Genomic DNA, 55773 nt, shown 5'->3' on the forward strand with positions numbered 1-55773 from the left:
CGGCGCCATCCCGCTGTTGATGGCCCGCGCCCCCCGCGTCGACCTCTACTTCGCGTACTACCTGGGGCAGGACCGCTTCGGCGCGTGGCCCTTCCTGCTCGCGCGGCTGATAGGTGGCCGGGACTGGACGGCCGAGGGGCTCGCCGCGGTCCTCATCGCGGCGACGTGGACGTCCATCTTCCCCCTGGCATGGCTTTCGCGGCAGGGCGTGGTGGCGGTGGGCCTGTGCGTGCTGGTGCCGCTCGTGCTGGCGCTTCCCGAGGAGGTGCGCCCGTACCTGCTGGACATCTCCCAGCCCTACGGCTGGCAGTTCGCGATGCTGGCGTGGACCTGGATGGGGCTGCGGGGCTTGATGGAGGCGCGCACGCGTCCGGCTGTCTGGGGCTGGGGCGCGGCGACGACGGTGGCCGCCGGGCTGACCCTCTGGATGTCCACCTCGAGCCTGCCCTCGCTCATCGTGTTCCTGGGCGTCGAGGCGCTGCGGGCCCGGACGCGGGGCCTCACGGGCTGGCACCGGTTCGCGGCGGCGGCAATCCCTCTCGTGGTGGGCGGGACGTTCGAGCGGCAGCTGCGGCGGCTGTATCACCGGTTCGCGAAACGGAACCACGGCCACGAGTTCCGCACGATCGTGGAGCTGGACCGGGGGCACCTCGGGGAGAACCTGCGCCAGATGACGGCGCTGCTGTGGACGGGCCCCGTTCCGCTGGCGGGCGTCCTGCTCGTGCTGCTGGCCATCGCCGCGACGTGGGCCGTGCGCCACGGGCGGCGGGGGTGGTCCGCGTGGGCCGCGCTGCCCGAACCGGCCTGGCTGGCGCTCGGGTGTGGACTGGCGGCGCTGGCGCAGCTGCCCTTGCTGGTGGCCGTGTCGCACGTGCGGGTCAATGACTACTCCATCCGCTACCTCGCGCCCGCGCACGCGCTGGCCCTGGTGGCATTGGGAGTGCTGGTGCTGGCGTGGCTGGCGGCGCGCGTGTCGGAGGGCGTGCTGCGGGCGGCGGGCGCGCTGACCGTGGTGACGCTGGCCGTGGGGGCGCTGACCTTCCGGGGCCCGCCGGAGGTGAAGCCGAAGCATGCGAGCACGCGGGACGCGGCGCTGGAGATGGCGCGGCTGGCGCCGGGGAGGCTGCTGATGGGGGGCTACTGGGATGTCTTCCACCTGGCGGGGCTGCAACCGCTGGCGTCGCAGATGGTGCCCGTGCCCACCCCGGAGGACCACCAGCGCACGGCCTACGACACCCCCCGGGTGAAGACCGCGTCGGACCTGGTCTGGGTCCAGCGCAGGGAGGCGCCCTTCCAGCCGGTGCCCCTGGAGCGCGTGCTGCAGGGGGTGAAGTTCCAGCGGGAGCCCGAGCCGTGGCTGAGCGTCCCGGATTATGTGTTCTGGAAGTACGTCCGGGCCTCCACGCCATGAAGCAGGACACCGGCCTGCGACAGCGGCTGCGCTCCATCTTCGGCGGGTCGGTGGGCAACCTCATCGAGTGGTACGACTTCTACGTCTACTCGGCGTTCTCGCTGTACTTCGCCAAGGCGTTCTTCCCAGACGCGGACCCCGTCGTGCGGCAGCTCAACACCGCGGGCGTGTTCGCGCTCGGCTTCCTCATCCGTCCCCTGGGCGGCTGGCTGATGGGGCTCTACGCGGACCAGCGGGGACGCCGCGCCGCGCTGACGCTGTCCGTGACGCTGATGTGCCTGGGGTCCTTCGTCATCGCCGTGTGCCCCACGTACGCGAGCATCGGCGTGGCCGCGCCCGTCGTGCTGATGCTGGCGCGCCTGCTCCAGGGCCTCTCCCTGGGCGGTGAGTACGGCACCAGCGCCACCTACCTCAGCGAGGTGGCCACCTCGCGGCACCGGGGCTTCTACAGCTCCTTCCAGTACGTCACGCTCATCCTCGGGCAGCTCTTGGCGACGATGACGCTGCTGGTGTTGCAGCGGCTGGTGCTGACGGGCGAGCAGCTGGAGGACTGGGGCTGGCGCATCCCATTCCTCGCCGGTGGGGCGCTGGCCATCTTCGGCTCCTACATGCGGCGCAACATGGTGGAGACGGAGGCCTTCACCCAGGAGGCGGCGAAGGGGACCGAGCACCGGCCCATGCGGGAGCTGCTGAGCCACCCGAAGGAGCTGGCCATCGTCGTGGGCCTCACCATGGGCGGCACGCTCGCCTTCTACACCTACACCGTCTACATGCAGAAGTTCCTGGTGAACTCGGTGGGCCTGACGCGGGACGAGGCCACGCTCATCTCCGCGGGCTCCCTGTTCATCTACATGTTGTTGCAGCCGGCGTTCGGGTTGCTCTCCGACAAGGTCGGCCGCAGGCCGGTGCTGCTGTGGTTCGGCGTGATGGGCACGCTGTGCACCGTCCCCCTGCTGACGGCGCTGACCCAGGCCCGGGACGCCTTCACCGCGTTCCTGCTGGTTCTCGCGGCGCTGATCATCCTCTCCGGCTACACCTCCATCAACGCCGTGGTGAAGGCGGAGCTGTTCCCCGCGCGCATCCGCGCCCTGGGCGTGGGGCTGCCCTACGCGCTCACCGTGTCCCTCTTCGGCGGCACCGCCGAGTACGTGGGCACCAGGCTCAAGCTGTCCGGCCACGAGCCGTGGTTCTTCTGGTACGTCACCGGCGCCATCCTCTGCTCGCTGCTCGTCTATGTGCTGATGCCAGACACCCAACGGCACAGCCGCATCGACTGACGCACGCCCCCCCACACGACACACGAAATGTGTGCGTGTATTGACACCTACAGTAAAACCCATCTATCACTTCTTTCGTACTTCCCGACAATTGCGGGAGGTGCACGGAGTGAAGCGTCGCCGTCCGGACGCGGGGCACTCTGGTGGGGTGGAGGGGGGGAGCGCTGACGACGGGCGCTGACAACGCACCACATCAAGGAGCAGCACCACATGAAACTGAAGCCATCCTGGCTGACGGGCCCCTGGCGCCCGTTGGCTGCGTCCGTCCTCGGCAGCACGCTGTTGGGTGCCCTCACGGCCGTCGCGGCCTCCACGGCGCCTTCCGCGGACAAGCCCTCATCCCAGGTCCAGCAGGCCACCGCGTCCAGGGTTCCCCCGGCGCGCGTGGTGGAGCAGCCCACGCAGGTGGCATCGGACGCGCAGCGGGGCATCGCGCCCGCGGCGACCGCCGGCCGCTACGCGCTGACGACGGGCGCGGGCGTGACGTTCCACCGCACCGACCGCGCCGTGCGCGCGCTGCGCACGGTGGACGTGCCCGGCTCCGCCTACCAGCTCTACACCTGGGAGGAGCAGCGGGCCGAGGGCGGCACCGAGTCCTTCTACGCATACAGCCAGGGCGGCGTGCTGCCCGTGGGCCGCGTGCGCTCCACGGACTACGTCATCCGGCTGCGCGACGCGGGGTTTGATCCGCTGCGCGACCCCAGCCCGCGCATGACGAGCCTGCTGTCGGCGGACCGCGACAACCAGCTGTTCCTGGTGCAGTTCATCGCCTCGCCGCTGCCGGAGTTCCGCTCCGCCATCGAGGCGTCGGGCGGCAAGGTGCTGCGCTTCCTCGCGGAGCACACGTACATCGTGGAGATGGGCGCGGACGCGCGCACCCGCGTGACGGGGCTTCCCTACGTGCGCTGGGTGGGGGACTACCACCCCGAGTACCGCCTGGAGCGCGAGCTGAAGGACGCGCTGATGGGCGTGGCCGCGCGGCTGCCGGACACGCAGCGCTACTCCCTCATGCTGGGCGAGGGCGGCCCCGCGCGGCAGCAGGCGCTGAGCGACCAGGTCAAGCGCCTGGGCGGGCGCGTGGAGCTGGTGGAGCCGGGCGGCCTGCGCATCGAGGCGACGCTCACCCAGGAGCAGCTCCAGCAGGTGGTGCGCTCCAACGAGGTGCAGTTCATCGACCGCTGGGGTGGCCCCGGTGAGCTCGACATGAACATCGTGCGCGACACGGGCGGCGCCAACTACATCGAGGGGCTCAAGGGCTGGACGGGCCAGGGCGTGCGCGGTGAGATCTTCGACACCGAGCTGCTCACCACCCACCAGGAGTGGCTCAACGCCCCCATCATCCAGAGCGTGGGCACCGCCGGGTCGCTGCACGGCTCCAGCTGCTACAGCAACGTCTTCGCCCGGGGCGTGAACCCCGCCGCGCGGGGCATGGCCCCCAACGGGCAGGGCATCTTCTTCCTCTACAGCGAGTCCACCCAGTTCGGTGGCACGAAGTCCCGCTACACCATCAACCAGGAGCTCACCAACCCCGCGGGGCCGTACCGCGCGGTGTTCCAGACCTCCAGCGTGGGCAGCTCGCTGACGACGGCGTACACCACCATCTCCGCGGAGGTGGATGACTACCTCTTCAAGCACCCCATCCTCAGCACGCAGTCGCAGAGCAACGCGGGCAGCCGGCAGTCCCGCCCGCAGGCCTGGGCGAAGAACATCGTGTCCGTGGGCGCCATGCGCCACCTGAACACGCTGGCGCGCACGGATGACACCTGGGGCTTCACCGGCAGCATCGGCCCGGCCGACGACGGCCGCATCAAGCCGGACCTGTCGTTCTTCTACGACTCCATCACCTCGGCCACGGGCTCCGGGCCCACGAACTACACGGAGTTCGGCGGCACCAGCTCCGCGACGCCGCAGACGGCGGGCCACTTCGCCCTGCTGTTCCAGATGTGGCACCAGGGCGTGTGGGCCGGCCACGGCGGCAAGGCGGATGTGTTCGCCAGCCGTCCGCAGATGGCCACCGCCAAGGCGCTGATGATCAACAACGCCTGGCGCTACAACTGGACCGCGGGCGGCTCCAACGCGGACATCGACCGCAACAAGCAGGGCTGGGGCACCTCCGACCTGAAGCGCTTGCTGGACCGCGCGCCGAAGACGAGCATCATCGACGAGTCGGACCTGCTGTCGCCCCTGGGCGTGCGGTCGTACAACGTCTCCGTCGCCCCGGGTGAGACGGAGCTGAACGTGACGATGGCGTACACCGACCCCATGGGCACGGTGGGCGCGGCGCAGGCGCGCATCAATGACCTGTCGGTGCGCGTGACGTCGCCGTTCGGCGTCGTGTTCTGGGGCAACAACGGCCTGACGGCGGGCAACTTCTCCCCGCCGGGCGGCGTCTCCAACCGGGTGGACACGGTGGAGAACGTCTTCGTCCAGAACCCCGTGTCGGGCACCTGGCGGGTGGAGGTCTTCGCGGACGAGCTGGTGCAGGACGCCTACCTGGACACGCCGGCGGTGGACGCCGACTTCGCCCTGGTGGTGAGCGGCGGCCGCATCGTGCGCGGGGACCCGGAGGTCACCACGCCCGCGTTCGGCAGCACCTTCTCCAACCCCACGCTGACGCGCGGCATGTGGTTCACGGCGCCCACGGACTTCACCATCAGCGGGCTCCAGGTTCCGAACGAGGCGAACCACCCGCTGCAGAACATCGAGGTGGTGCGCTTCAACGCGGGCGTCACGCCTCCGGCCTACAGCACCACGACCAACGCCTTCACGTCGCTGTTCCGCGCCGTGGGAGTGAACTCCGGGCAGGTCCTCTCCGTGAAGATCCCCGTCTACGCCGGGGACGTGATTGGCATCCTGGGGGCCACGGGTGACGCGACCACGATGAACAGCTCGTACTCCGCCACGAGCGGCCCCGTCACCACGTCCATCTTCGGGCATCCGCTGACGCTCAACCGCCTGGGCATGCAGTTCAACCTGGTGTCCAACACGGCCCGCGACCTGTGGACGGAGGCGTCCGGCGCCATTGGCCGGGTGCGCATCCTCTACACCGGGCTGAACCAGGTCGCGCTGCCGCCGTTCGGCTACAACTACACGGACACCACGACGCGCGGCCTGTGGTTCACGGCGCCCACCGCGTTCATCCTCACCGGCGTGCAGGTGCCGAACGATGCGGGCCAGCCGCTCCAGAACGTGGAGGTGGTGCGCTTCAGCTCGGGCGTGACGCCGCCGGCCTACAGCGCCACGACCAATGCCTTCACGTCGCTGTTCCGCGCCGTGGGCCAGCCGTCGGGGCAGGTGCTGCGCACCTTCATCGCGGTGAACGCCGGTGACACCATCGGCGTGCTGGGTGCCACGGGCACTTCGACGACGCTCTACAACTCCTACAGCGCCACGCCGGGCCCCATCTCCAGCTACATCCTGGGCCAGCCGGTGACGCTGCAGCGCATGGGCATGCAGTTCAACCTCGTCACCGACTCGGCGCACGACCTGTGGACCGAGCCCGGGGGCGCGCTGAGCCGCGTGTCGCTGTTCTACGCCCGGCCCGGCGCGCTCGCCGCCGAGCCGCAGCGCATGAGCCTGGCGCCGTAGGGCCTTTCGCTCCGTAGCGCCTGACGCCCCCGGACGGACCGCCCCCTGGCGGCCCCTGTCCGGGGGTTGTCTTTTTCAAGGCGCGTCAGTGGACGCGGGTCCCCTTCAGGTCGCACAGCAAGCGCCACGTCACGCCGTCGTCCGACTGCTCCCAGTGGATGTTGAGCTGTTGGTTCGCGTTCTCGAAGGACATCGTCACGCGTTCGTGCGCGCCCGCGAAATGCCAGACACCGTCCTGCTCCTGCCCTTCGTAATCCCGGGCGAAGCCATGGTTGTCGAACAGGCGGATCCAGTAGCGGCCCGTGGACGCATCGAAGCCGAGGATCTGCGTGCTCTCCAGGCGGTCCTCACCGAAGCGCATCACCCCCTGGTGCAGCACGAAGAAGCCTCCCGGAAGCCATTCATAGTGGGCGTCGGCGGTGACCTTGAGCCGCGCCTGGGGCCCGGCCGCCTCTCCCAGCACGCCCTCCGACTTCCATTCCCCGATGAACGTCTCCAGCCGCTGGTGCTCGGGCCCCAGGCTGGGTGCCTGCTCCCGGGTCTCCTGGGGCATGGCGGCCGGAGGGCCCTTCCCCACCTCGTGTGACGGGTCCATGGGGGTTTCCTTTCCGTCGGATGGCTCCGGGGCGGTGTGCCGCGGGCACCGCCCTCAAGGTGCGGAGCCCATGACAGGCGTGCAAGGCAAGGCCGGCGCAGCCTTCCAGGTTTGGCTAGGATCCACCTCCGTGACCTCCTACACGATGCTGCACCTCGCACTGACGGGAGCCTTCGTCGTGCTCGCGCTGGTGCACTTCGCGACCTGGGCCGCGGTGAGGACGCAGCGCGTCCAGCTGTGGCTGGCGTCGAGCTTCCTGGGGTTCGCGGCCATCAGCTTCTCGGTGGGTGTCGCCAGCAGCGAAGCCAGCGCGCTGTTCGGCGACCGGCGCCCGTGGCTCCTGCTGGGCGTCCTGACGTCCATTCCCCTCCCCTACACGCTGCTGCGGGTGGTGTGGTCGCTGCTGGACCTCCCGCTCACGCGCTGGCGGCGGGTGATGCTGGGGGTGGCCGTCGCGCTCGGCGCGGTGCGCGTGGTGGACGCGGGGGTGTCGCTCGTCACGCCCGCGGCGACGGGCCTGACGTCGGAGCAGCTCTCCATCGCGACGGCGGGGCTGGGCCTGCCGCTGTTCTGGCTCCTGGCGGTGGGCGTGAGCGGGACGTGGGCGGTGGAGGCGACGCGGCTGTTGAAGCGCCGGGGTGCGATGGCGGTGGCGGTGCTCGTCGCGTCGCTCTGCGCGCTCGCGCTCCTGGGGCGTGAGCTCTCCATCGACGTGGGCTGGAGCGAGGGGTTGCACGGGTTCGCGCTCGTGGGGCTGCCCTTCCTGCTGTTGTCCTCCACGGCGCTCGCGATCCTCACCGCGCGCTCGCTGCGGGGCGCGGACCTGGGCACGGGCATCCACCGCTACCGCCGGCTCATGCGGTTGGGACGCGGTGGCATGGGCGAGGTGTGGCTCGCGGTGCGGACCGGACGCGCGGGCTTCCACCGGCTGGTCGTCCTCAAGCGGATGCTGGACGGGGACAGCGAGGAGCCGGAGGTGCAGGTGCAGCGCTTCATTGGCGAGGCGCGCACCGCAGCGCGCCTGCACCATCCCAACATCGTCTCCGTGCACGACCTGGGACAGGTCGACGGCGCCTGGTTCATCGTCATGGAGTACCTGAGCGGCGTGAACGTGCACGAGCTCGTCAAGCGCGCCAGGAAGACGGGCCCGCTGCCGCTGGAGGTGATTGTCGAAATCTGCCAGCAGGCGCTGCGCGGGCTCGCCTACGCCCACGAGCGGGGCGTCACGCACCGGGACATCAGCACGGACAACCTCGTCGTCTCCTTCGACGGCGTGGTGAAGGTCGTCGACTTCGGGATTGCCCAGGGCACAGGAGCGCTTCCGGAGCAGACTCCCGGGGCAGCCCCGGTGCCCGCCGTGGGTCGGCTCACGCAGGTGGGGGGCATCATCGGAAAGCTGGCGTACATGCCACCCGAACGCGTGGAGGGCGCGGAGGCGACCCCGTCCGGAGACCTCTTCGCGCTCGGCTGCATCCTGTACGAACTACTCTCCCGCACGCTGCCGAGCGCGGCCCCCACGCCCAGCCAGTTGCCAGGGATTGAGCGCCCCGAGTCCCCCGCCGCGTCGCGCGTGCTCCGGAGCGTGCTGGAAGTCGCGCTGCATCCACGGCCGGAGCAGCGCTTCCCGGACGCCAGGGCCTTTCACCTCGCGCTCGAACCGGCGCGGCAGGTGTTGCCGGCGGTCGACCTCGCCGGGTGGCTGCGGACGCACTTCGCGGAGCGCTGGGAGCGCGAGCGGGCGCTGGTGGAGCTGAGCGACCCGTCCCCCGCCGAGGTCGAGTCGCTCCTCAAGGGCGCGCCGCCTCCAGAGCCTGGCGAGGCTCCCGCGACGACCGAGGTCATTGCACCGCCCATCGAGGCCCAGACCACCCGGCCTCTCGGACGTCGCCGCTAGAACGTGCTGCTCCAGGCCCGCCTCTGACGCTGGGAGTCAGGACGGGGGGATTGGCGTCCGTGCTGGGCCGGGTGCGAGGATGGCACCCGGCCCCCCATGATCTCAGCCGTCCCCCGAGTCTCCCCTGAAGGTGTTCATCCCCAGAGCACCCCTGCCCCCGTGGCGCCACCGGCGGTCCTTCCCGCCGCGCGACGCATGGCCCACGCTGCCGCCTGGCTGATGTTGTTGGGGCTGCTCACGGGTGGCTATGTGTCGTCCGCGATGACGGGCAAGGTGCCCGCGGATCCGCAGATGGCGCTCGCCGCGCATCTCAACGCGTTGCTGGGCACCTTCTTCCTCCTGGGCGTGGCCTGGACGCTGCCCATGCTGCGGTATGGCGCGGTGGGACAGCAAAGGCTGGCCTGGGCCGTCATCGTCGCCAACTACGCCAACTGGTCCATCACCTGCGTGAAGGCGTGGCTGCGGGTGTCGGGCGTGGACCTCATCGGGCAGGCCGCCAACGACACCGTGTTCGTCGCGCTCACCCTCTCCGTGGTGATTCCCTCGCTCGTCGCCACGGGCGCGTGGATCCACGGCTTCCGCCGGAGCGGGACGCCCTGAGCGGTCGTCGATTGCTCCAGGTGTGACGGGCGCAAGCCCCAGACGCCCCCTTCTCGTTTCTCCTTCGATTACTTGGTAATCAAGGTCGCGAAGCCAACGAACCCGCTGCGGAAGGATCCGGAAGAATGCGCACCATGAGCAAGCTCTCAGTCGCGGTGGTGTTGGGCCTGTTGCTCGGCGGTTGCGGAGGCACGGACGCGGACCTGGGCGGCGAAGTCGTCGCCAGTCAGCTCGAGCAGGACTTCGGTGGCCCGAGCGGCCTCATGGACTTCTTCGAGAGCCACACGGAGGAGGAGATCCAGGAGGCGATGGCGCCCTACGGCGTCGGGTACGTCATCCACGGGGACGTCACCGCGGAGCTGATCAGCGACTGCCCGAAGTTCTTCCCGTCGAGTGACCGGAGCATCTGGCACAACTTCGACGGCGAGTACTACTTCATCGACAGCGCGGGCCGGCCGAACCGGGCGTACAAGTACCTGCCGCAGATCGTCGCCGCGCCTCGCAGCGACACCTGTCAGACGAACGTGGGGCAGTGGGGCGACGCGGAGAACCCCAGCAACGACTACGACGGGGGACACCTCATCGGCTCACAGCTCGGGGGCTGGGGGGCTCGGGCGAACCTGGTGCCCCAGGATGCCAACTTCAACCGTGGCAACTGGTTGCAGCTCGAGAACAAGATGGCCAAATGCGGGAGCCTCCCGAACGGCCGGCTGCGCTACTTCATCGGCGCGAACTACCCGAACGCCACCGCTCTCATCCCCAACAACATGACGATGGAGATCACCAACCAGTCCACGGGGAGCGCTGTGTCCATGTCCTTCTCGAACGTGGACTATGGCGGCTCGAACGGCACGAACGAGCGGACCCGCGGCGTAACCTGGCTGTCGGGCCAGGGATGCAACTGATGCGTCACCGCAGAGCCGGGTTCCCCGCCTAGAACACCGCCGTGCGGGTGAGGCGGAAGTCGGCGTTCGCCCACGCCGCCTCGAATTGCTTGCGTGTCGTGGCGGCCTCCGCCTCCTGGCCCTGCCCTTCCAGCGCCCGGGTCAGCCCGAACAGTGCCCAGCCATTGCCCGGATTGCGGCGCAGGTCCTCGCGGTAGACGGCCTCCGCCGCCTTCCACTGCTTCGCGTCCAGCAGCGCCGCGCCCTGGTAGTGGCGCACCGGATAGAACCAGTCATTGGGCTCCGAGTACGCCAGCCGGTCGGCGGCGCGCACCGCCACGGCCCAGCGGGCCAGTGCATCAGAGCGTCCCTGCCGCTCCGCGATGGAGGCGTCGAGCACCCGCGCCGCCACGTTCAGCACGTCCTTCGCGGCGTTGTTGCCGGCCGTGAGCGCGTCGGGCACGGTCGCGCCCAGCTTCACCAGCTCCGCATGGTCCTTCCGGGCCTCGTCGAACCGGCCCCGCGCGGCGAGCGCCAGCCCATGCGCATGCAGCCACAGGCCCGTCATCACCGGGTACTTCGCATCCGGCCGCGGCTCCGCGAGCAGCGCGTCGTAGCGCCCGAAGCGCACCATCACGAGCAGCGGCTCCGCGGCGAAGAAGTCCATGCCGGGCATCGCCGCCAGCATCTCCGGGGGCAGCACGCGGGCCGACTCGCGCGCGGCCTTGAGCGACTCCTCGCCACGGCCCTCCATGGCGGCGGAGAACGAGAGGAAGCCCCAGTTGTGCGCCAGGTACATCGGGTAATAACCCAGCGGCTCCACCTGACGCAGGTAGGCCTCATCCGCCTGGATGGCGCGGCGGTTGCTCTCCGACGCCTCCGCGTACCGGCCCACGCGTTGGTAGATGTGCGCGGGCATGTGCACCACGTGCCCGGCCCCTGGCATCAGCCCCGGCAGCCGCTGCGCGGAGGGCAGCGCTCGCTCCGGATGGGACGAGGCCTCCACCGCGTGGATGTAATAGTGATTGGCGCCGGGATGCAGGGGCGCGCGCGCGAGCACCGACTCCAGCCGGGCGACGATCTCCTCCGTGCCCGGCGCTGGCTTGCCCTCCAGCGTCCACAGCTTCCAGGGGTTCAAGTCCATCAGGGACTCGGCGAAGAGCACCTGGACGTCCAGGTCGTCCGGAAAGCGCCGCGCGACATCGCGCATGGCGGCGGCATACGCCTCGTTGAAGGGCTTCATCGCCGGAGGCGGCTTCGGCTCTGGCCCCGCGTAGCGCCGGCCCAGGGCGCCGATGAGCGCCTGCTCCACCGGGGTCGCCCGGGAGGCGAGCGCCTGGGCCCGCTGCACGCCCTCCCACGCGACCCCGGCCCGCTCCGGGAGCATGGGCACGTTGTAGTTGGGGCCCAGCACCAGGGCCACGCCCCAGAAACACATCGCGCACGAGGGGTCGAGCTCGGTGGCCCGGGCGAACGAGCGCGCGGCCTCGTCGTGGTTGAAGCCATACGCCAGCCGCAACCCCTGGTTGAAGAAGGCCTGGGCCTCCTTCGACGCCGTCGTCACCGGATACGCGTGGGTGCCAAGGTTGTCGAAGAGGACCGCGCCCTTCGCGAGCGACTTCAGGCTCAGGCCTCCGGGCGGAGTGCCATGGCCTCCGTGCGCGGCGGCATCCGGGAGCGGCGGCTCGGAGGCCTCCTGGGCCCCCACCTCCCGGCCCGGAACGAACAGCAGCGGCAGCGTGAGGGCAAGGAGCAGACGGGCGCGCATGGGGGCCTCCAGCAGGGACCCTCCAACGATGGCGCCGGGTGCTCACGCGGCAAGGTCGCCGAGCGCACCGCCCTTGCGCCCGGCAACCCGGTTGCGACTACGCCTGCCCTGCCCCCAACGCGGGCGGATGTCCGGGACCGCTGCTCACGGCAGGGACGGACACCTGCGCCGACGGGAACCCCTTCCAGAGCGTCAGGCCGACGACCGCCGCGCCCAGCACCACGATGCTGGCGACGGAAGCCTCCAGGCCGTAGCTGCCGCCCGTGAGCCACTCCGCGCGGTCGTGGAGGATGGGCTGCCACCAGCCTTTGGACGTGTTGCCGCTCACGCCGAAGCCCAGGCAGCCCATGGCCCAGTTCCATCCCATGTGCACACCCACCGGCAGCGCGAGCTGCCCCGTGCGCAGGTAGCACAGGCCCAGCATCCAGCCCGCGAGGAAGGTGTTGATCATCGCCACCCCCCGCGTACTCCCGGCCATCGTGTCGTCGAAGGGATGGGCGAGACAGAAGAGGACGGAGAGCACGACCTGCGCCCGGAGCGTGCCCATGCCCCGGAGGGCCCGCTGGAAGGCGTAGCCATGGAACAGCAGCTCCTCGGCGAGCGCCACACCCAGCATCATCCAGGCGGACCTCACGAGGAGGGAGCCGTCGCGCACCGCCGCCGGCACCAGGTGGTAGCCGTCCGCGCCCCGGACCGCGAGCGCCACCGCGCCCAGGAGGACGATGCCCCCCAGCAGGCCCAGGCCGAGGTCACGGCCCCAGCGCAGGCCCCCCGACAGGCCGACGGACGCCAGGGGCTGCCGCTCCCGCCGCAGGCAGAAGGCGGTCGCGGCGAGCGTGGCCAGGAACGCGACGAAGGGCTGCATCGCGACCCGGCGCACGGCGTCGGGCAGCTTCGTCTGGAGCATCATCAGGGGCACCATCAGCGCCACCGCCAGCACGATGCAGCCGAAGGCCTTCCACCCGTTGCGCCAGTGCCCGTCAGCATCTCGAAACCACGACCGCATGGGACTCCCCTTGGGGGCAGGCGACAGCCCACCCCACCTTCACACGGACCGGCCGGGGAAGGATTGCCAGGGGAGCCCTCCGCGGCTCATCAGGGCTGCGAGAGGATGACCTCGACGCGCTCCAGGTGGTCGGCGTCGGTCAGCGCCTCCCCGACCCCGCTCCAATTGACGTGGATGGTGCCCGCGGAGGGAGGACCCTGCCGGTCGAGCACGAATCGGTAGGTGCCCTCGAACTGCGAGAACTCCTCCTCGTTCCTCTTGAGCCACACAGTCAGCGAGTCGGGCGTGCGCTCCTCCCCGAAGATGATGATGCCTTCGTCCAGGACCTGCCCGTCCCGCTCGTCCACGAGCCTGACGCGGAACCAGGGGTGGACCTCCGAGCCGCCTGACGCGGGCCGCTCCCAGCGCTGCTCCGTCTTGAAGGTGAGGTCCACCCGGGACATCTTCGCCCCCGTGTCGGGCCGGGCGCGGGCCACGAGGAGCACGCGTCGCTCGAAGTGGGGCTCGGCAGCGGTCAACGCGACGGATTCCACCTCCGTGCTCGCCGTCACCCAATCCTCAACGCCGTCACCGCGGCAGGCCGGGGCCAGCAGCAGGAGGCTTCCGAGCAGCAGGAGGGGGATTCTCAAGGGGGACCCCAGGGTTGAAGTCATGGCGCTGAGACTCCCGAGGGCTGGAGCATGAGGACCTCGATGTGATTCGGGTGGTCGCCGTCGGTCAGCACCTCCATGTCCGAGCTCCACTGGACATAGAGGGTGCCGTCCGAGGGAGGACCCTGCCGGTCGAACTCGAGTCGGTAGGTGCGCTCGAACCGCGAGACCTCCTCCTCCACGTTCACCTTCGGCTTCAGGGTCACCTCCTCGGACGTGTCCCAGTCATCAACGACGGTGGTGTGCTCTTCCACGACCTGCCCATCCTGCTCGTCCACGAGCCTGACGCGAAACCAGGGATGGACCTCCGAGCCGCCCGACGCGGGCCGCTCCCAGTGCGGCTGCGTCTTGAAGTCGATGGAGAGCAGGGAGAGCTTCGCCTCCGTGTCGGGCTTCGCGCGGGCCACGATCTGCACGCGGCGCTCGCTGTGGGGATTCTCTGGGGTCAACAGGAACATTTCGCCAGGCGTGCGCTGGGCCACCACAATGTCGTCGACGCCGCAGCCAGGGGTCAGCAGCAGGAGGCTTCCGAGCAGCAGCAGGGGGATTCGCATGGGGAGCTCCAGGGTTGTTGAAGCCGAAGTCATGGTGCGGAGACGCTCACGGTGAAGCCCTTGGGCACGTCGGACGTGTCCACCACCCGGGCCGTGGCCTGCGCCGTCCACTCCAGCTCGACCGTGCCGGGGACTGCGTCGGGCTGCAGCTCGAAGCCGACGTTCATGGGCCATTCACAGCCCGTGTTCAGCTCGCAACCCCTGGGGATGCGTCCGAACACCTCCAACGTGACCGGCCTTCCCGCCTCCAGGACGGTGGACCCATCCCAGCCAGAGCCGACCTCCTCTTCGGAGACGATCACCCGGAGCCAGGGGGTCGTCGTCTGCGCGGGGTCGTCGGGGATCCACCGCGCGGTGACGCGGGCAGTCAGCTCGCCCTCCACGGAGTTGTCCGGAGGCTTCGGGGCCGAGGCCCGGACGATGACGCGGCGGGTGGCCTTGGGCGCGGCGGTCGTGATGCGCACGGGCTCGCCGACCAACTCATTGGAGAGGACGTCGTCGGACAGGGGCTGCGACGTGGCCACCGTTCCGGCGCAGGCCATGAGCAACACCAGACGTGCCGCCCAGGAGCGCAGACCGGCGCGCGGGGACGACGGCGGAGGAAGGACTTCCGGGAAGGGGGACGGACCGGTTCGGCTCATGGGCTCTCAAGTTCCGGGAGGTTGTTTCCCGTGCGTCCGGGGCCACGCGCGGGAGTGGGAGGAAGTTGTCGCGGAGGCACGCCTAGCAAGGCAGGGGCCACGCGATCCCAGAGGGAGAGGGCGTCCACGAGTGCCAGCCATCCCTCTTGAACCTGACACTCATGTCATACGACTGCGCGTTGTCGTGTCAGGGTGTGACGACCCACGGGCAGCGGGTTCGCGCTGGCTATAGTCAGCGCGATGAGCCGTCCGCGCCCCGCGAGCCTGACCCTCGACGCGTTCCTCCCCTACCGCCTGTCGGTCGCCGCGAACGTCGTCAGCCAGCGCATCGCGCGCGTGTACGCGGAGCAGTACGGGCTGAGCACGCAGGAGTGGCGCCTCATCGCGGTGCTCGGGGAGGACGGCGAGCGCACGCAGCTGGACCTCGTCAAGCGCACGCGGATGGACAAGGTGCCCGTCAGCCGCGCCGCGCGCGCCCTGGAGGAGCGGGGGCTGGTGCGGCGCGCCAAGAACGAGCGCGATGCCCGCTCGCGGCGCCTGTCATTGACCGCCGCGGGCCGCCGCATCTACGAGCGCGTGGCCCCCGCGGCGCTCCTGGCCGAAGCCGAGGTCCTGAGCGAGCTGGAACCGGCCGAGCGCGCGGTGCTGCGCTCGCTGCTCGAACGGGTGGAGCGCACCGCCAGCCGCGTCCTCAAGCAGGCCCCCTGAGCCTTGCCGAACTGGTTTCATTTGTTACCATCTGGAGCACCATGGAAACCCTCCGCCCCCTCTCAGGCTTTGGAAACGAGCACGCCTCGGAAGCACTCGCGGGTGCGCTCCCGGTCGGCCAGAACACACCGCAGCGCGTCGCGTTCGGCCTCTACGCGGAGCAGATTTCAGGCACGGCGTTCACCGCGCCGCGCAGCGAGAACCGGAGGACCTGGTTCTATCGCCTGCGCCCGAGCGCGGGCCATCCGCCCTACCGCCAGGTGGACGCCCGCGCCCTGCGCAGCGGCCCGTTCACGGAGGTTCCCCCGTCGCCCAACCGGCTGCGTTGGAATCCGCCGCCGCTGCCCACGGAGCCGACCACGTTCCTCGAAGGCCTGTTCACGCTGGGCGGCAACGGCTCACCGGACGTTGCCGCGGGCGCCGCGATGCACGTCTACGTCGCGAACGCGTCCATGGTGGACACCGCGTTCTTCAACGCCGACGGGGAGCTGCTCATCGTCCCGCAGTCCGGGGCGCTGCGGATCGTGACGGAGCTGGGCGTGCTGGAGGTTCCGCCGGGCCATGTCGCGCTCGTGCCGCGCGGGGTCCGCATGCGCGTGGAGCTGCCGGACGGTCCGGTGCGCGGCTACGTCTGTGAGAACTACGGCGCGCCGTTCCGGCTCCCGGAGCTGGGCCCCATCGGCTCGAACGGGCTCGCGAACCCGCGGGACTTCCAGGCGCCGGCGGCGGCGTACGAGGACGTGGAGCGGCCGACGCGCGTGGTGCAGAAGTTCCAGGGGAACCTGTGGGAGACGACGCTGGACCACTCCCCGTTCGACGTCGTCGCGTGGCACGGCACGCACGTGCCGTACACGTATGACCTGGCGCGGTTCAACACCATCAACACGGTGAGCTTCGACCACCCGGACCCCTCCATCTTCACGGTGCTGACGTCGCCGAGCGAGACGCCGGGGACCGCGAACTGCGACTTCGTCATCTTCCCGCCCCGGTGGATGGTCGCGGAGCACACCTTCCGGCCGCCGTGGTTCCACCGCAACGTGATGAGCGAGATGATGGGCCTGGTCCACGGCGTCTACGACGCCAAGGCGGACCAGTTCGTGCCGGGCGGGGCGTCGCTGCACAACTGCATGAGCGCCCACGGCCCCGACCGGAAGACCTACGAGGCGGCGGTCGCCACGGAGCTGACTCCCCGGAAGATCGACAACACGCTCGCGTTCATGTTCGAGACGCGCTGGGTCATCGCGCCGACCCGCGCGGCGATGGAGAGCCCGCAGCTGCAGTCGGACTACGACGCCTGCTGGGCGGACCTCCGCAAGGCCCAGCTGCCCTCGAAGTAGGGGCTGGGGCCCCCCCCGGGCCCCTGGTTTCGCGGAATCAGCGAATCTGGAGGGGGGCGACGCAACCGGCGCCCCTCGTTCCGCGACAACCTGGAATGACCTCGATTGGCAAGCCCGGTTCGCGTCCCACCCCCCTCGTGAAGCAGGAGCCGGTGAAGGCGCCTGTCACGGCCCCGCGTCCCAACGTGGTGAAGGCCGCGGTCTCCCAGCGGATGACGGACGGCTTCGAAGTGGCGCCTCGCGCTGCCCCCGCCCGGCCCCAGACGGTGAAGGACGCGGCCGCGGCGGTTCGCGGCGGTGAGGGTGACAAGGCCGGCGCCAAGAAGGACGGCGGCGGCTTCCTGGGCGGCATCAACTCCGCCATCAAGGACATCATCAAGGACGCGGTGAAGGCGCTGACCCCGCAGGTGAGCACCAACGCCGCGGGCAACACGGTGGTGGACCTGGGGGCGGGCAACAACACCGCCACGGTGTCGCAGAACAAGGACGGCGGCCTGACCATCACGTCCGGCAAGGACACCGTGACGCTCACGGCCGAGCAGGCCAAGGGCGCCATCATCCAGGGCGGCGCGGGCGACGACTCCATCACCCTGGACGCGAGCGTCACCCAGGACCTCACGCTGGACGGCGGCGAGGGCAACGACAAGCTCGTCGGCGGCAAGGGCAATGACAAGCTCGTCGGCGGCAAGGGCAACGACACCGTCATCGGCGGCGAGGGCAAGGACACGCTCAGCGGCCTGGACGGTGACGACTACCTCGAGGGCGGCGCGGGTGATGACCGCATCCTCGGCGGCGAGGGCCGCGACGTGCTCTACGGCCTGGACGGCAACGACTACGTGTCGGGCGGCGGCGGACGCGACTACGTGGACGCGGGCGCGGGCGACGACAAGGCCTTCGGCGGCGCGGGCGATGACCAGGTCATTGGCGGGCGCGGCAATGACACCCTGAGCGGCGGCTCCGGCAATGACGCGGTGGCGGGCGGCGCGGGCAAGGACACCGTCCGCGGCGGCACCGGCGCCGACAAGCTCTACGTGGAGGAGGGCGAGAGCACCCCCGACGTGGCCAAGGGCGAGAAGACCCTTGTCGACATGACGAACGCCGACCAGCGCGGCCGGTCGGTGACGGTGTCGGGCAGCGCGGAGTTCCAGGCGCGCACGCAGTCGGACCTGGACGCGATGCGCTCGCTGCCTTCGGGCCAGGAGCTGCTGCGCACGCTGGACGACAGCGGCCACTCGACGACGATCAAGGAGACGAGCGGCGGCAACTCCGCGGGTCCCGCCAATCGCGACGACACCTGGCTCAACACGGACGGCACGCCGAACAAGGGCAGCGACGGCACGGTGAACTACAACACCACGCGCACCTCGCTGGGCACCGAGGAGTGGAAGAACCGTCCGCCCGTCGTCGGCCTGTTCCACGAGCTGGTGCATGCGTCCGACTACGCGAACGGCGTGCTGGCGCGCGGTGAGAAGGACGGCGTGAACAACCGGGAGACGTCCGCGGTGGGCCTGCCCATCGACCTGGACCAGGACCCGTCCACGCCGGACGTCATCCAGGACTCCCGCCCCGGTGAGAACGTCCTGCGCGACGAGCTGAACCTGCCCACCCGGCCGCATTACTAGCCGACGTCCGGCATGCGAGCCCTGCTCCTGGCCGGCGCCTGCGGGGCCCTCGTCATCATGGTCGGCTGCACGCGGGCGCCGGAGCGGCCCGTGAACCCGGAAGGACGACGCGTGGCCCCCTCGGATGTGAAGCCGGACGTGGAGCTGAAGGTGGAGTCGGTGGCGCGCGAGGCGGACACGCTCGCCGTCACCTATGCGGTGCACAACCGGACCGCCCGCGCGGTGCTGCTCGTGGACGGCCTGATGGACTTCGGAGCCAGCGGTCACCCCACGCTGGCGCCGGAGCGCGCCTACGTGGACCTCTCCGGTGACAGCGCGGTGCTGCTGCGCATGCTCGTGCGGGTGCCGGAGAACCTGGACGTGGAGGCGCCAGAGGTCCCCGCGGTCAGCCGCGTGGAACCCGGTGCCACGGCGTCCCGGCGCGCGGTGGTGCCGCTGCCCCTGCGCACGTCGCTCCCCTACCCCACCGGCCCCGAGCTGACGCGCGAGCTGGCCCAGGTGCGCGAGCTGCGCCTGCGCGTGGGCTACCTGCCGGACGCGGAGGGCGTGACGCTCCACGCGGGGACGGACTCGCGCGGACACCCCGTCCAGACGCCGGAGTACGGCCCGACGGTGACGCGCCAGCAGGTGCTGGACAGCGGGCCCCTGTCATTGGACGGGGTGCGGTAGTCAGTCCAGCGTGGTGCGCGAGCGGGCGATGGCCGCGCCCGCCACCGCCAGCACGAACAGGCCCAGCGCCAGCAGGTCGTCGCCCATGTCCGCGAGCACCTGCCCCTTGAGCAGCACGCCCCGCACGATGCGCAGGAAGTGCGTGACGGGGAGGAGCTCTCCCAGGAGCCGTGCCCACGCGGGCAGGCCCAGGAACGGGAAGGCAAAGCCAGACAGGAAGATGGACGGCAGCAGGTAGAACAGCGACATCTGCATGGCCTGCAGCTGGCTGCGCGCCACCGTGGAGATGAGGTAGCCCAGCGACAGGTTGCCCACGATGAACAACACGATGCCGCACGCGAGCGCGCCCCACCCCGCGGGCGTGCGCGCCATGGGCACCGAGAACAACACCCGCGCCATCAGCAGCACGACGACGGTCTGCAACAGACCCACGACGACGTAGGGCGTGAGCTTGCCCACCATGATCTCCCCGGGGGTGGCGGGCGTGGACAGCAGCGTCTCCATGGTGCCCCGCTCGCGCTCCCGGGTGACGGCCATGGCGGTCATCATCACCAGCGTCATGGACAGGATGATGCCCAGCAGGCCCGGCACGATGTGGACCGGGGAGAGGCTCTCCGGGTTGTAGCGCCGGTGCACCACCACCTCGAACGGCGGTGGTGAGGACCTTCGCGCCACCGGCCCCACCAGCGTGTGCGTCAGCGCCTCCGTGGGCAGCATCGCCACCGCCGCGAGCGCGCCCGCCGCGGCCTGGGGGTCGGACGCGTCCGCCTCCGCGAGGATCTGCGCGCGCTCCCCCTTGAGCACCCGCTGCGTGAAGTCCGGCGGGATGGTGACGGCGAGCATCACCTGCCCTCGCCGCAGCAACTGCTCCAGCTCCGCGTCGGAGCGCGGCAGGTAGCGCACGTCCACGTAGCCCGTACGCTCCATCGTCGCCACGACGGCGGCGGCCACGCTGCTGGTGTCATGCGACAGCACCGCGGCGGGCAGGTGCCTGGGGTCCATGTTGATGGCGTAGCCGAAGATGAGCAGCTGCATCACCGGCAGCAGGAGGATCATCGCGTAGGTGACGCGGTCGCGCCGCAGCTGCGTGAACTCCTTGAGCAGCACGGCCAGGATGCGCGGCAGCGAGTCCCTTTTCATGAGGCGTACCGTTCGTCGCGCTCGCGCCCCATGAGCTGGATGAAGACGTCCTCCAGGGACGGTGGGACCTCGTTCCAGCGGAAGGGCTCCCGGCGCCACGGGGCGAGGGCCCGCTCCAGCGCCTCGCGCTCGGTGCCGCTGACGTGCACGGCGGCGCCGAACGCGGACGCGCTGAGCACGCCGTCCACCTGGGCCAGCACGTGCGCCGCGCGGTCGATGCCCGGCCCCTCTCCCAGGAACGTCACCAGCCCGGAGTCCCGGATGACGGCGTCCGCCGTGCCCCGCGCGATGAGGCGGCCATACAGGATGTAGCCGATGTCGTGGCAGCGCTCGGCCTCGTCCATGTAGTGCGTGGACACCAGCACCGTGAGGCCTCCGGCGGCGAGCGCGTGGATCTCATCCCAGAACTCGCGGCGCGCGCGGGGGTCCACGCCCGCGGTGGGTTCATCCAGCAGCAGCAGCCGGGGCTCGTGCAGTGTCGCGGCGGCCAGGGCCAGGCGCTGCTTCCACCCTCCGGAGAGCGCGCCCGCGAGCTGGCGGCGGCGGTCGAAGAGGCCCAGCCGGTGGAGGGTCGCGTCCACGCGCTCGCGCCGCTGGTCAAGCCCGTGGATGCGCGCGACGAAGGCGAGGTTCTCCTCCAGCGTCATGTCCTCGTAGAGGGAGAACTTCTGCGTCATGTAGCCCGTCCGGCGCTTGATGGCGTCGCCGCGGGCGCGGAAGTCCATGCCCAGCACCTCGCCCTCGCCGCTGTCGGGCGTGAGCAGGCCGCACAAGAGCCGCAGCGTCGTCGTCTTGCCGGAGCCGTTGGGGCCCAGGAAGCCGGTGATGCGGCCCGTCTCCACCGCGATGGCGACGTCCCGCACGACGTGCCGGTCGCCAAACGACTTGTTGAGCCCGCGCACGTCGATGGCCCGCTCGCTCATCGCGCCACCCGCAGGGGGGCCTGGGGCAGCGGCGTCACGTCCATGGGCTGCCCTGGCAGGAGCAGCGTGGGCTGCGAAGGCACCGCCTCCACCAGGAACACCAGCTTCTGCCGCGTCTCCAGGCTGTAGATGATGGGCGGCGTGTACTCGGGACGCGAGGCCACGTAGTCCACGCGGGCGGTCATCCCGGCGTCGCAGCCGTCGCACGCGATGGCCACGGAGGTGCCCGGTGCGTATGTCGCCACCCGGGCCTGCGGCACGTAGAAGCGCACCTTCACCTGCGCGTCCGGGACGATGCTGACGACCGCGGCGTTGGGGGCGGCCCACTCGCCCTCCTGGAAGAGGACCTCCTCCACGCGGCCCGCGACGGGCGAGACGGGGGCCAGCTCGGAGACCTGCCGCTCCGCGGCCGTGAGGCCTGCGCGTCCGCTCGCGAGTTGGGCGCGGAGGACCTCCAGCTGCGCGCTCGCGGAGGCCACGTCAGAGAGGGCCACGTCGCGCTGGGCATGGGCCCGCGCCACGGTCGCGCGGAGCAGGTCGAGCTGCTGCGGCGTCACTGCCCCGTCCATCGCCTTCTGGACGGCGACGAGCCGGGCCAGGTCCGCGTCCGCGCGGTCCACCTCCGCCTGCGCGGCGGCGAGCGAGGCGCGCGCCCGTCCCACGTCCGAACGACGCGCGAGGAGCTGGGCCTCGGTCTGCCCCACCTGCGCACGCGCCTGGTCGGCTCGGGCCTGCCCGGACGTGGGCTCCATGCGGAACAGCGGCGTGCCTGGCTCCACGCGCTGACCGCGCACCACGGACACCTCCGCCACCATGCCGGCCACGGGCGAGGAGAGGTAGACGTTGTCGCTGACGACGTAGCCGGTGAAGCGCGGCGGCGGTTCGCGCGTGGGAGGACGTCGCAGCCACGCGATGCCGCCCACGATGACGGCGACCAGGACGACCGCCGCGACGACGGCGCGCTTCGAACGTTTTGGACGACTCCCCTGCCCCGACATCCGTGCCTCCCGACGCGGCCGTGGCCGCACATGGGATGCGCCCCTTCCCCTGCGTGGGAGGTCCACGCCCTGGGCGCGCTCCCTCGCACGGCCCCGTCCCCTGGCCCGCGCATCACGAGTCTCCTGGAGCACCCGGCGTGCCAGCCCGGGGTGCCCCGGGAGCGCGCGAGGGCGGGCCCTGCCGTGTTCGGATTTCCGGCGCCGGGCGTCGGGATTCCGGACACAGGGCGCGAGCCTTCACGTCGGGGCCCTGGCGCTCGGGGTGAGGCATCCGCCTTGCTTGGGCATAGGGTAGCGACGCACGGTCCAGGAGAACGCCTTTGCATCCCATGCCCCAGCCCACGGCCGCCGGAATCGAGCAGGTCCAGCGCGAGGCGTTCTCGCGGATGTTCCGTCAGGTGACGAAGGTGCTGGTGCTCCTGAGCCCGCTTCCGGTGGTGCTCGTGTCGCTGGGGCTCATCGGGGACACGTCCACGTGGCGTCAGTGGAGCGTGGGGGCGGTGCTCCTCTTCGTGCTGGTGGGGCTGGGCGTCGTCGCGTCGTGGCGGCGCAAGCCCGTGGTGTCGTCGGAGCCGGGCACGGTGCTGCCGCTGGTGGCGTTTCCCCTGTTCACGGTGGTGAACCTGTCGCTGGGAGGATTGGAGAGCCCGCTCATCCCGCTGGTGGTGCCCGCGACCTTCGCCACGGCGATCCTCTTTCCGAAAGCGCGTGGCCGCAGGTGGGCGGGCTACCTGCTGGGGCTGCTGGGCGTGCAGGCGGCGGTGACATGGTCGGGCGTGTTGCCGGACCTGGTGCCCCCGCTCTTCGGAGGCGGTCGACGCGCCGGGCACAACGATGCGCTCCTGCTGACGATGCTCGCGGTGACGGTGTTCCTCGTCCTATGGGCGAACTTCATCGGCACGACGTTGCGGCGAACGTTCCGGGGCATGGTGCTCACGGCACTGGACGCGCGCGACGACGTGTTGAAGGCGCACGAGGAGCGGGTGCGCTCGCTCACCACGCTGTCGGGCGAGATTGCCCACGAGCTGAAGAACCCGCTGGCGAGCGTGAAGGGGCTGGCCGCGATGATCGCGCGCGAGGTGGAGGGCCGGCCCGCGGAGCGGCTGGGCGTGCTGCGCCGGGAGGTGGACCGCATGCAGGAGATCCTCGAAGGGTTCCTCAACTTCTCCCGGCCGCTGCTCCCGCTCAACGAGGCGCACGTGCCGCTGGACGCCCTGTGCCGGCAGGTGGCGGAGCTGCACGAGGGCATGGCGGGCGAGCGGGGCGTGGGGCTGCGCGTCGTGGAAGGGCCCCGGGTGGAGGCGTGGTGCGATGCGCGCAAGGTGCGGCAGGTGATGATCGACGTCGTGCAGAACGCACTGGAGGCCGCGCCAAGGGGCACCACGGTGGAGCTCCAGGCCTGGACGACGCCAGGGGGCGGAGGACAGGTGGAGGTGCGTGACCGGGGACCGGGCGTGGCCCCCGAGGTGCGGGAGCGCGTCTTCGAGCCGGGCATCACCACGAAGCCGCAGGGCTCCGGCCTGGGACTGGCCCTGGCCCGAGCGCTGATGCGCCAGCATGGCGGAGAGCTGGGCCTGCGCGAGCGTGAAGGCGGAGGCTGCGTGGCGGAGCTGTCCCTCCCGGCCGCGCCCCCGCGGAAGGAGGCCCTGTCATGAGCGTGAAGGCACGCGTGCTGGTGGCGGATGACGACGCGGGCGTGCGCTACACGCTGCGTGGCCTGCTGGAGGACGACGGGCTGACGGTCGAGGAGGCGGTGGACGGAGAGGCCGCGCTCGCGCGACTGGACGAGGAGCCCCCGGTGGACCTGGTGCTCAGCGACCTGCGCATGCCGCGCGTGGATGGAATGGAGCTGCTGCGCCGCGTGCGGGCCCGTTCGCCCGCGCCGAGAGTCATCCTCATCACCGCGCACGGCTCCGAGCGCCACGCCGTGGAGGCGATGAAGCTGGGAGCGCTGGACTACTTCCGCAAACCCTTCGACGTGGACGACGTGCTCGCGGTGGTGCGCCGCGCGCTGGGACTGGTGCGGTTGGAGGCGGAGAACGAGCGCCTGGCGGGCGAGGTGAACCTGCTGCGCTCGCTGGTCTTCGTGTCGCCCGCGATGGCGAAGCTGGCATTGCTCATCCAGCGCGTGGGCCCTCGCGACGTCACGGTGCTCATCACCGGAGAGAGCGGCACCGGCAAGGAGCGCGTCGCCGAAGCGCTGGTGCGCGCCTCGCCGCGCGCGGACAAGCCCTACGTGCGCTTCAACTGCGCCGCGCTCGCGCCGGAGCTCGCCGAGGCGGAGCTGTTCGGCCATGCGAAGGGCGCCTTCACCGGGGCCGTGCGGATGCGACGGGGCCTCTTCCGCGAGGCGGACAGCGGCACGCTCCTGCTCGACGAAGTGGGAGAGCTGGCCCTGCCCCTCCAGGCCAAGCTCCTGCGCGTCCTCCAGGAGGGCGAGGTGCGCCCGTTGGGAGAGGACCGCGCCTTCCCGGTGGACGTGCGCGTCCTCGCCGCCACCCACCGCGACCTGCCCCAGCGCGTGGCCGAGGGACGCTTCCGCGAGGACCTCTACTACCGCCTCAAGGTGGTGACGCTCCAGGTGCCCCCGCTGCGAAGCCGCCCGGAGGACATCGCCGCACTGGCAAGGCACTTCCTCGCGCGCCACACCGAGCGCTTCCGGATGCCTCCCGTGGCGCTGACGCAAGAGCTGCTGGAGCGCCTCACGGCGTACCGCTGGCCGGGCAACGTGCGCGAGCTGGAGAACGCCCTGGAGAGCGCCGTGGTGCTCTCCGCCGACGGGACGCTGGATCCGGAGCTGCTGCCCGGAGGCCCCGAAGCCTCAGCGCCCCAGTCCCCCTCCGGCGTCACGCTGAGGGAGCGGATGGACGCGCACGAGCGCGCGCTCATCCTCGCGGCGCTCGCGGCATCGCAGGGCCAGCGCACGGAGGCGGCGCGGGCGCTGGGCATTGGCCGGGCGACGCTGCACGACAAGCTGCGCAAGCATGGGCTGCTTCAAGAGGACGAGGAGTCGGAGCGCTGAGCCGCGAAGGGCTGCGGCAGGCGGAGGCGCTTGCGGCGCACCTCAGTTCGAGCACCAGAGCCGGACCGTGCGGTCCGCGCCCAGGGTCGCGAGCTGGCCGGTCCGTGCGAAGGAGGCCCCGATGACGGCGCGGGGCCACTGCTCTTGCGAGGCGGACGTCCCGTGTCCCACCAGCCGCTCACGAACGGTGAAGCCCGAGGTCTTCCAGAGTTGCACCTCAGCCTCAAGGCTTCCGGTGGCCAGCACTGTGCTGTCCGGCGAGAACGCCGCGGCGAAGTGGGCAGCGAGTGACGCGCTCGTGTCTGTTCCAAGGCCGCGGACCTCAACCGAGGACAAGCCGCTGTACCGGTTCGAGACGGCCAGCCATCGTCCATCGGGAGAGAAGTCCACCTTCGAGCCTCCCTCGTCGTAGTCCATCTCGAAGGTGTGGCTCACGGTGCCCTCGGCGATGTCGAGCAACCGGATGTGGATGCGTCCGTCGTACGCATAGGTCGCGATGGAACGACCATCCGGAGAGAAGTCAGCGACATGCGCATTCAGCGCGAAGGTCTTGAGCCGCTCATTCGATGCGACATCGCGCAGGAGGATGCGGTCCTGCTCGAGCCCCGCGGACATCTTGAAGTCCGGAGACAGGGCCTGGCCCCGAAATGACTGGAGCGCCTGTCCCGTGGTCAGGTCGTAGATGGCATCGCCCGCGAGGAGCTGGCGCTGGTCCGGGCTGAACTGCACGCGCTCGGTGGCCGGGATGTTGGAGGTCGCCACCAGGTGTTGATTCGAGGTCCGCCAGATGGCCAGTGTTCCGTTCGCAAAGCCCACCAGCAGCGAGCCGTCCAGGGAGAAGACCAGCGGCCCCTGCATGACAGGCCCCAGGGAGACGGTCCGCACGGTGCCCGGGTCCTGGACGGGATGGATGCGGACCTCGTTGCCCCAGGGGCCGCACAACTGGCCATCGCCGTTGCACCAGAAGGCACTCACCCCTACGTCGACGATGAGCTGGGTGCTGTCCTGGCTGAAGGACAGGCGGCTGACGTAGGACGTGTCCGCCTCGGTGAAGGTGTGGAGCTTCGTCCAGTCCGCCACCCGGTACACCTTCACGTCGGGGCCCACTGCCTCTGCGTAGAGCTGGCCATCCGGGGAGAATGTGCTCGCATCGTGAATCATCGACTGTTCCAGTCGCTTGACCTCCGCCCCCGTGTCGAGCCGCACCACGATGCCGCCCGAGGCCAGGAGCGCGCCGTCCCTGGACCAGGCGACCTGCCCTCCTGAGAGGAGGGGAAAGGCCCGCGATCCGGAGGCATCCCGGGCGCTCACGACGATGATGGAATGGTGCATGGAGATGGCCAGCGAGGCCCCATCAGGGGAGAAGGCCAGGGATTGGACGAGCTGCTCGTACCGCCGCTCCCAGGTGCCCAGGATGCCTCCATCCGCGACGCGATGGATGCGGACCCTGGCGAGGCTGTCTCCTTCCGTGTCGAAGCCTCCCGTGGCGAGGAACGCGCCGTCCGCCGAAAGCGCCAGGGCCGTGGTCCGGAAGGCCAGGGGTCGTTCGAGGCTCAGGATCAGCTTCAGATCCGGAAAGCTCCAGACCCGTGTCGCCGTGCGGCTGGCCGCCGCCAACCGGCGCCCGTCCTCCGAGAACGCCACGCCGACCTGCTCGCCCGGAAGGTCCCAGAGCGTCTGGATCCGGTTCCCATTCGCGGGTTGATAGAGGACGAGCTGACCCGACAGGGTGGCCACCGCCAGCACCGAGCCATCTGGCGACAGCGCGGAAGCCGCGAGGGCCCCGGCCCCGATGGCACCACAGGGGCGGAAGGGGGCCGCGCTCGACACCGGAGGCTCCTGGGCGGGTGGTGGATTCTCCGTGGGAGGGGCCGGCGGCCGCTCTTCCGTGCAAGCGCCAAGGACGACCACGGCCAGGACCGCGGCGAAGCGAACAGGATTCATCCAATGTCTCATGTGCGAAGGGTCAGGGAGCGAAGCGTGACCGGCGATGCGCATACGCGGCGTGCCGCGCCTGCCTGACAGGGCCCTTCAAATCCTACCATTCGCCGGGCTGCCCGATGAGCACCGCTCCCTGAGCGGCTCAGGGCTTCTTCTGCTTGGAGCCTTCCCATTCAAAGTGCACGGCGGGCGCCTTGACGGCCTTCGCGTCCTTCATGAGGAAGCCCTCCTGGCGCGTGCGGGCGCGCTCCAGGGCGGGCCGCAGGGACTCGGGGATGGGCAGCAGCACGCCCACCTCGAACATCTTCCCGCGACACACCGGCCTCTCGTAGCCGAAGGCGATGCGCACCGCGACCTTGTTGCCTTCCACGTGGTGGAACGCGACCGAGCGCTTCACGTTGTCGATCTGGAACCCGACGCAGTCATCGCCGGGCACCAGGATCGCCAGCAGGGCCTCCACGGTCCTGGCCTTCTTGAAGGCCGCTTCGTCGCGGACGTGCTGCTTCACGAACTCGTCCGCCTTGAGGGCCTTGAGGACGTCCTTCTCCGGGAACACATCCAGCAGGTTGAAGGCGCCCCGGTCCTTGTCCTTCGTCACGTCCTCGGTGACGTAAATGCGGATCGCATACAGCGCGCCCCCGGTGAAGCCCCCGCTGTTGTCCTCGTAGCTCACCCAGGGGCCCACGACAGAGAGCACGGTGTAGGACTGAGCGGCCTCCCAGTCGGACGTGTCCGGGGCACCCTCAGGCGGGTCCTGGGTGTCCTCCGGGTCGCCCACGAGATTCGCGAGGAAGCCCTTCTTGCGCGACTGGAGGCCGAAGACCTCCTTGCCATCGCGCAGGGCGCGCAGGTCCTTCGACGACATCTCGAACGTCACGTCGGTGCCGGTCACCTTCCACGTGAGCGGTGAAGCCTTGGGAGCGGGAGCAGGCGCGGCCGTAAGCAGCGCCATCATCACCACGGAGCTCATGAGCATGCGTGCCATTCCTCAACGAATTGCCGGGCTTCTTCTCAAAGCGCCAGGAGCACATCCACTTGCGCGCTCAGCGCGCGGGCCTCTTCGGCCCTGCCGAGCTGGGTGTAGAGCGCTACCGCGTCGCGACGCTCCTGGATTTCGCGCTGGAGGAGCGCCTCCACCGCCTCCGGGGACAAGAGCAGTCGAGGCACCTCACCACTCCCGAGTCCCCCCGCACTGCCGGCGATGCCTCCACTGACCGGAGCAGGCGCGACGCTCATGTCGGGCGCCTCGGCATTGTCGATGGCGGCGAGCGTTTCCCGAAGCACCGCCGAGGCGGGTGCATTCCGAGTGCGCAGTGCGTCTTTCAGCGCGGCACGCAGCGTTGCCTTCCATTCATCCACGGTCCTCATACGCCTCCAGGGGGGCTGAGACTGAAGCCCAAGGGGTCAAAGCGAACAGGCCGCGCGAGGAGCACGCCGCTTCTGGACGAAGGTGCTCACCGCGGCCTTGAAGCACTCTGGCGCCGTGAAGAGCAGGAAGTGAGGCCCACCCTTGACGGTGAACAGGTGGACGCCAGCCGCTTCGGGCAGGAGGCGCAGATGGGCCTGGGCGCCAGCAAGGGGCGTCTTGGGGTCCATGTCGCCCTGGAGCACCAGCACCGGCGGAAGCGTGGCGGGAGACTTGCCGAACCACTCGTCGCGCGGATAGGCCAGTGACGTTCGACCGACGAGCTGACCCGGCAGGCTGCTGACGAACAGGAACCGGGCGGCTTCTGCCTCCACCTCGGCCTTCGTGAGACCTGGCCGGGCGTTGTTCTCGGAGGCGCTGATCACCGCGACGAGCGGGATGGAGAGCGAGGCCTGCGGGAAACGGTCGAACTGGGCGCCCAGTGCCTCCAGTTCCTGCTCGACCTGCTGCAACGGCTTGAGGTCTCCGCCCTTGAGGCCCGAGAGGACGAGGGGAATCCGCGCCCGCAGCTTCGGGCTGTCCAGCAGGGCTCCAAAGAAGAGCTTCGGATGTCCCCCGGGGACGGCAGCGGACACCTTGGGATCGTCGACGAGCCCCTGCATCGCGGCGACCGCCGAGTCCCCGAGACGCGCACGGCAGGCCGGATCCGCGTCGCAACGCGCGAGCACCGCGCGGCCCACCTCGTCAACGACAGCCGAGCGATGACTGAGGTCCCATTGCTCGGTCGTCTCCGGAGGAACGAGGGAGTCGAGCACGATCCCATCCAGGCGCTTCGGCGGGGCGACCGTCATCATGCGCAACACCAGCTGCGTGCCGTAGGAGACCCCATAGAGCCACGTCTTCTGGCCGGCGGAGTAGCGCTCCATCAGCGCGCGCAAATCGTGGGCGGAGTGGGTGATGGTGAAGGCGCGGGTGCGCTTGGCATCGGACTCCAGCGCCTCGAAGCAGGTCGCCCACTCGGCGCCTTCGAGCGCGGCGCCTCCGGCGCTGTCGGCGGCCTCCTCCTTCTGGCAGAGCCGGCTTGAGAAACCCGTCCCGCGATGATCCGGGATCAGCAGGTCATGTCCCGGGAAGGAGGCCCGCAGCGTCTTCAGCAGCGGGTAGAACGAAGCCCCTGACTCGCCGGGCCCACCCGCCACGAGCCAGACGTGCCCGGCCGACCGTCCCGGAGCCGGGAACTTGCGGACGAAGAGTTCGATCTGCTCACGGCTGGGGTCCGCGTAGTCCAACGGCGCGCTGAAGCGGGCGCAGAGGGAACCGGCGAGAGCGGCATCCTTCTTCGCGTCCTGGCAACCGACGAACCCATCCGCACGGGGCGCCGTGCCTTGCTCGGCCGCGTGCGCGGGGCTGCCCAGGACGAGTGCACCCCAGAGGGCGACCACGGCTGCGAAAGTGGGACAATTCATGTTCACGCTCCGAGAAGGCCCGGGACCTTCCCAGAGAGGACCCACGAGCGCAATTCAACGCGTATTCATGGACGACGCTCCAGTCACAACAGGCCGCCTGACGCGCTGACAGTGCGCGGTCGCGAGGCTAGCGTTCGCGGATGGCCAAGACGACACCGAGCCGGACGGCGCTGAAGATCGCGCGCTTCATGGTGCTGCTGGACGCGATGCCCCACCTGCGCGACGTGCTTCCTACCGGCGCGGCAGCGACCGTCGAGCGCATCCTCCTGTCCTCGCAGGCGCTTCCAGCCCGCCAGGTCGAGGGAATGCGCAGCCCCGCGACGATCCGGTTCGCGCACCTGAGCGAGCGGCTGCTGGGACAGGGACAGCTGGTGTGGTTCGGCCTTCGCAAGCGCTGGATGGCCGAACAGGTCGAGGCCGCCATCGCTGCCGGTGCCAGGCAGCTCCTCGTGCTCGGCGCCGGGTTTGATCCGCTCGCCGCGATGGTCGCTGCACGGCACCCGGAGGTCCTCTGCCTGGAGCTTGATGCGCCCCAGACGGCGGAGCCGAAGCGGACTGGCATCCTGCGAGCGGGGCTGGCGCGCGCGAACCATCAGGTGATCACCGCCGATCTCTCCCGCCAGTCGCTGGCCGAGGCCCTGTCGCGATCGCCCTGGAACCCGGAGCTGCGCAGCATCCTCGTCGCCGAGGGACTGCTGATGTACTTGAAGCCCGCGGAGGTGAAGGGCTTCTTCAATGCCGCGCGCGCACTCACCGGCACCGGGAGCAGGATCGCCTTCTCCTCGGTGGGCGCGGACGAGCACGGGAACCCGCGGCTCGGGGTGCTGGATCGCCCCATCCGCTTCGCCCTGCGCCTGGCGGGAGAGCCGATGCACTGGGGCATCCGCCCCGCTGACGTGCCCGCGTTCCTGGGCCACCTCGGGTTCCGGGCGCTCGCGCAGCCGACCCCGGACTCACTCCGGGAGCGCCATCTTGCGCCCCTGGGGCTCCCGGACGAGCCCCTCCGGCCCTACGAGCACCTGGTGCTGGCAGAGGACGTGCGCGTCGAGAGCGCGTGACGCGGGAGGAAGCGCACGCCGTCCTCCCCTGGCACGACGACGCCGTCCGACGCTGTTGCTTGCTCCCTACTCGCCGCGCTTCTTCTTCCCCCGCGCGACTTCCGTGGCCAGGGCGTCCAGCTTCGGTGTCCAGAACGCGCGGAAGCGGTCCAGCCAGGCGTCCACCTCCGCCAGGGGCGCGGCGTCCACTGCGTAGAGCCGCCGGGCGCCATCCACCCGCACCGTCGCGAAGCCGTTGTCCCGGAGGACCTTCAGGTGCTGCGAGACGGCGGACTGCGTGATGCCGAACTCGCGCTGCACCACGGCCACGACCTCGCCCGAGGCGTGCTCGCCTTCCGCCAGCAGCTCCAGGATGCGGCGGCGGACCGGATCTCCGAGGACGTCGAAGGCGTGCATCAGCCTCCTGTATAGAACGCGGCCGTGCGCTCGGCCATCCCTCGGGCCACGTCCGGAACCTCTCCGGCCGCCACGTGGGCGTCGGCCCAGGACTGGGCGCTCGCACGCATGAAGGCTTTCGCCTCGTCGGAAGCGCTCCAGGAGGCAGCGGCTTCCGCGGCCACGTCCTTGCCTGTCTCGAGGTATTGGCCCAGCCCCAGGAAGCTCAGGTCCCAGCCCACGCCCGTGGCACCCGGGCCGAACTGGCTCCAGAACTGTTCGACGTCCGCGGCGTGCACGATGTGCTCGAGCGTCAGCCGCGTGCCCTTCCCTTCCGGCGCCATGCGGACGGTCACCCAGCTCATGCCGCCGTTCATCTCCCAGGTGAGATCAAACGCCGTGGGCCGGTCGCAGCGCGTGATGGTCCCTCCCGCGTTCCCCTTGAGCTGATAGCGGCCGCCCCGCTGCAACTGCCCCTCGATGGGCATGAACCAGCGTGGGATGCGCTCGGCGTTGGTGACCGCGTCCCACAGGTCCTCGATGTCGGTGGAATAGACGCGGTGTGCGACGACCACGTGGGCCGGCTTGCCTTCGTGCTCGCGCTCGACGCATGCGCGGAACTCGGCGCCAATGAGCTTGTGAAGCATGTGTGGACCTCCTGCGTTCACGAAGTCACTACAGCCGGGGCTCATATTAGTCAATTCTAATATACCCATCCTCCCAGCGCCATCACCGAGCCACGGACCGTGCATGGGTTTGACAAAACCGGCCAAGTCGGATTTCCCTCTTTATCATGAACTTCAAAAACCCGGTGTTTGGAGTGGTGGCGCTGGCCCTCTCCGCCTGTGGCGGCGAGGCGTCCGTTGACGACGGCGCGGTGGGCTCGACCGAGCAGGCGGCGTTCTCGGGGGTGAATGGCACGGTGTGCGAGGAGAGCCCGTACAACTGCAAGCTGCGCCCCTCCGGTGGCAACCGCGTCCTCACCAATGATCCGGACGACGACGACTCCTGGGCGCTCTACACGGGCGGGCCCGTCCGCGACGGCAACGGCACCGTGGTGGGCATCTCCACCCGGACGAGCGCCACGTTCAACCATGGCCAGACGCGCACCTTCGCGGGCGAGCTGCATGCCTTCGCGGTGTCCACGTCCAACTCCAGTGCGGGCTGGCTCCCCATGTCCGCCATCAAGGGCCGCACGTCCTTCGAGGACAAGGTCGGGCACGTCTCCGCGCTGAGCTCCGGCCTGTCCAAGATGGCGTGCTACGCGGTGCGCAACTGGCACGACACCAACCTCGAGTTCAAGAAGGTCGTCTACGACAGCGACGCGACCCACGAGCGCGCCGGGGACTACCTGCCGCTCGTGCGAGCCAATGGCCTGCGCTCGGCGAACCTCACCTTCAACGTGCCGGGCTTCGGCCTGGGCGGCGTCGCGGTGGACCACTTCCCCGCCGGCACGAAGTTCCAGCGCCTGGACGTGCCCACCAACTCCGGCGCCCCGTCCATCGACATCCCGCTCTGGGTCCAGGACAGCGTGGGCCGCTACCGCCAGCAGTCCGGGACGATGAAGTTCATCTACGGCTACGTCATCGCCGCGACCAGCACCCGCCGCAACGGTTGGATGGCGTACGACGCGCTCGAGGTCAGCTCCGGCTGCCCCTGAAGCCCGTCCGTCATGGCGTGAGGACGAGCCACCCGAGCGCCTCCCGCAGTCGCTCGGGCATCGCCACGGCCTTGCGCGTCTGGCGGTCCACGAAGACGTGCACGAAGTAACCGTGGGCCGCCGCCTCTTCCTCACCCTCCTTGAAGAGCGCGATGCCGTACGTGACGGAGCGGTTGCCGAGCTTGTCCACGCGCAGCCCCGCCCGCAGGCGGTCGGGGTACGCGAGCGGCGCGTGGTAGCCACACTTCGACTCCACCACCAACCCGATGACGCTCCCCGCGTGGATGTCCAGGCCGCCCTCGTGGATGAGGTAGTGGTTCGCGACGGTGTCGAAGTAGCTGTAGTACGTGACGTTGTTGATGTGGCCGTACAGGTCGTTGTCCATCCACCGCGTGGTGATGGGCAGGAAGTAGCGGTAGCGGTCGGCGGTCTCGGTGTTGGACACGGTGGGCTCCGGGCCTTCGTCGGTTACCAGTAGCGCAATGCCTGGCGGAACAGGTCGGTGAGCACGGGCCGGGTCATCTCCCGGGGCGCGTTCTGGAGCAGGCGCTGCTGCGGGAAGGCGCCCTCCGTCAGCGCCGCCACGTCCGCGTCGGTGTACCCCACCCCACCCAGGCCGTTGGGCATGCCCACCGCGCGCATCACCTCCACCAGCCTGCCCGCGAGCACCTCGCCCGCATCCCCAGGCCCCGCGCCGCGCAGGTCCGCGCCCAGGTAGCCCGCGGCCTCCAGGTGTCGCTCGGGGTTCGCGGTGGCGGTGTAGCGGAACACGGCCGGGGCGTTGACGATGACGGCCATGCCATGCGGCACCAGCGCTTCGTCGTCCGGATAGCCGCCCGATGGCCGGAAGTCACGCACCCGCCCGGCCACGGCGTAGGCCATGCCGTGCGGCGCGTGCACACCGGCGTTGCCGAACGCGATGCCCGCGAGCGTGGCCGCCCACATCAACTGCTCGCGCGCCTCCGCGTCCCCCGCGTCCTTCACGCCGCGCTCCAGGTACAGGCCCATCAGCCGCAAGGCCTCACGGCAGCCCAGGTCGCTCCAGGGGTTCGCGCCCTGGCTCATGGGCCGCAGGCTCGGCCGCGCCGGCGCGGGGCGGCGCACGTACGGCCGCGCCGTATAGGACTCCAGCGCATGGGACAGCACGTCCAGCCCGCTGGCGGCCACCACCTCGCCGGGCAGCGTCGTGGTGCAGTCCGGGTCGATGAGCGCCTCCGTGGGCCGCAGCGCCGGTGACGCGATGCCCGTCTTCGCCGAGAGGGAGAGCAGGTCGAAGATGGTGATGCCCGTCACCTCGCTGCCCGTCCCCGACGTGGTGGGGCACGCGAGGTGTGGCTTGAGCGGACCGGGCACCGGCCGCCCCTCCCCCACCGGCGCGTTGACGTAGGCCAGGAAGTCCGCCGGATGCGTGGCGTAGAGGTTCGCCGCCTTGCACGTGTCGATGACCGAGCCCCCACCCAGGGAGACATAGCCATCCGGCCGGAGCTCCGAGGCGAAGCGCGCCGCGTCCAGGAAGGACTGGTCCGTGGGCTCGACGTGCACGTCCGTGTACACGGCCACGTCCAGCCCGGCGGCGAGCAGCGACTGGCGGACCTTCTCGAAGTGCGGCAGCCGCGCCACCCGCGCGTCGGAGAACAGCGCCACGCGCGTCATCCCCAGCGCCCGGGCGCGGTCGCCCACCTCCGCCAGACACCCCCGGCCGAAGGTGATGCGTGAGGTGTCCACGGTGAAGGCGCCGTCGCAGCCTTCACCGACAGCGGGATGGTGGCAGCAGCCCATGGCGTCGTTCCTCCGGATCCGTCCCACCGCAATCTACAGGGACGTGACAGGCGCGAGCGCACAGGATGTCAGGGTTCGTGCGGAACGACAGAAGCCGGAAGGCCGCATGCGCTCGCGGCTCCCGGCCTCAGGCGTGAAGGAACCTGACGGTTCGGATTACGGGCAGGCTCAGGCGGACCCTACCCCCGCCCCTCTGACAGCCTCATGTCAGGATACAGCACGCCTCAGCCGTGCTCCGGAGGCCCTGGCGGCAGCTCCACGACGAACCTCGCCCCCTGCCCCGGCGCGCTCTTCACGGAGATGCATCCCCCGTGCGCCTGGACGATCTGCCGCGTGATGAAGAGCCCCAATCCCAGCCCGCCATAGTTGCGCGAGGCGGCGCGCTCGAAGCGCTCGAAGATGCGGCCCTGGGCCTCGGGCGCGATGCCCATGCCCTCGTCCTGCACGACGAGCCGCGCCTTTCGTCCCGCCTCTCGGTCATGACACACCACCTCCATCCGGATGGCCCGCCCCGCGCCGTACTTCATCGCGTTGGTCAGCAGGTTGAACATCACCTGCTCCATCCGCAGCCGGTCCCACCGCCCCCAGACGGGCTCCGGGGCCACCAGCGCGAACTCGCAGCCCGTCTTCTCGAACTGCTCCGCCAGGTGGCTGGCCACGCTCCGGGCCACCGCCACCAGGTCCATGGACTCCAGGTGCAGGTCCAGCCGCTGCTCGTTGATGCGCGTGACGTCCAGCAGGTGCTCCACCAATTCCGACAGCCGCTGGAGCTGGGAGCCGAAGACCTCCAGCATCCGCGACACCTTCTCCGTGGGCAGCGGACGGGCGGCCGTGAGGGCGGACTCCAGCTGCTGCACGCGCAGCTTCATGGAGGTCAGCGGGGTCTTCAGCTCATGGGAGGCGATGGACAGGAACTCATCCCGCGCGCGGATGGACTCCTGCGCCGAGCAGTAGAGCTGGGCATTGTCGATGGCATTGGCGGCCCGCCGGCCCAGCTCCTCCGTCAGCGCCAGCTCCGCCTGCGCATACGCCTGCCCCGGGCTGGGGGAGACGAGGAACAGCACGCCCAACGTCCGGCCCCGCGTCTGGAGGGGCACGCCGAGCGAGGGCCGCCCCTGGAGCGTCCGCACCACGGCCCACCGCTCCTCCGCCAGCGCCGCGGAGTCCAGCAGGCCCCGCGAGTGGCCAGACGCCTCCGACCTGCCGGTGGCCAGGACCCGGGCAGGGCCTCCCTCGCCCTCCAAGACAGGCGGGTGGCGCTGGAGGAACTCCCGCACGGCCGCCACGCGGGCCGGCGAGCTGTCCGCCACCGCCACCGGCCGCAGGGACTCGCCCCCGTCCGTCCTCACGAAGACGACACACAGGTCCGCGAGCCCCGGCACCGCCAGCTCGGCGACGCGCTGGAGCGTCGTCTCGTAGTCGAGCGAGGTCACCAGCTCGCGGCCCGCCTCGGCCAGGAAGCGCTGGGAGCGCTCCATCCGCTTGCGCTCGGTGATGTCGGTGGCGATGCCGCAGAGCGCATAGGCCTCGCCGGTGGCGTCGAAGAGCGGGAACTTCTGCGTGAGGTGGATGTGCATCCCGTCGTCGTGCGCGACCCGCTCCTCCACCTCCACGGCGGCGCGGGAGCGGAGGACGCCCTCGTTGGTGTGGTGCAGGGCCTCCGCGATCTCCCGGGGGAAGACGTCGAAGACGGTCCGGCCGGCCACCTGTTGCCGGGTGCGGTGGAAGAGACGCTCCCACTCGCGGTTCACGAAGATGAAGCGCTCCCGCGTATCCAGCAGGAAGCAAACGGTGGGCGCGTTGTCCAGGATGGCGCGCAGCCTCCGCTCGCTCTCGAGGAGCGCATCCTCCACCCGCTTGCGTTCGGTCACGTCGATGAGCACCGCGAGGGAGCGGACCACCGTGCCAGAGGCGTCCCGCTCCGCGATGGCGGACAAGAGGACGTCCATGCGCTGCCCGCCCTTCTTCACGAGCTGATACGGCACATCCCAGCAGCCCCCCGTCTTGAAGTACGCGGGGAGGACGACCTCACGGGCGTACCGCCGCGACTCGGGCGTCAGGAACTCCACCGAGTCGCGCCCGAGCACCTCCTCGCGCGCATAGCCCATCTTGTTCAACCAGCAATCACTGACACTGATGAGCCGCCCCTGCCGGTCGATGGAGTGCATCATCACGGGGGTGTTGTTGTAGAGCGAGCGGTACTTCTCCCACCCCGCGCGCATCGCCGCATCCATGCGCTTGTGTTCGGTGACGTCGGTGAAGAGGGAGACGGCGCCACGCAGCCTGCCGGCCTCGTCGTGGACCGGCCTCGAGTTCACGAGCAGCCAGGCCCCCGCCGGCCTCTGCGCGTTGCGCAGGAAGAACTCCGCGCGGACGACGGATTCGCCACGCAGGGCCCGGGCGATGGGCAGCGAGTCCGCCGGATGGGGCGTCACCTGATCCGCCAGGTAGATGCCGAAGTGCTCCGGCCACCGGGAGACGGGCACACCCACCGCCCCCATGCCCAGGATGTGCTCCGCCATCGGGTTGATGAGCACCAGCTGATGGTGCTCGTCCACCACGAGGACGCCCTCCCCCATGCTGGCGAAGACGGACTCGAGGATGTGGCCGTGCCCTGGCGGAGCCCCGCCCAGGGTCGGATGCGCCGGGCTGTCGTGCAGGCGAGCCATGGGTCCGGGAAGAGCAGCCTGGGCCCTTCCGCCTTCAACGATGGTGGCGCCTCCGCCTGCCGCCAACCCGTCCGCCCGGCCCCAACCCCCGGGCGTCGCCTGGCGGCGCGCTGTCGGGCCGGCCGCGTGGGAGCCCCCACACAGCCTGGGAGGCGGGCCCCGTGTGGCTCAGCGCGGCAGGGAGCGGACAGGGTGCGTCAGACATGCCAAACCAGACCGCGTCACCCGAGGGGACCTTGTCTGGGATTCAGCGGCGGCCCGCATGTGACAATGCCGTCAAACTCCAGATGCCCGGGACGCAAAATCACGGCCCCCATGGAAGAACCGTCCCTCCATTGACAGGAGTTGATTGCAGGATTTACAAGCATTCAGTTACTTGCGGAGAGATGATCGTCTTTCATCAGAAGGCCACCGGGTCGCACGCGAACGCCAGGTGAGGGGTTCGCGGATGAGGTCGGTGTCGTAGTGCGGCGGGGAGCGCGTCGTTGACGGACGCGTACGAGCACTGAGCCATCCCAAGGAGCACCGACATGCGAACGTCTTCGTCCTGGCGCGTGAAGTCCTGGCGTCCCCTCTCTGCCCTGGCACTGGGTTGCGCCCTCCTCCCACCGCTGAGCGCCATGGCGGCCCCGGCGTCCGGAGGCACGCCGCCACCGGGCACCTCGCGTGAAGCGGCGTTGCCGCCGGCGAAGCTCGTCATTGAGCGGGCCCCGGGCCTCACCTCTGGGGCAGGCCGCTCCTCGCTGGTCACCGCGTCCGGGCTCGTCTTCCACCGCACCGTGCGTCCCGTCTCCTCGCTGCGCACCGTCACCGTCCCGGGGCCCGCCGTCCAATTGCACGTCTGGCGGGAGCAGCAGCCGGATGGCACGCGCCAGGACTTCATGGCCTACACGCGCGGGGGCACGGAGCTGCTCGGGCGGGTGCGTGAGACCCAATACAGGGTGCGACTGGAGGGAGCCGGGTTTGATCCGCTCCAGGGCGGACAATCCCAGACAGGCAACCTGCTGGCCGCGGACGCGGGCAACACCCTGCACCTGGTGCAGTTCCTGGGCACGCCCCTGCCCGGGTTCCACGAGGCCGTCGAGCGCGAGGGGGGCAAGGTGTTGCGCTTCCTCACCGACCACACCTTCCTCGTGGAGATGGACGGCGACACCCACAAGCGCGTGGCGGACCTGCCCTACGTGCGCTGGGTGGGGCCCTACCATCCCGAGTACCGCCTGGAGCCGGTGCTGCGCGACGCGCTGCTGGGCCGCGCGGCGCGGCTGCCGGACACGCAGCGCTACTCCCTCATGCTGGGGGAGCGCGGCGCCGCGCGACAGGACGCCGTGGTGAAGCGGGTGCGCGCGGTCGGCGGCCGGGTGGACCTGGTGGAGCCGGGCGGCCTGCGCGTGGAGGCCACGCTCACGCATGAGCAGCTGGCGCAGGTGGTGCGCGCCAACGAGGTGCAGTTCGTTGATCGCTGGGGTGGCCCCGGCGAGGTGGACATGGACATCGTCCGGGAGCTGGGGGGCGCCAACGCGCTCCAGTCGCTCAAGGGGTGGACGGGCCAGGGCGTGCGCGGGGAGATCTTCGACACCGAGCTGCGCACCACCCACCAGGAGTGGGCCACCCCGCCCATCATCCACAGCACGGGCACCACCGGGTCGCTGCACGGCACCAGCTGCTACAGCAACAACTTCGCCCGGGGCGTGGACCCGGCCGCGCGGGGCATGATTCCGAGCGGACAGGGCATCTTCTTCCTCTACAGCGAGTCCACCCAGTTCGGTGGCGCCAAGTCCCGCTACGACATCAACCAGGAGCTCATCAACCCCGCGGGCCCGTACCGCGCGGTGTTCCAGACCTCCAGCGTGGGCAGCGCGCTGACGACGTCGTACACCACCGTCTCCGCGGAGGTGGATGACTACCTCTTCCGGCACCCCATCCTCAGCACGCAATCCCAGAGCAACGCGGGCAGCCGGCAGTCCCGCCCGCAGGCCTGGGCGAAGAACATCGTCTCGGTGGGCGCCTTCCAGCACCTCAACACCCTGTCGCGCGCGGATGACCGCTGGGGCTTCAGCGGCAGCATCGGCCCGGCGCAGGACGGCCGCATCAAGCCGGACCTGTCGTACTTCTACGACTCCATCCGCTCGGCGAGCGGCGGCTCCAACACCAGCTACACGGAGTTCGGGGGCACCAGCTCCGCCACGCCGCAGACGGCCGGCCACTTCGGCTTGCTGTTCCAGATGTGGCACCAGGGCGTGTGGGCGGGCTACGGCAACAAGGCGGATGTCTTCACCAGCCGCCCGCAGATGGCCACCGCCAAGGCGCTGATGATCAGCCATGCGCACCGCTACAACTGGTCCGTGGGCGGCGCCAACGCAGACATCGACCGCAACAAGCAGGGCTGGGGGAACCCGGACGTGAAGCGCCTGCTGGACCGCGCCGCCGTCACGAGCATCATCGATGAGACGGACGTGGTGACCCCGTTGGGCGTCAGGACCTACAGCGTGAAGGTCGCCTCCGGCCAGACGGAGCTGAACGTCACCCTGGCCTACACGGACCCCATGGGCACGGTGGGCGCGGCCCAGGCCCGCATCAATGATCTGTCCCTGCGCGTGACGGACCCCGCGGGCACCGTCTACTGGGGCAACAACGGCCTGAGCGCCGGCAACTTCTCCACGCCGGGAGGCACGTCCAACAAGGTCGACACGGTGGAGAACGTCTTCCTCGCGAATCCCGCGGCGGGCCTGTGGAAGGTGGAGGTGCTGGGCGACGAGGTCATCCAGGACAACCACCTGGAGACGGCGGCGGTGGACGCCGACTACGGCCTGGTGGTGAACGGCGGCACCCTGCTGGTGGGTGACGTCTCCGGCAATGGCTGCATCAACGAAGAGGACCTGAACCTCGTCACCGCTTCCATCGGGCAGCTCGTGCCGCCCGGCAACCCCGCATACGACCTGGACGTCAGTGGCCGCATCGACATCTACGACCGGAACATCATCCTCCAGAACTATGGGAAGGGCTGCCCGTAGCGCCGGGCTCATCCCAGACAGTGTCAAAGAGTGTCCCCCGTCGTACCGCTGCATGTCGTTGGTTCCTCTGACTCCCAGGAGCTCATCCCATGCGTACTGAATCGAAGCGTCGTTTCCTGTCCAAGGCCGCCGTCGCCCTCGCCTGCGTCGGGGGGCTGGCCTCCAGCACCGCCCTGGCCGACGAGCACGTCCTCATCCTGCTCGACAAGACGGGCAGCATGGGCGGCACGTCCGTCCCCGGCCTGACGCGCCTGCAGGTGGCCAAGGCGCGCATCGACGGCTATCTGCAGATCATCCCCAGCGTGCCGACGAAGTATGCGTTCTGGACGTTCGACAACGCCGGCCCCACGCAGGTCATCAACTTCGCGGCCAACGCGACCCCGGCGCAGATCAGCGCGGCCGTCAACGCGACGACGCTGGGCGGCAACACGCCGCTGGCCGGCTCCGTGTGCTCGGCCGTGGACGCGCTCATCAACTTCCTGCCCAACCAGTTCCACACCAAGCGCGTCTACCTGGTGACGGATGGCGACGAGAACTCCACCCCCGCCCTGAACCAGTGCGCTGGCACATGGAGCGTGGGCGTCTGGCCCACCCTGGACGTCGGCAGCTGGCAGGCGAAGGTCCGCAACAAGGCGTGCACGGGCGACGCCAACTCGGCGGGCCCCTGCGGCGTCTTCGTGCCGCCGTACCCCCCGGGCCTCACGCTGGTCGCCGACGTGGACTTCCTCTTCACGGACAACATCCCGCTCCAGGGCGACTACGAGGGGCGTGAGCCGGGCGAGGGCCAGACGGTGCGGGTCCCCTACGAGGCCGCCCCCAGCGCGGCCACCGAGGTGCCGTTCTTCTCCGGGCTGGCCCAGGCGACCCGCGGCCGCTACGCGGGCGTCACGCAGAAGACCCCCGCCACCCAGGCCACCCCGCTGCCCGGTGACGCGAACCTGGACGGCTGCGTGAACGTGACGGACCGCACGCAGGTGCTGAGCCAGTACGGCCAGAAGGTCCCGGTCGGCACGGGCGCCGACTTCAACCGCAGCGGCGTGGTGGACACCGGCGACTACCAGACCGTGGTGAACAACTTCGGTCGCGGCTGCACCACGCTGAGCGAGTAGCAGCACCCTGCCATGACGCCGGGCGCGGCTCCCTCCGCGCCCGGCCGTGACCGCCCGGCGGCCCGGCATGACCTGGAGGGAGCAGGGCGGATGCCCGGGGTGGCTCACGCATGATGATTCCCGCGTTGTCGAGCGTCCGGGGCCTGTTGCTCGCCCTCCTGATCACCGCCTGCGCGTCAGGGGACTCCCCGGAGGAGCCCCGCACGGACGCGGGCCTCCAGGACGCGGGGCCAGGGGACGCGGGGCTCCCGGACGCGGGAGTGGAGGACGGCGGGACGGCGGGCGACGCCGGGACGTGTCTGGACGACAACCCGTGCACGGCGGAGTTCCTGGACGACGCCGGTGTCTGCGTGTTTCCCGCTGCCCCGGATGGGACGGCCTGTGGCGACGGCGACGTCTGTACCACCGGGGACCGCTGCCTGGCCGGCGTGTGCCGGGGTGAGCCCTCCTCGCGGCCGCCCGCGACCCACGGCACGGCGTGGAGCCTTGGCACGGCCCCGGCCGAGCGCGCCGCGACGCCGCTGGAGGGCCTGGCGGAGTTCGTGTCCGACGACCGCCTCCTCTTCGGCGACCGGCTGGGTGGCAGCGGCCTGTCGGTGTCGCTGGTGCGCGTGACACCCGAGGGCCTCCAGCGCCTGGACCATCGCGTCCTCGACGTCCGCGTCGACCGCTTCTTCGGCGCCACGGACTGGTCCGACCGGTTCCTCACCTTCTTCCTGCCCCTGGGCCCGGACCGCGTCGTCGTCGTGGGCACGCGGCAGCGCCTGGAGCTGCTGGGCCTGGAGGGCGACCGCATCACGACGCTGTCCCAGCTGCCGCTGCACTCGAGCAGCAACAGCATCCTCGCGGGCGCGGGACGGGGCGCCCACTTCTGGATGTGCAACGGCGGCGCGGTGACGCCCTACCGGGTGGAGGCCGACAACGCCCTGGTGGCGGACACCACGCACGTCCTCCAGCTTCCCGGCACCTGCAACTCGATGTCCGTGTCCGAGGACGGCAACACGCTCTGGGTCGGGACGACGCGCGGGCTGGTGCCCGTGGACGTGACGAACCCCGCGGAGCCGGTGCTGAAGCCCGCGCTGCTCGGGACCCTGTCCCTGTTCCGCGCGCAGGTCCACGGCACGTACGTCGTGGCGCACGAGCTGCTGCGCTACGGGCAGCTGGGCCGCATCCTCGTGTACCGCCTGGACGACCTGGGCGGCTCGGCGACGCCCACCCCGGTGAAGTCCTTCCTCCCCGTGGAGGGCACGGTGCGCTGGGAGCGCCCCGTGGGCTTCGTGCTCTTCAAGGACGACCTCCTGGTGCAGTGGGTCCGCCTGAACGGCACCACGCGCTCCTACGTCGTGGAGCGGCATGCGCTGAGCGCCGGGAGTGTGTCGTCCCCGGTGGCCATGCTCCCCTTGCGTCAGAGCGAGGAGGTGGGGCTGCACATCTCTCCGTTCCTGCTCGCGGGGCGGGGACGGCATGCCGTCCTGCAACCCTGGCGGCGCGTGGTCGCGCTCGAGGGCCCGGATGCGCTGCGCTTCCAGACGGGCATCCACCATGGCTCCTTCGAGCGCGTGCAGGTGGCCGCGGATGGCACCCTGCTGGCGGCGGGGCCCTTCGGGGCGCACCGCGTGGACCTCCGCGACCCGAGCGCCCCCGGGGTCCTGTCAGGGGGCACGACGCTCCCGGCGGACACGCAGCGGCTGCGGCTGGCGCCCGCGCATCCGGGCGCGAGCACCCGGGAGCTGGTGACCCTGCCCGCGTATGGCGCCAACGTGCACCAGGAGGCCGGCACCGCGGTGCTGAGCTGCCTGCGTACTACCCCCGGCGGCCCCGGCGGGCTCCTGGAGCCGGAGGGCCAGGTGCGCCTCGCCGGAGGCCCGGCGGTCCTGGCCTCCGCGAAGGGACAGCTCCTCCAGGCCGCGCCCATCACCGGAGGAGGCTTCACGCTGCGGCGCTTCGCGCTGGACGGCGCCTGCACGGGGCAGGCGCTCGCGCCGGCCGCCGAGCAGACCCTCTCCGTGGATCCGGCCTCGTCGGAGACGCGCAAGGGTTATGCGCTGGCGCTGGATGGCGAGCGGTCCGAGCTGCTGCTGGGCGAGATGCACTACCTCACGCCGGACAAGCCTGCCCGCATCCCGCTGCTCTGGCGCTCCTGGACGGGCGAGGGCACGGCGGCCACCGGCGAGCTGGCCGGGAGCACGGATCAATTCACGGCCCTGGCGCTCGCCAAGGGGCGCGGGCTGGTCATCGAGAACGGCCGGGAGGTCTACATGCTCGAGCGAGAGGGGACGCGCATCGTCACCCGGGCCCACGTCAACCTGGCGGAGCGGACGGGGCCGGTGGACGTCTCGCGCATCCTCGCCTTCGACGGCGCGGTGGCGTACCTGGCCATCTCCACGGTCCCCGCGGGGGTGCTCGCGCTGCGTGCGGACGACCTCTCCGAGCTTGCGCGCTACCCGACGCCGGCCCCCGTGCGCTCCCTGACGTTCACGGACGGGTGGCTCGTCTTCGGGATGAACGAGGCGCTGACGGTGGCCTCACCCGTGTGCCCCGTGCCCCGGGTGCCGCAGGCCCGGTAGGCGGGCTCAGGCCGCTTCGAGCCCGCGCGCCCCGTCCCAGTCCTCCACCTCGTAGAGGAACTTCGTGCCGCCGCGCAGCTTGCGGTTGGCGGACGTGCTCTGGACGAAGACGACGTACTTCTCCAGGCTCGCGGGCCGGATGCGCACCGTCTCTCCGGGCGGCAGGCCGAGCATCTCCCGCGCCCGCTCCCCGCTGTAGAGGTCGCCAGTCTTGCGGTCCATCAACACCACTTCCTTGCGGCCCTGGATGGTCTCCGTCTTGGTGAACTCGTAGAAGCCGCGCCCCGTCTTGAAGCCCAGGCCGTTCTCCGTCACGAACTCCTTGATGGCGCTGTCCCCATCCACTTCCAGCACCTGGAAGCGCCCGGGCGGCACCGCGCGCAGGTCCGTCGCACCGAAGAGCGTGGACGTGGCCCGCTTGAGCATCGTGTTGAACATGGCGTTCAACCCACGGTTCATGCGGCCTTCGCGAGACACCTCCGCTTCGTACGCCTGGAGTTGCGCGTCCGAGGACTGCTTGTAGCAGACGGCCAGCAGCATGTCGGTGATGTGTGAGAACTGGTCCAGGCTCAGGTGGAAGCCGCCGGACTTCTCCGCCAGCTCCTTGTAGAACGCCGTCGCGTGGCGGCGGTTCAGCGCCTGCACCCCGTAGACAGGCACCCCGCGCTTCCCCAGCGCATCCACCTCCTTGCGCCAGTCCAGCTTCTTGGGGTTCTGGGCCGGCCCATGCGGGACGTCGTCTCCAATGAGCACGAACGCCTTCGTGTAGCCCTCCGTCCACGACAGGCTTCGCGCCTCGTGCAACACCAGCTCATAGCACTCGGGCGCGTCTCCGCCGCCCGTCTGTCCCACCTTCTCCACGAAGCGGGTGATGGCCTTCGCGTCATCCGTGAGATCCAACGCCTTCGTCACGTAGGTGGAACCCGCGTCACAGTAGTCGCCGTGCGCGATGATGCCGATGCGGATGCCCGGAATCTCCTTCGTGAGCCGGGCCACCGCGCTCCCCAGCTTCTTGCGCACCTGCGCGAGGCACGGATACATGCTGCCCGTGGTGTCAAAGCTGAAGACGACCTCGACGCGGTTATCAATCACAGACGTGCTCATGGCGCTTGAACCCCCTCGTTCGTTCCTGGCTGCGACATGAAGAAGAGTACCCGGGGGGTCTGACATGGGACGGGGCCCCTGGAGGCGCGTCCTGGGGCCTTCCAGGGGCCTTCCTGGGGCCTTCCAAGCGCCCTCGGCGACGGGCTGGGAAACGGGCTTCGTCCCCACCCCGCATCCCCCCGGAGTCCTCCACGGGCACAAGCCTGGAAACGTCCATCTTCCTTGAAATGCTCGACTCTGAAAGCGGCAGTGTGAGATCCCCTCGCCCGTCTTTCCCCCCAAGGAGTCCGAAGTGCTTCGACACGCATCACGATGGGTCACGACGCTGGTAGTGGGTTTCACCTGGGTGCAGGCGGGCTGCGGTCCGTCACAGCCGCCGGCCCCTGAGACACCGCGCACCGAGGAGACCGCGCAGCCGCTGCTGGCGGGTGAGCGCTCCCTCTTCGATGCCTCCGCGGTGCCGGCCGTGGCGGCCGCGAACGACAGCTCCGCGGTGGAGCTGGGCATGCGCTTCCGCAGCGACGCGCCCGGGCAGATCAAGGGCGTGCGCTTCTACAAGGGCGCGGGCAACACGGGCACGCACACCGGCAGCCTCTGGTCCGCGACGGGGTCGCTGCTGGCCACCGCCACCTTCCAGGGTGAGACGGCCTCGGGCTGGCAGGAGGTGCGCTTCGCCACGCCGGTGAACATCACGGCGGACACGAACTACGTCGTCTCGTACCACGCGCCCGCGGGGCACTACGCGGCGACGAGCAACGGCTTCACGTCCTCGCTGGATGTGCCGCCCCTGCACGCGGCGGCGAGCGCGGCGGGCGCGGGCAACGGCCTCTACCTCTACGGCGCGAGCGGCTTTCCCACGGACACCTTCCAGGCCACCAACTACTGGGTGGACGTGGCCTTCCAGCCCAATGACACGACGCCCCCGACGGCGCCCACCAACGTGACGGCGACGCCCAATTCGTCCACCGCCATCGACCTGACCTGGTACGCCTCCGTGGACGGCTCGGGCGAGATGCAGGGCAACGCGCGCGCGCACCTGGTGTACCGGGGCAGCCAGCTCATCGCGGAGCTGCCCGGCACCACCCTGAGCTATCGCGACACCGGCCTGACGCCCGCCACCGCGTATTCCTACACCGTGCGCGGCCGTGACGCCGCCGGCAACGTGGGGCCCGCGTCCGCGACCGTCACCGCCACCACGCTCGCGAGCACCAGCTGCAATCCCTGCAGCTTCTGGAACGTGGTGACGGGCGACCCGCACGGCATCAACGGGGACGCCACGCCGACCGAGGTGGGCCTGAAGTTCCACTCGGACGTGGCGGGCACGGTGACGAAGATCCGCTACTACAAGAGCGGCATGGACACGCCCCCGGCCGTGGGCCACCTGTGGAGCGCCACCGGGACGCTGCTGGGCACCACCGTGCAGGCGCCCGTGGAGAGCGGCTTCGGCTGGCGCGAGCTGGCGTTCGTGACGCCGGTGAGCCTCGCCGCGAATACGACCTATGTCGTGTCGTACTTCGCGCCCGGGGGCTACTACGGCATCACGGCCCACTACTTCGCCAGCGCGGGCGTGGACATGCCGCCCCTGCACGCGCCGTCCTCGGTCGCGGCCGGCGGCAACGGCGTGCGCCATCTCAATGGCAGCGGCTTCCCCACGGACGTGTATTACAACGCCAACTTCTGGGTGGACGTCGTCTTCGTGCCCGGTACGGGCAACACGTCACCGGTCGACGTTTCCGTGCAGCATGCCTTCCCCGCCGGCACGGGTGTCCGGGGCGAAGCGCTTGATTATGACATCACGGTGACGAACCACGGCACGCGGGCGGCCACCAACCTCACGCTCGATGTTCCTGTTCCCGCCGGACTCGCGCCGTTCGCCTTCACTCCGACGACGACGGCGGGCTCGTGTGGCTACCAGAGCAATGACAACATGCACTGCGACTTCACGAGCCTTGCCGCCGGGCAGACCCTCGTCGTTCGCATGACGCTGGTGCCTTCGGTCTCCGGGACGTTCCAGTTCCAGGCGACCGTCACCGCGTCCGAGACGGACAACGTCCTCGGCAACAACACGAGCACCCTGACGATCCCCATTGGCGCCGCGTCGAACCTGGTCACCTTCGATGGCTTCGAGGGCGCGGACCAGGCCATCACCGGAGAGCACGGTCCCTTCTACTTCGTGCACAACAAGTGGTACCTCGGCTCTGCCTGGGGCGGGTTCACGACGCAGAGCATCTCGTTCAACGGCCCGGGCGTGAACCAGGGGGAGCTCCGTGTGTATGGGGATCGGGTCATCGTCGGCCTCGACGCCTTCACCTGGGATACGGGCGCGACGCTCACCCTGAGCTGCTTCAACCTGCCCACGCGCGTCTTCACCCTGACGCCGGGGCAGGTGACCCACGTCGTGACGAACTGGCAGGGAAGCTGCTCGTACGTGACCCTGGCGACGTCGAACGGCTGGGACACGAACTTCGACAACATCCAGCTGGCGCCGCTGCCGTAAGCATCTGACGTACAGCGGCTCCTGGCGCCTGCCTCCGGGATGGAGGCAGGCGCCCAGGGTGAATGGCAACGACCTTGGGAGGAATCATGAACTGTCGCGATGCCGCTGTGCTCCTCATCCTGTCGTTGCTGGGGTCGGCATGTGCCAGCACCCGGTCTGAAGCTCCGACCGCGGGTGCTGCGCCGCGGCTCAGCCACAAGACGTACACCCTGGGTGCCTCCTCGGAGCCGGAGGCTCTGCTCGTGGTCCTGCACTACTCCGGGTCCACGCCGGAGTTCTGGGAGGAGCATGTCCAGGCCCTGGGCACGGCGGTGAGGGTGGTTGCGCCTCGTGGCTTCAGGCCCCACCGGGAGGGCTTCACGTGGTTCCCCGTCGACCACGAGCAGAAGGGCTGGCCCGAGAAGACGGAGGACGTGGAGCGCGTGGCAGGTCAACTCGCGGACCTCATCCGGGAGGTGCGCCGCGCCCACCCGGAGATCCGCCGCGTCGCGGTGACGGGGTTCTCCTACGGAGGAGACCTGGCGTGGATGCTCGCCATCCGCCACCCGGAGCTGGTGGATGTGGCGGTGCCCATGGGTTCGCGTCTGCTGGGAGACCCCGCGCAATCCCTACCGAAGACGGGTCAGGTGCTCGTGTTCCAGGGAGAGGTGGACCCCATCATCAAGGCGCAACAGACGCATACGCGGGTGGAGTCATTGAAGGCGATAGGTGTCCCCATCGACGTGAAGACCTATCCAGGCCTGGGCCACGACATGTCGCCCCAGTTGCTGGAGGACTGGCGCACGTTCTTGAGGCAGGCATTGCAGGGGCCCGGGGAGCGGTAGGCAGCGCACCGCGTCGTCCTCCACATGGAGGGTCTGTCTGGACCGCCGGGGTCCGGAGCAGGGGCGTGACTGGTATTGGCGCCATGGGCAGGGCTATCCTTGCAAGGCAGCACAAACCTTCAAGACCCGGAGAAGCACATGCGAGCGGCAATCATTGCAGGGCTGATGTCGGTGGGCCTGCTGGCCGGATGTGGCGGAGTGGAAGCGCCAGAGGATCTGAGCCAGGAGGAAGCGGACCGCATCATCGAGATGGCGGTGCCCAGTCCCTGCACCGACGCCTGCGACGCGAAGTACTACCAGTGCTACTACGGCGGCGGCGACCCGTACTACTGCACGTCCTACCGTGCGTTCTGCATCTCGCAGTGTAAGTGATGTAGGCCCGCGGGCCCTGGTGACCACCACGTTGGCGGCGTGCTGAAGCCGCCGCGTGGTGTGATTGGCCGGGCTGAGGCGGAGGTGACGTCCGTGGAACCCACGGCGGAGATGCCCGTCTTCATCGGCTTCCCGGGCGATGCCTTCGTCCCGAAGGCCGGAGACGTACTGGAACGGGTGCCGAAACCGGGCGACGAGCTCAGCGCCTTCATCGCGTAGATGTCGCCCTTGGGGCCCGCCTGCACGTGCGGCCCTGAGCCTCCCTCTCAAGGAGGATGCGCCACCTACCGAAAGCCGTATAGACCGGCATGCATGAACAAAATGAACACCCCCTCCTGGGGCATGCTGGTGGTCCTCGGGCTCGCCCTCGCGACGACGAGTCGTAGCGGAACGGCGCACGCCCAGGCCAGCAAGGCATCTGTGTCCCTGGCGCAGGCGCCGTGCACCCCCAAAGACTCCACGGTGAGTTGCTGCGTGAAGACGCACCCGACGGCGCCGGAGCGCTGTGGTGCTACGAAGCTGGAGGCGGCGGAGATCCTCTTCGCTGGCAGGGTGGCCATGGAGTTGGCCAGGCCGGATCTGCCGGAGTGGAAGCGGGTGTGCATGGAAACCTACGTGAAGTGCCAAGAAGAGGACTGGTTGGGGCACTGTTACGAGTGCTTCAGGTACTGCGAGGGGCAGAAGGGCGAATGGCCGCGGAACAAGTGCCGACGCCAGCAGGGAGACAACTGAACGTGGCAGAGGACATCGACTGGGAGTTGGTGCGCGAGTTGGCCGCTCGCGTCGAGGCAGGAGAAGCGTTGGTGCTCACCCCAGACGTACGGGGACTCCTGCTTCGCTCGGCGCACCAGGTCGCGATCGCCGAGCCAGACGCGCAGGCGGCTGTCCACGACGAGGGAACCGCCACTGCGCTGCTGCGCGAAGTGCGCACGCGAATCCGTGAAGGCTCCCTGCGGCTGGGGCTCACGGAGATGAGGGCACGGGACCTCGCACGGGCCGGAGACACGGCCGGCGCACGGAAGCTCCTCGAGGACCTGCTCGCCGTGGAGGTCGTGCCTCTCTACCTGGAAGAGGCGAAGCTGGCGCTGGAGGAGTTGGACTGACGAAAGCCATCCGCCCCCGTCCGTACGTCTGGAAGAGGCACCTGCCCACCCCCTCCGGCCGAACTCCTTCACCTTGAGCTTCACAGAGAGCGGAGCGCGTGGAAGCCCATCGCTCCCGTGTTGTAGGCCCAGGCCGGGCGCTTCATCCGCACCCTCAAGGAGCAACTGCTCTGGGTGCGCACCTTCGCCATCGTGGAGGAACTCCGCCGGGCCCTGCTGGAGTGGGCACACCGGTACAACGAGCACTGGCTGCTGGAGCGCCACAACTTCCTCTCGCAGAGTCAGGCCCGGCGAGAGCTACTGCAGTCGAAACAAGAAGCCTGATTACGACCAACCTAGTGTCTCAACAGCCCGGCGCGGTACAATGGCGACATGAAAATTCCCGAAGCACTCGCATGGTTCACCGAAATCGATAGTCGCAATGTCCGCATGGAGTCAGGGGGTATGACCGAGCCCAGTCCGAATCACAGCGATGCAGTGCGCTGGATCACCGACGCCGAGACAGCAATGAAAAGCGTCTTCCCGCCGGGGCACGCAATAGTCAAGCGATGGGAGGCCGTATTTTCTGCGGCCCATAACAGCAATCCCGCAGCATGGTCCAACAGATATACATACATTTCACTGCGCGCCATCTTCGGTGCTGCCAAATCCCAGCTAGAGTCTGGCCGAATGTCCGGCCTTGTTGAGTCAATCAGGGCGGAAACCATCGAGGAGCTTCTTGAGCAGGCAGATACCCTTGTCGCAAGCAACATAAATGCAGCTGCGATGGTGATTGCCGGTGGAGCGCTTGAATCGTTCCTTAAGCATCTATGTGAGAAAAACTCGATCACATGGACTGGTCATGGCTCGCTCTCTGCTTACGAAAGAGCGCTTGGCCAAGCGCGAAACAATGGCAACGAGGTTATTTCCGCTTCAGATGGAAAACTAATTACAGGCTGGGGTGGACTGCGCAACACCGCCGCCCACGAGCCCATTAAATTTACGCTCGGCAGCACAGAAGTTGGTCTTGTCATTATGCATATCCGCGAATTCATCGCCCGCCACTCCTAACATCACCTAACGAAAGTCAGGGCTGGACTGGCCATTAGCAAGGGGCGTCCTCAGCTTGAGGGACATGGTCAGTGAACTCGTCTCCGACGCCTTCTGGCAGCGTGTGGCGCCTCTGCTGCCTCCGCCCCGGCCGAAGAAGAAGCAGGGCCGCCCTCGGGCGGACGACCGGGCCGCGCTGGAGGCCATCGTCTTCGTGCTCAGGAGTGGCATCCCGTGGGAGATGCTGCCTCGCAAGCAGTTCGGCCTGTCGGGCATGACAGCCTGGCGCAGGTTGGAGGAATGGACGTGTGCCGGCGTGTGGGAACAACTCCAAGCGCGGCTGCTGGATGCGCTGGGACTGCGAGGCAAGGTGGGCTTCTCCCGCGCCTCCATCGACTCCTCGTCCATGCGGGCGTCAAAAAGGGGGCCCTCACAGGCCCAAGCCCGACGGATAGAGCGAAGGCAGGTAGCAAGCATCATCTTCTCGTAGAGGTCCATGGCCTACCGCTCACCGAGTCGGTAACGGCGGCCAACGTGCACGACACGCACGAACCCTTCCCCCTCGTCGACTCCGTGCCCGCGGTGAGGATGCCTTCGGGGCAGCGCCGCTTCCGTCCCGCAAAGGTCCACGGCGACAAGGCCTATGCCTCCAGGAAGAACCGACTTGGATTACGCCTGCGCGGCATTGCTCCACGCATCGTGCATCCAGGCGTGGAGTCCAAGGCGCGGCTGGGACGCTACCGCTGGGTGGTGGAGCGTACGCTGGCCTGGAAGAGCCAGCTGCGCCGGCTTCGCGTCCGCGACGAGCGCAGAGACAACGTCCACTTCGGATTCCTCGTCCTCGGCTGCTGCATCATGCTCCTACGTCGCCTCTGCCCTGACATTTTTTAGGGGCCGTAAGCAGCGGCGGCTCGAATCTCTCCCTTCATTTCATGCGCGATACGAAATGCTAGCCTTTGAAGATTCGCCCGATCGCACTCACCGGCACCGCAATTCTTAATGACGTTGCCCATCTGAACCATTAACTCCTCGACCTCAGGACTCTCCACGGCCAACAGATCGCTATTATAGAGGCGCCAAAACGTGACCAAGTCTGCATTCTCACCCGCAAGACTGGGACTCTTCGCCAATTTGGCCACCACGTCGATGGTCTCCAAGTAGAGAGCGGCTCTCCGTCTATTAATCTCACCCAAACGACTCTCAATCGCGTCCTTCTCGATGTCCGCCCAGCGCGCCACCCTGGAATCATCTGACGTTGCAATAATAAAGCGAAGCACGACAGCTGCATTGTGGGGATCTTTGAGAACCGTATTGAGATAGCGCTCCCGTGCCTCTAGTTGCTGAATGTCCCTCGTGGTAGCCGCCTCCCTTTCTTTCTGGATCAAGCCCTGAATGCCGCTCGTTACCGGAACTATCGCAGCCAGCATTCCGATGATTGCTGTCACAGTTCGTCCACTCCTCCACCAAACTTGCCGCGCATGAAGGAGCTTCGACTTCGCCTCTGCGATCTCAAGCTCAAGGAGCAGACCGGCTAGTTCTTCTTTCTTTTTCGCTAGTGCGCCATCAATGAGTTCAACGCTCTCCGGCACCGCAGGAATGCCTCCCATATAGTTCCCCTCCAGTCCGACATTGCGGCCGATGTAGCCTCTATGCTCCTGCCTTGCATTGCACTCAATCATTCACGGAGCAGTGCCTCATCTTAGCCCCCCTGGACTCCCTATGCCAGGTCACTCTCCTCGGCGCAGGCGCCTGCCCTTCCCCGCCGGAGATTGAGCGCCCACCGCTTCCTCGTGGCTTCATGGTGGTCGCGCGCCGCTGGGTGGTGGAGCGCACCTTTGGTTGGCTCAATCTCTTTCGCCTCGGCAAGGATTAAGAGCAGAAGCCCACCTCCAGCGAGGCCGTCATCTCCCACCTCGCGCCTGAAGCGCGGTGCAGCAACTCGACCGGCCCGTCCCCTAAACCTACGTTACACCGGCGTCAACGCCGGAGAGGCACACTGGGGGCACATGACGAACCGCAGGCAATGAAGAAACCTGGCAACCCGTACCGGCTTGCCAGGTTTCTTCACTTTGAAAGCGGAGGGAATCGAACCCTCGGGCAGGGAGACAGGAAACCCCAGGATGGAAGGGCACACTGGGAGCATATCGCGGCCCCTCGCGATGGAGCCGGTCAGGGAATAACGGGCTGCATGAGGTCAGCCCTGACCAGCAGCTCGCGCACGCGCCGCGACAGCGCCACATGTTCCGGGTTCGCGACCGTGAAGCGCTCAGGTGTGAGGAGGATCAGCGTGCCCTTGTCCTCGACCGGCTCAATCCGCACCGGAGCGGGAAGTGGCGACACCTTGCCGCGACGGCGCGCCAGGTACGTGACCAATCCCACGAACGTTGCGGTTCTGCCTTCCTCCTGGAGTGTTTCGCGATGCTCCCATGACGTGGCGATGCACCAGTCAGCATCCCAGGCCAGCGCCATGTTTCGCACCACGCCTGCAAGCACGGGCGCGGTCAAAAGCCTGTCCGCATTCGGTCCACGCTTTGGGAGAGTCATCGCACACGAATTGGGAACGGCTTCCGAGTAGGCGCCACAGGAGATGCGCACGTTATGCAATCTCCAGCAACCCCTCCATTGTCGAACGAGAAGCGGAAGCCAAGCTCTTCAATCGCTGGCCCTCCAGGTTCGCGGTTCACGCCGCACCGGAACAACTCAGTCAGAGTGGACACATCGGGCGGCATGAGTGGGTGCTTGCGCGCGTCCTTGCGTGACCTGGTTGGCTTGTACCAATCGGCCAGGGACGGGTCGTACGGAGCCAGGAGGCCGAGGAAGTTCGCAGCACGCTTCGCGCAATCGTCCGGCGTTTCCTTGCGCGGTCCCCAGTAAGCACCTGCATGGTAGGCTTCGACGGCTAGCTTCTCCACGATGCGCTCCACTCAGATTACCAGGGTGTGGACAATCCTTATGCCTTCGACGCCGGCCTCGTCCAAGAGCCTTCGAATGGCCTTGGCGGCGTCGGGTTCAGCCACGTGCCACTCAATCGGGATGCCCACGCCACGGACCTATCGAGCTGCCTCTGGGCTTGATCAATGACTCCCTGGGCTCCGGAGTGACTGAACCAGTCCTTGGGCTCAAGGCCTTCAACAGCTCGACGACCCGCTCACGGAACTCCGGCGGGTATGGGGGGCGTGACTTCTGCATCGTTGGACCCTTCCAACACGTAAAACAGGATAGACCGTGATGAATGAACAAGCGGAGCACTCCCTCCTGGGGCATGAGGGTGCTCCTCGCGCTCGCCCTGGCGGCAGTGGGACTTAGCCGAACAGCGCACGCCCAGGCGCCGTGTACCCCCAAGGACTCCACGGTGAGTTGCTGCGTGAAGACGCACCCGAGGGCCCCGGAGCGCTGTGGAGCCACGAAGCAGGAGGCGGAGGAGATCCTCTTCGCCGTCACGGTGGCCATGGAGTTAGCCAAGCCGGACTTGCCGGAGTGGAAGCGGGCCTGCATCAACAACTACGTGAGGTGCAAGGAAGAGGCGTGGAGTGGATCCTGCTACGACTGCTTCCGGCACTGCGAAGGGCAGCAGGGGGAAGTGGGAGGACAACAAGTGCCGCCCCAAGAAGAAGGGACGCTGAGCATGGCCGAGGACGTCGATTGGGAGGAGGTGCGAAGGTTGGCCGCGCGGGTGGAGGCGGGCGAAGCGCTGACGCTCACTTCCGACGTGCGAGAGCTGCTGCTGCGCGCTGCACGGCAGGTGGCCATCCCCGACGCTGACGCCCTGGTAGCAGTCAACGACGTGGCCACGGCGACCACGCTCCTGCGCGAAGCCCGCGCCAGGATCCGGGAGGGTTCCATCCGCCTGTCACGCACGAGGTTGCGGGCCGACGACCTCGCGCGCAATGGCGACGTGGCTGGCGCGCGGAAGCTGCTGGAAGACCTGCTCGCCGTCGAAGAGATCCCGCTCTACCGCGAGCTGGCGGAGATAGAGCTGGAGGGGCTGGACTGACGGCCGGACAAAAGAAAAAGCCTGGCAACCCGTACCGGCTTGCCAGGCTTCTTCACTGTGGAGGCGGAGGGAATCGAACCCTCGTCCGAAAGCCGTCTGCTCTTTGACCCTACGTGCGTAGTCCGCGATTTGCTACGTCACCTGGACTCCCACGGACGGGATTCCCGATGCCGGTCCTGGAAAGATCTCGTCACCTCGGGCCCAGGCTCCCTCAGTGACCAGTCCGCATTATGACGGCCCATCCCCACCCCACGGACCGAGAGCAGGGGGACCGCGCACTAAAGACTGCTAATTAGGCAGCCAGCGCGAGCTCAACGTTGTCGTTGGCTTTTGTGATGTTGTCGGCAGTTTAACGAGGTCCCAACAAGCTCGGCACGCGTCTCGAACTTCAATGCCCCCGTCGAAGCCAGGTCGCCCCCAGATTCGCCGTACTTCATGCGGCCGCGACTGCTCCGCACACCACTTACATTAACCGCTGAAAGCCCCCCGTCAATCCTCCTGCACGCACGGGGTCGCTCCTGCAACATCCCTCCCCTGCCCCCACCGGACAGCCAGCCAGGCC

Annotated in this window: 48 protein-coding genes, 1 other RNA gene and 1 pseudogene; 27 read left to right on the plus strand and 23 right to left on the minus strand. The window is 69.2% G+C overall.

Annotation, left to right across the window (positions count from 1 at the left end):
• The 3 genes from D7X12_RS42805 to D7X12_RS04545 all read left to right on the plus strand — a co-directional run.
• Window positions 1-1411 (plus strand): hypothetical protein (locus D7X12_RS42805; protein ID WP_120624037.1); only part of this gene is annotated, 1411 nt, incomplete at its 5' end.
• Window positions 1408-2688, plus strand: coding sequence for an MFS transporter (locus D7X12_RS04540; RefSeq protein ID WP_120624038.1), 1281 nt, complete (start codon window positions 1408-1410; stop codon window positions 2686-2688). The genes D7X12_RS42805 and D7X12_RS04540, both read left to right, overlap by 4 nt.
• A 210-nt stretch (window positions 2689-2898) precedes the next feature.
• The gene (locus D7X12_RS04545) at window positions 2899-6276 is read left to right on the plus strand and encodes a DUF8729 domain-containing protein (RefSeq protein WP_120624039.1); all 3378 of its coding nucleotides are present in this window, start codon (window positions 2899-2901) and stop codon (window positions 6274-6276) included.
• Window positions 6277-6361: 85 nt separating this feature from the next.
• Here D7X12_RS04545 and D7X12_RS04550 read toward each other — a convergent pair whose 3' ends face one another.
• Window positions 6362-6871, minus strand: a complete 510-nt coding sequence (locus D7X12_RS04550) for a DUF1579 family protein (RefSeq protein ID WP_120624040.1) — start codon at window positions 6869-6871, stop codon at window positions 6362-6364.
• Window positions 6872-7001: 130 nt separating this feature from the next.
• Here D7X12_RS04550 and D7X12_RS04555 point away from each other — a divergent pair, with 130 nt between their 5' ends.
• The 3 genes from D7X12_RS04555 to D7X12_RS04565 all read left to right on the plus strand — a co-directional run bounded on the left by D7X12_RS04555 (window position 7002) and on the right by D7X12_RS04565 (window position 10270).
• Window positions 7002-8765 (plus strand): serine/threonine-protein kinase, encoded by a 1764-nt coding sequence (locus D7X12_RS04555; protein WP_244224340.1) that lies wholly within the window; start codon window positions 7002-7004, stop codon window positions 8763-8765.
• 195 nt (window positions 8766-8960) lie between these two features.
• Window positions 8961-9365: a styrene oxide isomerase gene (locus D7X12_RS04560; protein WP_244224341.1), complete on the plus strand. Its 405-nt coding sequence runs from the start codon at window positions 8961-8963 to the stop codon at window positions 9363-9365.
• A gap of 134 nt (window positions 9366-9499) precedes the next feature.
• Window positions 9500-10270: a DNA/RNA non-specific endonuclease gene (locus tag D7X12_RS04565; protein WP_244224342.1), complete on the plus strand. Its 771-nt coding sequence runs from the start codon at window positions 9500-9502 to the stop codon at window positions 10268-10270.
• Between the two features lie 28 nt (window positions 10271-10298).
• On the opposite strand, the gene D7X12_RS04570 is transcribed toward D7X12_RS04565, so the two are convergent.
• From D7X12_RS04570 to D7X12_RS04590, 5 genes are all read right to left on the minus strand, one after another.
• Window positions 10299-12017 (minus strand): tetratricopeptide repeat protein, encoded by a 1719-nt coding sequence (locus tag D7X12_RS04570; protein WP_120624043.1) that lies wholly within the window; start codon window positions 12015-12017, stop codon window positions 10299-10301.
• Between the two features lie 97 nt (window positions 12018-12114).
• On the minus strand, window positions 12115-13023 hold the full coding sequence (locus D7X12_RS04575) for a CPBP family intramembrane glutamic endopeptidase (RefSeq protein ID WP_147443522.1): 909 nt from the start codon (window positions 13021-13023) through the stop codon (window positions 12115-12117).
• 89 nt (window positions 13024-13112) lie between these two features.
• The gene (locus D7X12_RS04580; RefSeq protein WP_147443523.1) at window positions 13113-13652 is read right to left on the minus strand and encodes a hypothetical protein; all 540 of its coding nucleotides are present in this window, start codon (window positions 13650-13652) and stop codon (window positions 13113-13115) included.
• Between the two features lie 20 nt (window positions 13653-13672).
• Entirely contained in the window at window positions 13673-14227 is a 555-nt protein-coding gene (locus D7X12_RS04585) for a hypothetical protein (protein ID WP_120624046.1), read from the minus strand.
• A 29-nt stretch (window positions 14228-14256) separates the two neighbouring features.
• The gene (locus tag D7X12_RS04590) at window positions 14257-14769 is read right to left on the minus strand and encodes a hypothetical protein (protein WP_147443524.1); all 513 of its coding nucleotides are present in this window, start codon (window positions 14767-14769) and stop codon (window positions 14257-14259) included.
• A gap of 339 nt (window positions 14770-15108) precedes the next feature.
• Between D7X12_RS04590 and D7X12_RS04595 the strand changes: the two genes are divergently transcribed.
• The 4 genes from D7X12_RS04595 (at window position 15109) to D7X12_RS04610 (ending at window position 19204) form a co-directional block, all read left to right on the plus strand.
• Window positions 15109-15576: a MarR family winged helix-turn-helix transcriptional regulator gene (locus D7X12_RS04595; protein WP_120624048.1), complete on the plus strand. Its 468-nt coding sequence runs from the start codon at window positions 15109-15111 to the stop codon at window positions 15574-15576.
• Window positions 15577-15617: 41 nt separating this feature from the next.
• Window positions 15618-16913, plus strand: a complete 1296-nt coding sequence (hmgA, locus tag D7X12_RS04600) for a homogentisate 1,2-dioxygenase (RefSeq protein WP_120624049.1) — start codon at window positions 15618-15620, stop codon at window positions 16911-16913.
• 95 nt (window positions 16914-17008) lie between these two features.
• Window positions 17009-18535: a M91 family zinc metallopeptidase gene (locus D7X12_RS04605; RefSeq protein WP_120624050.1), complete on the plus strand. Its 1527-nt coding sequence runs from the start codon at window positions 17009-17011 to the stop codon at window positions 18533-18535.
• Between the two features lie 12 nt (window positions 18536-18547).
• Window positions 18548-19204 carry a hypothetical protein gene (locus D7X12_RS04610; RefSeq protein WP_120624051.1) on the plus strand — a complete coding sequence of 219 codons (657 nt, stop codon included), beginning with the start codon at window positions 18548-18550 and terminating at the stop codon, window positions 19202-19204.
• Here the strand turns inward: D7X12_RS04610 and D7X12_RS04615 are convergent, their stop codons facing one another.
• From D7X12_RS04615 to D7X12_RS04625, 3 genes are read right to left on the minus strand one after another with little or no spacing between them, the layout of a single operon-like run.
• Complete coding sequence (locus D7X12_RS04615; protein WP_120624052.1) at window positions 19205-20344, minus strand: ABC transporter permease; 1140 nt, start codon at window positions 20342-20344, stop codon at window positions 19205-19207. It abuts the gene before it with no gap.
• Window positions 20341-21267 (minus strand): ABC transporter ATP-binding protein, encoded by a 927-nt coding sequence (locus D7X12_RS04620; RefSeq protein WP_120624053.1) that lies wholly within the window; start codon window positions 21265-21267, stop codon window positions 20341-20343. The genes D7X12_RS04615 and D7X12_RS04620 overlap by 4 nt, the downstream gene beginning before the upstream one ends.
• Complete coding sequence (locus D7X12_RS04625; RefSeq protein WP_120624054.1) at window positions 21264-22265, minus strand: HlyD family secretion protein; 1002 nt, start codon at window positions 22263-22265, stop codon at window positions 21264-21266. The genes D7X12_RS04620 and D7X12_RS04625 overlap by 4 nt, the downstream gene beginning before the upstream one ends.
• A 329-nt stretch (window positions 22266-22594) precedes the next feature.
• Between D7X12_RS04625 and D7X12_RS04630 the strand changes: the two genes are divergently transcribed.
• Entirely contained in the window at window positions 22595-23920 is a 1326-nt protein-coding gene (locus tag D7X12_RS04630; RefSeq protein ID WP_120624055.1) for a sensor histidine kinase, read from the plus strand.
• Window positions 23917-25287, plus strand: a complete 1371-nt coding sequence (locus D7X12_RS04635) for a sigma-54-dependent transcriptional regulator (protein WP_120624056.1) — start codon at window positions 23917-23919, stop codon at window positions 25285-25287. Before D7X12_RS04630 ends, D7X12_RS04635 begins: the two co-directional genes overlap by 4 nt.
• A 42-nt stretch (window positions 25288-25329) precedes the next feature.
• Here the strand turns inward: D7X12_RS04635 and D7X12_RS04640 are convergent, their stop codons facing one another.
• From D7X12_RS04640 to D7X12_RS04655, 4 genes are all read right to left on the minus strand, one after another.
• Window positions 25330-27231 (minus strand): WD40 repeat domain-containing protein, encoded by a 1902-nt coding sequence (locus D7X12_RS04640; RefSeq protein WP_120624057.1) that lies wholly within the window; start codon window positions 27229-27231, stop codon window positions 25330-25332.
• 139 nt (window positions 27232-27370) lie between these two features.
• Window positions 27371-28204: a hypothetical protein gene (locus tag D7X12_RS04645; protein WP_244224343.1), complete on the minus strand. Its 834-nt coding sequence runs from the start codon at window positions 28202-28204 to the stop codon at window positions 27371-27373.
• Window positions 28205-28239: 35 nt separating this feature from the next.
• The gene (locus D7X12_RS04650; RefSeq protein WP_120624059.1) at window positions 28240-28596 is read right to left on the minus strand and encodes a GatB/YqeY domain-containing protein; all 357 of its coding nucleotides are present in this window, start codon (window positions 28594-28596) and stop codon (window positions 28240-28242) included.
• 36 nt (window positions 28597-28632) lie between these two features.
• Window positions 28633-30060 (minus strand): alpha/beta fold hydrolase, encoded by a 1428-nt coding sequence (locus D7X12_RS04655; RefSeq protein WP_120624060.1) that lies wholly within the window; start codon window positions 30058-30060, stop codon window positions 28633-28635.
• A gap of 140 nt (window positions 30061-30200) precedes the next feature.
• Between D7X12_RS04655 and D7X12_RS04660 the strand changes: the two genes are divergently transcribed.
• Window positions 30201-31118 carry a class I SAM-dependent methyltransferase gene (locus D7X12_RS04660; RefSeq protein ID WP_120624061.1) on the plus strand — a complete coding sequence of 306 codons (918 nt, stop codon included), beginning with the start codon at window positions 30201-30203 and terminating at the stop codon, window positions 31116-31118.
• Between the two features lie 66 nt (window positions 31119-31184).
• Here the strand turns inward: D7X12_RS04660 and D7X12_RS04665 are convergent, their stop codons facing one another.
• Together D7X12_RS04665 and D7X12_RS04670 are read right to left on the minus strand one after the other, a co-directional pair.
• Complete coding sequence (locus D7X12_RS04665) at window positions 31185-31514, minus strand: ArsR/SmtB family transcription factor (RefSeq protein ID WP_120624062.1); 330 nt, start codon at window positions 31512-31514, stop codon at window positions 31185-31187.
• Window positions 31514-32140 (minus strand): SRPBCC family protein, encoded by a 627-nt coding sequence (locus D7X12_RS04670; protein ID WP_120624063.1) that lies wholly within the window; start codon window positions 32138-32140, stop codon window positions 31514-31516. The genes D7X12_RS04665 and D7X12_RS04670 overlap by 1 nt, the downstream gene beginning before the upstream one ends.
• 146 nt (window positions 32141-32286) lie before the next feature.
• On the opposite strand from D7X12_RS04670, the gene D7X12_RS04675 reads away from it, so the two are divergent.
• Entirely contained in the window at window positions 32287-33153 is an 867-nt protein-coding gene (locus tag D7X12_RS04675) for a hypothetical protein (protein ID WP_120624064.1), read from the plus strand.
• Window positions 33154-33163: 10 nt separating this feature from the next.
• Here D7X12_RS04675 and D7X12_RS04680 read toward each other — a convergent pair whose 3' ends face one another.
• From D7X12_RS04680 to D7X12_RS04690, 3 genes are all read right to left on the minus strand, one after another.
• A complete protein-coding gene (locus tag D7X12_RS04680; protein ID WP_208718820.1) occupies window positions 33164-33598 on the minus strand; it encodes an acyl-CoA thioesterase in 435 nt (144 codons plus the stop codon).
• 23 nt (window positions 33599-33621) lie between these two features.
• On the minus strand, window positions 33622-34932 hold the full coding sequence (locus tag D7X12_RS04685; protein WP_120624065.1) for a hydroxyacid-oxoacid transhydrogenase: 1311 nt from the start codon (window positions 34930-34932) through the stop codon (window positions 33622-33624).
• Between the two features lie 224 nt (window positions 34933-35156).
• On the minus strand, window positions 35157-37601 hold the full coding sequence (locus D7X12_RS04690; RefSeq protein ID WP_120624066.1) for a PAS domain S-box protein: 2445 nt from the start codon (window positions 37599-37601) through the stop codon (window positions 35157-35159).
• A gap of 530 nt (window positions 37602-38131) precedes the next feature.
• On the opposite strand from D7X12_RS04690, the gene D7X12_RS04695 reads away from it, so the two are divergent.
• From D7X12_RS04695 to D7X12_RS04705, 3 genes are all read left to right on the plus strand, one after another.
• Window positions 38132-40612 carry a DUF8729 domain-containing protein gene (locus tag D7X12_RS04695; protein ID WP_120624067.1) on the plus strand — a complete coding sequence of 827 codons (2481 nt, stop codon included), beginning with the start codon at window positions 38132-38134 and terminating at the stop codon, window positions 40610-40612.
• Between the two features lie 89 nt (window positions 40613-40701).
• Complete coding sequence (locus D7X12_RS04700; RefSeq protein ID WP_120624068.1) at window positions 40702-41721, plus strand: VWA domain-containing protein; 1020 nt, start codon at window positions 40702-40704, stop codon at window positions 41719-41721.
• Window positions 41722-41831: 110 nt separating this feature from the next.
• Window positions 41832-44288 carry a hypothetical protein gene (locus D7X12_RS04705; RefSeq protein ID WP_244224344.1) on the plus strand — a complete coding sequence of 819 codons (2457 nt, stop codon included), beginning with the start codon at window positions 41832-41834 and terminating at the stop codon, window positions 44286-44288.
• Window positions 44289-44294: 6 nt separating this feature from the next.
• On the opposite strand, the gene D7X12_RS04710 is transcribed toward D7X12_RS04705, so the two are convergent.
• Window positions 44295-45392 carry a vWA domain-containing protein gene (locus tag D7X12_RS04710; RefSeq protein WP_120624069.1) on the minus strand — a complete coding sequence of 366 codons (1098 nt, stop codon included), beginning with the start codon at window positions 45390-45392 and terminating at the stop codon, window positions 44295-44297.
• A 331-nt stretch (window positions 45393-45723) separates the two neighbouring features.
• Here D7X12_RS04710 and D7X12_RS04715 point away from each other — a divergent pair, with 331 nt between their 5' ends.
• From D7X12_RS04715 to D7X12_RS45460, 9 genes and pseudogenes are all read left to right on the plus strand, one after another.
• Entirely contained in the window at window positions 45724-47889 is a 2166-nt protein-coding gene (locus tag D7X12_RS04715) for a DUF4082 domain-containing protein (protein ID WP_244224345.1), read from the plus strand.
• 86 nt (window positions 47890-47975) lie between these two features.
• Window positions 47976-48713: an alpha/beta hydrolase gene (locus D7X12_RS04720; protein ID WP_120624071.1), complete on the plus strand. Its 738-nt coding sequence runs from the start codon at window positions 47976-47978 to the stop codon at window positions 48711-48713.
• Window positions 48714-48851: 138 nt separating this feature from the next.
• Window positions 48852-49085, plus strand: coding sequence for a hypothetical protein (locus tag D7X12_RS04725; RefSeq protein ID WP_147443525.1), 234 nt, complete (start codon window positions 48852-48854; stop codon window positions 49083-49085).
• 84 nt (window positions 49086-49169) lie between these two features.
• A complete protein-coding gene (locus tag D7X12_RS44925) occupies window positions 49170-49304 on the plus strand; it encodes a hypothetical protein (RefSeq protein ID WP_279637145.1) in 135 nt (44 codons plus the stop codon).
• 102 nt (window positions 49305-49406) lie between these two features.
• Window positions 49407-49817: a hypothetical protein gene (locus tag D7X12_RS04730; protein WP_244224346.1), complete on the plus strand. Its 411-nt coding sequence runs from the start codon at window positions 49407-49409 to the stop codon at window positions 49815-49817.
• Window positions 49818-49819: 2 nt separating this feature from the next.
• The gene (locus tag D7X12_RS04735; RefSeq protein ID WP_120624074.1) at window positions 49820-50188 is read left to right on the plus strand and encodes a DUSAM domain-containing protein; all 369 of its coding nucleotides are present in this window, start codon (window positions 49820-49822) and stop codon (window positions 50186-50188) included.
• 132 nt (window positions 50189-50320) lie between these two features.
• A pseudogene (locus tag D7X12_RS43425) lies at window positions 50321-50512 on the plus strand (hypothetical protein); the annotation flags it as partial.
• Between the two features lie 48 nt (window positions 50513-50560).
• The gene (locus D7X12_RS42270) at window positions 50561-51238 is read left to right on the plus strand and encodes a hypothetical protein (RefSeq protein ID WP_147443526.1); all 678 of its coding nucleotides are present in this window, start codon (window positions 50561-50563) and stop codon (window positions 51236-51238) included.
• 64 nt (window positions 51239-51302) lie between these two features.
• Window positions 51303-52108, plus strand: a protein-coding gene (locus D7X12_RS45460; protein ID WP_439329349.1) for an IS5 family transposase whose coding sequence is annotated in 2 segments (ribosomal slippage) — window positions 51303-51648 and window positions 51648-52108 — 807 coding nt in all. Because the reading frame shifts where the segments join, the coding sequence is not laid out codon by codon here.
• Here D7X12_RS45460 and D7X12_RS42275 read toward each other — a convergent pair.
• From D7X12_RS42275 to D7X12_RS45270, 3 genes are all read right to left on the minus strand, one after another.
• Window positions 52105-52896 carry a hypothetical protein gene (locus tag D7X12_RS42275; protein WP_158619961.1) on the minus strand — a complete coding sequence of 264 codons (792 nt, stop codon included), beginning with the start codon at window positions 52894-52896 and terminating at the stop codon, window positions 52105-52107. The two genes, D7X12_RS45460 and D7X12_RS42275, sit on opposite strands and share 4 nt — an antisense overlap.
• Before the next feature lie 490 nt (window positions 52897-53386).
• Complete coding sequence (locus tag D7X12_RS44045; RefSeq protein WP_341868202.1) at window positions 53387-53761, minus strand: immunity 52 family protein; 375 nt, start codon at window positions 53759-53761, stop codon at window positions 53387-53389.
• On the minus strand, window positions 53758-54141 hold the full coding sequence (locus tag D7X12_RS45270) for an Imm52 family immunity protein (protein ID WP_341868201.1): 384 nt from the start codon (window positions 54139-54141) through the stop codon (window positions 53758-53760). The genes D7X12_RS44045 and D7X12_RS45270 overlap by 4 nt, the downstream gene beginning before the upstream one ends.
• 440 nt (window positions 54142-54581) lie before the next feature.
• On the opposite strand from D7X12_RS45270, the gene D7X12_RS44050 reads away from it, so the two are divergent.
• Complete coding sequence (locus D7X12_RS44050; protein WP_244224348.1) at window positions 54582-55211, plus strand: DUSAM domain-containing protein; 630 nt, start codon at window positions 54582-54584, stop codon at window positions 55209-55211.
• A gap of 55 nt (window positions 55212-55266) precedes the next feature.
• Here the strand turns inward: D7X12_RS44050 and ssrA are convergent.
• Window positions 55267-55630, minus strand: a transfer-messenger RNA (tmRNA) gene (gene ssrA, locus D7X12_RS04765).
• Between the last annotated feature and the right edge of the window lie 143 nt (window positions 55631-55773).

It is taken from the genome of Corallococcus sicarius (genome assembly GCF_003611735.1).
Classification (GTDB): Bacteria; Myxococcota; Myxococcia; order Myxococcales; family Myxococcaceae; genus Corallococcus; species Corallococcus sicarius.

What these genes read in the sequence shown, in the direction of transcription:
- hmgA (WP_120624049.1), top strand. Translation starts at nt 15,618, where the DNA reads ATGGAAACCCTCCGCCCCCTCTCAGGCTTTGGAAACGAGCACGCCTCG.
- D7X12_RS04620 (WP_120624053.1), bottom strand. Translation starts at nt 21,267, where the DNA reads ATGAGCGAGCGGGCCATCGACGTGCGCGGGCTCAACAAGTCGTTTGGC.
- D7X12_RS04560 (WP_244224341.1), top strand. Translation starts at nt 8,961, where the DNA reads ATGGCCCACGCTGCCGCCTGGCTGATGTTGTTGGGGCTGCTCACGGGT.
- D7X12_RS04550 (WP_120624040.1), bottom strand. Translation starts at nt 6,871, where the DNA reads ATGGACCCGTCACACGAGGTGGGGAAGGGCCCTCCGGCCGCCATGCCC.
- D7X12_RS04710 (WP_120624069.1), bottom strand. Translation starts at nt 45,392, where the DNA reads ATGAGCACGTCTGTGATTGATAACCGCGTCGAGGTCGTCTTCAGCTTT.
- D7X12_RS04695 (WP_120624067.1), top strand. Translation starts at nt 38,132, where the DNA reads ATGCGAACGTCTTCGTCCTGGCGCGTGAAGTCCTGGCGTCCCCTCTCT.
- D7X12_RS04650 (WP_120624059.1), bottom strand. Translation starts at nt 28,596, where the DNA reads ATGAGGACCGTGGATGAATGGAAGGCAACGCTGCGTGCCGCGCTGAAA.
- D7X12_RS04615 (WP_120624052.1), bottom strand. Translation starts at nt 20,344, where the DNA reads ATGAAAAGGGACTCGCTGCCGCGCATCCTGGCCGTGCTGCTCAAGGAG.
- D7X12_RS04610 (WP_120624051.1), top strand. Translation starts at nt 18,548, where the DNA reads ATGCGAGCCCTGCTCCTGGCCGGCGCCTGCGGGGCCCTCGTCATCATG.
- D7X12_RS04585 (WP_120624046.1), bottom strand. Translation starts at nt 14,227, where the DNA reads ATGCGAATCCCCCTGCTGCTGCTCGGAAGCCTCCTGCTGCTGACCCCT.
- D7X12_RS04685 (WP_120624065.1), bottom strand. Translation starts at nt 34,932, where the DNA reads ATGGGCTGCTGCCACCATCCCGCTGTCGGTGAAGGCTGCGACGGCGCC.
- D7X12_RS04635 (WP_120624056.1), top strand. Translation starts at nt 23,917, where the DNA reads ATGAGCGTGAAGGCACGCGTGCTGGTGGCGGATGACGACGCGGGCGTG.
- D7X12_RS04725 (WP_147443525.1), top strand. Translation starts at nt 48,852, where the DNA reads ATGCGAGCGGCAATCATTGCAGGGCTGATGTCGGTGGGCCTGCTGGCC.
- D7X12_RS04605 (WP_120624050.1), top strand. Translation starts at nt 17,009, where the DNA reads ATGACCTCGATTGGCAAGCCCGGTTCGCGTCCCACCCCCCTCGTGAAG.
- D7X12_RS04595 (WP_120624048.1), top strand. Translation starts at nt 15,109, where the DNA reads ATGAGCCGTCCGCGCCCCGCGAGCCTGACCCTCGACGCGTTCCTCCCC.
- D7X12_RS04670 (WP_120624063.1), bottom strand. Translation starts at nt 32,140, where the DNA reads ATGCTTCACAAGCTCATTGGCGCCGAGTTCCGCGCATGCGTCGAGCGC.
- D7X12_RS04565 (WP_244224342.1), top strand. Translation starts at nt 9,500, where the DNA reads ATGAGCAAGCTCTCAGTCGCGGTGGTGTTGGGCCTGTTGCTCGGCGGT.
- D7X12_RS04720 (WP_120624071.1), top strand. Translation starts at nt 47,976, where the DNA reads ATGAACTGTCGCGATGCCGCTGTGCTCCTCATCCTGTCGTTGCTGGGG.
- D7X12_RS44045 (WP_341868202.1), bottom strand. Translation starts at nt 53,761, where the DNA reads ATGACTCTCCCAAAGCGTGGACCGAATGCGGACAGGCTTTTGACCGCG.
- D7X12_RS04545 (WP_120624039.1), top strand. Translation starts at nt 2,899, where the DNA reads ATGAAACTGAAGCCATCCTGGCTGACGGGCCCCTGGCGCCCGTTGGCT.
- D7X12_RS04640 (WP_120624057.1), bottom strand. Translation starts at nt 27,231, where the DNA reads ATGAATCCTGTTCGCTTCGCCGCGGTCCTGGCCGTGGTCGTCCTTGGC.
- D7X12_RS04645 (WP_244224343.1), bottom strand. Translation starts at nt 28,204, where the DNA reads ATGCTCATGAGCTCCGTGGTGATGATGGCGCTGCTTACGGCCGCGCCT.
- D7X12_RS04660 (WP_120624061.1), top strand. Translation starts at nt 30,201, where the DNA reads ATGGCCAAGACGACACCGAGCCGGACGGCGCTGAAGATCGCGCGCTTC.
- D7X12_RS04730 (WP_244224346.1), top strand. Translation starts at nt 49,407, where the DNA reads ATGAACACCCCCTCCTGGGGCATGCTGGTGGTCCTCGGGCTCGCCCTC.
- D7X12_RS42270 (WP_147443526.1), top strand. Translation starts at nt 50,561, where the DNA reads ATGAAAATTCCCGAAGCACTCGCATGGTTCACCGAAATCGATAGTCGC.
- D7X12_RS04590 (WP_147443524.1), bottom strand. Translation starts at nt 14,769, where the DNA reads ATGGCCTGCGCCGGAACGGTGGCCACGTCGCAGCCCCTGTCCGACGAC.
- D7X12_RS04540 (WP_120624038.1), top strand. Translation starts at nt 1,408, where the DNA reads ATGAAGCAGGACACCGGCCTGCGACAGCGGCTGCGCTCCATCTTCGGC.
- D7X12_RS04700 (WP_120624068.1), top strand. Translation starts at nt 40,702, where the DNA reads ATGCGTACTGAATCGAAGCGTCGTTTCCTGTCCAAGGCCGCCGTCGCC.
- D7X12_RS04625 (WP_120624054.1), bottom strand. Translation starts at nt 22,265, where the DNA reads ATGTCGGGGCAGGGGAGTCGTCCAAAACGTTCGAAGCGCGCCGTCGTC.
- D7X12_RS04655 (WP_120624060.1), bottom strand. Translation starts at nt 30,060, where the DNA reads ATGAATTGTCCCACTTTCGCAGCCGTGGTCGCCCTCTGGGGTGCACTC.
- D7X12_RS42275 (WP_158619961.1), bottom strand. Translation starts at nt 52,896, where the DNA reads ATGATTGAGTGCAATGCAAGGCAGGAGCATAGAGGCTACATCGGCCGC.
- D7X12_RS04575 (WP_147443522.1), bottom strand. Translation starts at nt 13,023, where the DNA reads ATGCGGTCGTGGTTTCGAGATGCTGACGGGCACTGGCGCAACGGGTGG.
- D7X12_RS04665 (WP_120624062.1), bottom strand. Translation starts at nt 31,514, where the DNA reads ATGCACGCCTTCGACGTCCTCGGAGATCCGGTCCGCCGCCGCATCCTG.
- D7X12_RS04570 (WP_120624043.1), bottom strand. Translation starts at nt 12,017, where the DNA reads ATGCGCGCCCGTCTGCTCCTTGCCCTCACGCTGCCGCTGCTGTTCGTT.
- D7X12_RS04705 (WP_244224344.1), top strand. Translation starts at nt 41,832, where the DNA reads ATGATGATTCCCGCGTTGTCGAGCGTCCGGGGCCTGTTGCTCGCCCTC.
- D7X12_RS04675 (WP_120624064.1), top strand. Translation starts at nt 32,287, where the DNA reads ATGAACTTCAAAAACCCGGTGTTTGGAGTGGTGGCGCTGGCCCTCTCC.
- D7X12_RS04690 (WP_120624066.1), bottom strand. Translation starts at nt 37,601, where the DNA reads ATGGCTCGCCTGCACGACAGCCCGGCGCATCCGACCCTGGGCGGGGCT.
- D7X12_RS04630 (WP_120624055.1), top strand. Translation starts at nt 22,595, where the DNA reads ATGCCCCAGCCCACGGCCGCCGGAATCGAGCAGGTCCAGCGCGAGGCG.